This is a genomic window from Erythrobacter sp. SG61-1L (assembly GCF_001305965.1).
Classification (GTDB): domain Bacteria; phylum Pseudomonadota; class Alphaproteobacteria; order Sphingomonadales; family Sphingomonadaceae; genus Andeanibacterium.
On record NZ_JXQC01000003.1, the window covers coordinates 1,355,730 to 1,413,400 of the forward strand.

The 57,671-nt window shown below is 63.0% G+C and carries 49 protein-coding genes and 1 tRNA gene (1 of these 50 only partly in view); 27 read left to right on the forward strand and 23 right to left on the reverse strand.

The features are described 5' to 3' along the window. Positions 1–434, reverse strand: partial view of a YdbH domain-containing protein gene (locus SZ64_RS06895; protein ID WP_054530140.1) — the start only. It extends 2,788 nt beyond the left edge of the window; the window shows 434 of its 3,222 coding nt (coding positions 1–434); the start codon lies at positions 432–434; its stop codon lies beyond the left edge, outside the window. Between the two features lie 80 nt (positions 435–514). Here SZ64_RS06895 and radC point away from each other — a divergent pair, with 80 nt between their 5' ends. Further along, entirely contained in the window at positions 515–1,207 is a 693-nt protein-coding gene (gene radC, locus SZ64_RS06900; protein WP_241772998.1) for a DNA repair protein RadC, read from the forward strand. A gap of 16 nt (positions 1,208–1,223) precedes the next feature. Here radC and SZ64_RS06905 read toward each other — a convergent pair whose 3' ends face one another. Then, positions 1,224–4,019 carry a DUF3857 domain-containing protein gene (locus SZ64_RS06905; RefSeq protein ID WP_054530142.1) on the reverse strand — a complete coding sequence of 932 codons (2,796 nt, stop codon included), beginning with the start codon at positions 4,017–4,019 and terminating at the stop codon, positions 1,224–1,226. Between the two features lie 181 nt (positions 4,020–4,200). Here SZ64_RS06905 and purB point away from each other — a divergent pair, with 181 nt between their 5' ends. The 3 genes from purB to pyrF all read left to right on the forward strand — a co-directional run bounded on the left by purB (position 4,201) and on the right by pyrF (position 6,611). Beyond that, a complete protein-coding gene (purB, locus tag SZ64_RS06910; RefSeq protein ID WP_054530143.1) occupies positions 4,201–5,511 on the forward strand; it encodes an adenylosuccinate lyase in 1,311 nt (436 codons plus the stop codon). Between the two features lie 90 nt (positions 5,512–5,601). Then, a complete protein-coding gene (locus tag SZ64_RS06915; RefSeq protein WP_054530144.1) occupies positions 5,602–5,919 on the forward strand; it encodes a lipopolysaccharide assembly protein LapA domain-containing protein in 318 nt (105 codons plus the stop codon). A 17-nt stretch (positions 5,920–5,936) separates the two neighbouring features. Then, entirely contained in the window at positions 5,937–6,611 is a 675-nt protein-coding gene (gene pyrF / locus SZ64_RS06920) for an orotidine-5'-phosphate decarboxylase (RefSeq protein WP_054530145.1), read from the forward strand. 505 nt (positions 6,612–7,116) lie between these two features. Here pyrF and SZ64_RS06925 read toward each other — a convergent pair. Beyond that, on the reverse strand, positions 7,117–7,536 hold the full coding sequence (locus tag SZ64_RS06925) for a DUF4019 domain-containing protein (protein WP_082384465.1): 420 nt from the start codon (positions 7,534–7,536) through the stop codon (positions 7,117–7,119). Between the two features lie 57 nt (positions 7,537–7,593). Here SZ64_RS06925 and SZ64_RS06930 point away from each other — a divergent pair, with 57 nt between their 5' ends. Next, entirely contained in the window at positions 7,594–8,235 is a 642-nt protein-coding gene (locus SZ64_RS06930) for a phosphoribosylanthranilate isomerase (RefSeq protein WP_054530147.1), read from the forward strand. Positions 8,236–8,320: 85 nt separating this feature from the next. On the opposite strand, the gene SZ64_RS06935 is transcribed toward SZ64_RS06930, so the two are convergent. Together SZ64_RS06935 and SZ64_RS06940 are read right to left on the reverse strand one after the other, a co-directional pair. Continuing rightward, entirely contained in the window at positions 8,321–8,776 is a 456-nt protein-coding gene (locus SZ64_RS06935) for a hypothetical protein (protein WP_054530148.1), read from the reverse strand. Between the two features lie 263 nt (positions 8,777–9,039). Continuing rightward, positions 9,040–9,531: a hypothetical protein gene (locus SZ64_RS06940; protein ID WP_054530149.1), complete on the reverse strand. Its 492-nt coding sequence runs from the start codon at positions 9,529–9,531 to the stop codon at positions 9,040–9,042. A 247-nt stretch (positions 9,532–9,778) separates the two neighbouring features. Between SZ64_RS06940 and trpB the strand changes: the two genes are divergently transcribed. Genes trpB through SZ64_RS06960 form a run of 4 tightly spaced genes read left to right on the forward strand, consistent with a single transcriptional unit; the run spans position 9,779 to position 13,971 of the window. Next, entirely contained in the window at positions 9,779–10,993 is a 1,215-nt protein-coding gene (gene trpB / locus SZ64_RS06945) for a tryptophan synthase subunit beta (RefSeq protein WP_054530150.1), read from the forward strand. Next, entirely contained in the window at positions 10,990–11,781 is a 792-nt protein-coding gene (trpA, locus tag SZ64_RS06950) for a tryptophan synthase subunit alpha (RefSeq protein ID WP_054530151.1), read from the forward strand. Before trpB ends, trpA begins: the two co-directional genes overlap by 4 nt. Then, a complete protein-coding gene (accD, locus tag SZ64_RS06955) occupies positions 11,778–12,626 on the forward strand; it encodes an acetyl-CoA carboxylase, carboxyltransferase subunit beta (protein WP_054530152.1) in 849 nt (282 codons plus the stop codon). The genes trpA and accD overlap by 4 nt, the downstream gene beginning before the upstream one ends. Before the next feature lie 22 nt (positions 12,627–12,648). Continuing rightward, positions 12,649–13,971 (forward strand): folylpolyglutamate synthase/dihydrofolate synthase family protein, encoded by a 1,323-nt coding sequence (locus SZ64_RS06960; RefSeq protein WP_054530153.1) that lies wholly within the window; start codon positions 12,649–12,651, stop codon positions 13,969–13,971. Positions 13,972–14,213: 242 nt separating this feature from the next. Here the strand turns inward: SZ64_RS06960 and SZ64_RS06965 are convergent, their stop codons facing one another. Further along, positions 14,214–15,557 (reverse strand): MFS transporter, encoded by a 1,344-nt coding sequence (locus SZ64_RS06965; RefSeq protein WP_054530154.1) that lies wholly within the window; start codon positions 15,555–15,557, stop codon positions 14,214–14,216. Positions 15,558–15,830: 273 nt separating this feature from the next. Here SZ64_RS06965 and SZ64_RS18545 point away from each other — a divergent pair, with 273 nt between their 5' ends. The 3 genes from SZ64_RS18545 (at position 15,831) to rsmD (ending at position 17,840) form a co-directional block, all read left to right on the forward strand. Next, a complete protein-coding gene (locus SZ64_RS18545) occupies positions 15,831–16,094 on the forward strand; it encodes a hypothetical protein (protein ID WP_156313560.1) in 264 nt (87 codons plus the stop codon). A gap of 328 nt (positions 16,095–16,422) precedes the next feature. Beyond that, complete coding sequence (locus SZ64_RS06970; RefSeq protein ID WP_082384466.1) at positions 16,423–17,295, forward strand: pseudouridine synthase; 873 nt, start codon at positions 16,423–16,425, stop codon at positions 17,293–17,295. Then, positions 17,292–17,840: a 16S rRNA (guanine(966)-N(2))-methyltransferase RsmD gene (gene rsmD, locus SZ64_RS06975; protein WP_193391514.1), complete on the forward strand. Its 549-nt coding sequence runs from the start codon at positions 17,292–17,294 to the stop codon at positions 17,838–17,840. Before SZ64_RS06970 ends, rsmD begins: the two co-directional genes overlap by 4 nt. A gap of 9 nt (positions 17,841–17,849) precedes the next feature. On the opposite strand, the gene SZ64_RS06980 is transcribed toward rsmD, so the two are convergent. Then, positions 17,850–19,142 (reverse strand): MFS transporter, encoded by a 1,293-nt coding sequence (locus SZ64_RS06980; RefSeq protein ID WP_054530157.1) that lies wholly within the window; start codon positions 19,140–19,142, stop codon positions 17,850–17,852. A gap of 98 nt (positions 19,143–19,240) precedes the next feature. On the opposite strand from SZ64_RS06980, the gene SZ64_RS06985 reads away from it, so the two are divergent. Further along, positions 19,241–21,547, forward strand: a complete 2,307-nt coding sequence (locus SZ64_RS06985; RefSeq protein ID WP_054530158.1) for a UvrD-helicase domain-containing protein — start codon at positions 19,241–19,243, stop codon at positions 21,545–21,547. 1 nt (position 21,548) lies between these two features. Here the strand turns inward: SZ64_RS06985 and SZ64_RS06990 are convergent, their stop codons facing one another. The 3 genes from SZ64_RS06990 to SZ64_RS07000 all read right to left on the reverse strand — a co-directional run bounded on the left by SZ64_RS06990 (position 21,549) and on the right by SZ64_RS07000 (position 24,808). Further along, the gene (locus tag SZ64_RS06990; protein ID WP_054530159.1) at positions 21,549–22,253 is read right to left on the reverse strand and encodes a transferrin-binding protein-like solute binding protein; all 705 of its coding nucleotides are present in this window, start codon (positions 22,251–22,253) and stop codon (positions 21,549–21,551) included. Between the two features lie 440 nt (positions 22,254–22,693). Continuing rightward, positions 22,694–24,082, reverse strand: coding sequence for a DEAD/DEAH box helicase (locus tag SZ64_RS06995; RefSeq protein ID WP_054532134.1), 1,389 nt, complete (start codon positions 24,080–24,082; stop codon positions 22,694–22,696). Between the two features lie 144 nt (positions 24,083–24,226). Next, the gene (locus tag SZ64_RS07000; protein ID WP_054530160.1) at positions 24,227–24,808 is read right to left on the reverse strand and encodes a hypothetical protein; all 582 of its coding nucleotides are present in this window, start codon (positions 24,806–24,808) and stop codon (positions 24,227–24,229) included. 143 nt (positions 24,809–24,951) lie between these two features. On the opposite strand from SZ64_RS07000, the gene SZ64_RS07005 reads away from it, so the two are divergent. Beyond that, positions 24,952–26,406, forward strand: a complete 1,455-nt coding sequence (locus SZ64_RS07005) for an FAD-binding oxidoreductase (RefSeq protein WP_054530161.1) — start codon at positions 24,952–24,954, stop codon at positions 26,404–26,406. A 66-nt stretch (positions 26,407–26,472) separates the two neighbouring features. Further along, on the forward strand, positions 26,473–27,252 hold the full coding sequence (locus SZ64_RS07010) for a SapC family protein (RefSeq protein ID WP_054530162.1): 780 nt from the start codon (positions 26,473–26,475) through the stop codon (positions 27,250–27,252). A gap of 236 nt (positions 27,253–27,488) precedes the next feature. Here the strand turns inward: SZ64_RS07010 and SZ64_RS07015 are convergent, their stop codons facing one another. Continuing rightward, complete coding sequence (locus SZ64_RS07015; protein ID WP_054532135.1) at positions 27,489–28,436, reverse strand: N-formylglutamate amidohydrolase; 948 nt, start codon at positions 28,434–28,436, stop codon at positions 27,489–27,491. Positions 28,437–28,576: 140 nt separating this feature from the next. On the opposite strand from SZ64_RS07015, the gene SZ64_RS07020 reads away from it, so the two are divergent. The 3 genes from SZ64_RS07020 (at position 28,577) to SZ64_RS07030 (ending at position 30,470) form a co-directional block, all read left to right on the forward strand. Next, positions 28,577–28,951, forward strand: a complete 375-nt coding sequence (locus tag SZ64_RS07020; protein ID WP_054530163.1) for a response regulator — start codon at positions 28,577–28,579, stop codon at positions 28,949–28,951. A 103-nt stretch (positions 28,952–29,054) separates the two neighbouring features. Then, positions 29,055–29,129: transfer RNA gene (locus SZ64_RS07025), tRNA-Val, on the forward strand. Between the two features lie 117 nt (positions 29,130–29,246). After that, positions 29,247–30,470 carry an NADP-dependent isocitrate dehydrogenase gene (locus SZ64_RS07030; RefSeq protein WP_054530164.1) on the forward strand — a complete coding sequence of 408 codons (1,224 nt, stop codon included), beginning with the start codon at positions 29,247–29,249 and terminating at the stop codon, positions 30,468–30,470. Between the two features lie 324 nt (positions 30,471–30,794). Here SZ64_RS07030 and ybaL read toward each other — a convergent pair whose 3' ends face one another. Then, positions 30,795–32,420 (reverse strand): YbaL family putative K(+) efflux transporter, encoded by a 1,626-nt coding sequence (gene ybaL, locus SZ64_RS07035; RefSeq protein WP_054530165.1) that lies wholly within the window; start codon positions 32,418–32,420, stop codon positions 30,795–30,797. A 183-nt stretch (positions 32,421–32,603) separates the two neighbouring features. Between ybaL and SZ64_RS07040 the strand changes: the two genes are divergently transcribed. Further along, positions 32,604–34,370 carry a cation:proton antiporter gene (locus tag SZ64_RS07040; RefSeq protein WP_054530166.1) on the forward strand — a complete coding sequence of 589 codons (1,767 nt, stop codon included), beginning with the start codon at positions 32,604–32,606 and terminating at the stop codon, positions 34,368–34,370. A 9-nt stretch (positions 34,371–34,379) separates the two neighbouring features. On the opposite strand, the gene SZ64_RS07045 is transcribed toward SZ64_RS07040, so the two are convergent. The 9 genes from SZ64_RS07045 to smpB all read right to left on the reverse strand — a co-directional run bounded on the left by SZ64_RS07045 (position 34,380) and on the right by smpB (position 46,838). Next, positions 34,380–34,808, reverse strand: a complete 429-nt coding sequence (locus SZ64_RS07045; RefSeq protein WP_156313561.1) for a hypothetical protein — start codon at positions 34,806–34,808, stop codon at positions 34,380–34,382. A gap of 20 nt (positions 34,809–34,828) precedes the next feature. Further along, positions 34,829–37,495: an alanine--tRNA ligase gene (gene alaS, locus SZ64_RS07050; RefSeq protein ID WP_054530168.1), complete on the reverse strand. Its 2,667-nt coding sequence runs from the start codon at positions 37,493–37,495 to the stop codon at positions 34,829–34,831. A gap of 100 nt (positions 37,496–37,595) precedes the next feature. Then, the gene (locus SZ64_RS07055; protein WP_054530169.1) at positions 37,596–38,420 is read right to left on the reverse strand and encodes a methyltransferase domain-containing protein; all 825 of its coding nucleotides are present in this window, start codon (positions 38,418–38,420) and stop codon (positions 37,596–37,598) included. A gap of 170 nt (positions 38,421–38,590) precedes the next feature. Beyond that, entirely contained in the window at positions 38,591–39,652 is a 1,062-nt protein-coding gene (gene recA, locus SZ64_RS07060; RefSeq protein ID WP_054530170.1) for a recombinase RecA, read from the reverse strand. 134 nt (positions 39,653–39,786) lie between these two features. Then, on the reverse strand, positions 39,787–41,415 hold the full coding sequence (locus SZ64_RS07065) for a hypothetical protein (protein WP_054530171.1): 1,629 nt from the start codon (positions 41,413–41,415) through the stop codon (positions 39,787–39,789). Between the two features lie 8 nt (positions 41,416–41,423). Further along, on the reverse strand, positions 41,424–42,959 hold the full coding sequence (locus SZ64_RS07070; RefSeq protein ID WP_054530172.1) for a DUF4139 domain-containing protein: 1,536 nt from the start codon (positions 42,957–42,959) through the stop codon (positions 41,424–41,426). 148 nt (positions 42,960–43,107) lie between these two features. Continuing rightward, a complete protein-coding gene (locus SZ64_RS07075) occupies positions 43,108–45,549 on the reverse strand; it encodes a response regulator (protein ID WP_082384467.1) in 2,442 nt (813 codons plus the stop codon). Then, entirely contained in the window at positions 45,546–46,136 is a 591-nt protein-coding gene (locus SZ64_RS07080) for a DUF2062 domain-containing protein (RefSeq protein WP_054532137.1), read from the reverse strand. Before SZ64_RS07080 ends, SZ64_RS07075 begins: the two co-directional genes overlap by 4 nt. 219 nt (positions 46,137–46,355) lie before the next feature. Beyond that, positions 46,356–46,838: an SsrA-binding protein SmpB gene (smpB, locus tag SZ64_RS07085; protein ID WP_054530173.1), complete on the reverse strand. Its 483-nt coding sequence runs from the start codon at positions 46,836–46,838 to the stop codon at positions 46,356–46,358. Positions 46,839–46,998: 160 nt separating this feature from the next. On the opposite strand from smpB, the gene SZ64_RS07090 reads away from it, so the two are divergent. Then, complete coding sequence (locus SZ64_RS07090) at positions 46,999–48,927, forward strand: S9 family peptidase (RefSeq protein ID WP_241772999.1); 1,929 nt, start codon at positions 46,999–47,001, stop codon at positions 48,925–48,927. 17 nt (positions 48,928–48,944) lie between these two features. Then, entirely contained in the window at positions 48,945–50,096 is a 1,152-nt protein-coding gene (locus tag SZ64_RS07095) for an acyl-CoA dehydrogenase family protein (protein WP_054530174.1), read from the forward strand. Between the two features lie 14 nt (positions 50,097–50,110). Here the strand turns inward: SZ64_RS07095 and SZ64_RS07100 are convergent, their stop codons facing one another. Then, positions 50,111–52,213, reverse strand: a complete 2,103-nt coding sequence (locus tag SZ64_RS07100) for an EAL domain-containing protein (RefSeq protein ID WP_054530175.1) — start codon at positions 52,211–52,213, stop codon at positions 50,111–50,113. Positions 52,214–52,337: 124 nt separating this feature from the next. Further along, positions 52,338–53,222: a 4-hydroxy-tetrahydrodipicolinate synthase gene (gene dapA, locus SZ64_RS07105; RefSeq protein ID WP_054530176.1), complete on the reverse strand. Its 885-nt coding sequence runs from the start codon at positions 53,220–53,222 to the stop codon at positions 52,338–52,340. Positions 53,223–53,324: 102 nt separating this feature from the next. On the opposite strand from dapA, the gene SZ64_RS07110 reads away from it, so the two are divergent. From SZ64_RS07110 to SZ64_RS07135, 6 genes are all read left to right on the forward strand, one after another. Beyond that, positions 53,325–55,295 (forward strand): lytic transglycosylase domain-containing protein, encoded by a 1,971-nt coding sequence (locus tag SZ64_RS07110; RefSeq protein ID WP_054530177.1) that lies wholly within the window; start codon positions 53,325–53,327, stop codon positions 55,293–55,295. Positions 55,296–55,590: 295 nt separating this feature from the next. After that, positions 55,591–55,968 (forward strand): hypothetical protein, encoded by a 378-nt coding sequence (locus SZ64_RS07115; RefSeq protein ID WP_156313562.1) that lies wholly within the window; start codon positions 55,591–55,593, stop codon positions 55,966–55,968. 62 nt (positions 55,969–56,030) lie between these two features. Next, positions 56,031–56,525 (forward strand): GreA/GreB family elongation factor, encoded by a 495-nt coding sequence (locus SZ64_RS07120; protein WP_054530179.1) that lies wholly within the window; start codon positions 56,031–56,033, stop codon positions 56,523–56,525. 2 nt (positions 56,526–56,527) lie between these two features. Beyond that, on the forward strand, positions 56,528–56,707 hold the full coding sequence (locus SZ64_RS07125) for a DUF4169 family protein (RefSeq protein ID WP_054530180.1): 180 nt from the start codon (positions 56,528–56,530) through the stop codon (positions 56,705–56,707). Continuing rightward, positions 56,707–56,910, forward strand: a complete 204-nt coding sequence (locus SZ64_RS07130) for a hypothetical protein (RefSeq protein ID WP_054530181.1) — start codon at positions 56,707–56,709, stop codon at positions 56,908–56,910. The genes SZ64_RS07125 and SZ64_RS07130 overlap by 1 nt, the downstream gene beginning before the upstream one ends. Before the next feature lie 158 nt (positions 56,911–57,068). After that, positions 57,069–57,608: an NADAR family protein gene (locus SZ64_RS07135; RefSeq protein ID WP_082384724.1), complete on the forward strand. Its 540-nt coding sequence runs from the start codon at positions 57,069–57,071 to the stop codon at positions 57,606–57,608. Positions 57,609–57,671 lie beyond the last annotated feature (63 nt).

Consider the following 57,671-nt stretch of genomic DNA (forward strand, 5'->3'; position numbering starts at 1 on the left):
GGCTCTTTCGATTTCTGCTCGAACAGCAGTCTATCCAGTGCACCGAAGCTCAGCTTGCTGTCGCGATAGCTTCCGAAGAGCCGCGGCCGCACCACCTTGACCTTGCCAAGATGAAGCAGCGGAAAGCGAGGCTCCAGCGTGACTTCAATCCGTTCAACCGTCAGGTCCGGCCGGGCAGGATCGCCCACCACAATATTCGTGATGACCTGCCGCTGGGGGCCGATCGATTCGATCTTGTAGGTTGCCTTGACGCCGAGCTTTTCGAGCTGGCCGGTGATGAAATCGTCCGCCAGCCGTTCCCGCGAGGTCCAGACGACAATTCCCGCCGTGGCCAGGAGCACGGCTAACAGGCCCGCCACGCGCCGCTTGGTCTTGCGACGGCGCGGAGCGGGGGCTTCTGCTTCTTCGCCCGGTTCCTCTATCTGCTCCGCCATCGTCCCCACACTTGCGCGCAAGCACGGCTAAAGGCAATGCACTGCACGCGGGATGAACGCCCGCAAGGGGGATTTGGCGCTTGGCCGGGGACAGCGACAGCAGCAGGGATTCGGCCGGGCACCGCGCCCGCCTGCGCCAGCGCCTGCTGGAAGGCGGGGACGATGCGCTGGCCGATCACGAGGTGATCGAATACCTCCTGATGACCGCCCGCCCCCGGATCGACACCAAGCCGATCGCCAAATCGCTGATCCGGCGATTCGGATCGTTGGCTGCGGTACTCAACGCCGATGCGCGCGTTCTGGCCGAGCATCCGCAAATGGGCGAAAGTTCTGCCGCCGCTATCCGGATCGTGGCCCTCGCGGCGCGGCGCCTTGCCCGCCAGCAGGTGCGCGAACAGCCCGTGCTGGGAAGCTGGCAGGCCCTGATCGACTATCTGCGGATCGACATGGCCCATCTGACGGTGGAGCGCGTGCGAGTGCTCTACCTGAACACGCAGAACATGCTGATCCTCGACGATCATGTGGGCGACGGCTCAATAGACGAGGCCGCGATCCATCCGCGTGAAGTGATCCGCCGCGCGCTGGACATCGGCGCCACAGCCCTGATCCTGGTCCACAACCATCCCTCCGGATCGCCCGAGCCGAGCCGGGCCGACATCCAGATCACCAACCGCATCGCGGAAGCCGGACGGCTATTGGGGATCGTGGTGCACGATCACGTCATCATCGGGCGCGAAGGGCATGTCTCGCTCAAGGCCAAGGGCCTGATCTGAACGGCCCGAAAGGCAGTCAGCTTACCGGCGCCTCGATACCGAACCTGGCATACATCGCCTTCAGGCCGGGATTGAGCCGCAGTGCCATGGCCACGTCCTTCACCCCGTCCTTGTCGCCGAGTTTCGAACGGACGATGCCGCGCATGTACAGCGAATTGGCAAAGCCCGGCTGTCCGCTGAGCGCGGCGTTAAGGTCGGTCAGCGCCTCTTCCATCCGGCCAAGCCGGAAATAGGCCATCGCCCGGCTATCGAGCACGGGGGGCGACCAGCCGCCGCCTTCCACTGCCTTGGTACATTGGGCCAGCATCGCATCTTCACGCACCTGCCACACGCCCATGTGCCAGCACAGATTGTTCAGGACTTCGGGATCACCCGGCCGTTCCACCAGCAACTTGTCGAGCAATTGCAGGCCCTGTTCCGCCTTACCCGACATGCCCAGCAGATTCGCCTTCACCACGATTGCGGCAAAGTGGTCTTCGAAGTCGTCCTCATAGGTATCGACGAGGTCCAGCGCTTCGCCGACATCGCCGATTTCAGCCATGGCCTGCGCTTCGGCCAGCGCGTTTTCGGGCGTCGGGTCGATTTCGAATGCCTTGCGGACAGCTTCGAGCGATTCGTCCAGCCGGCCCAGCCTGGCGAGCAGATTGGCCCGGCTGAACCACGCAGCCGAAGTCGGCTCCAGCGCGATGGCCTGATCGATGTCCGCAAGCGCCCCGTCCCAGTCGAGAATGCCGCTGCGGAACAAGGCCCGGTCGAAATAGGGCCGCGCCGAATCGGGATCCTTGGCGATCAGCGCCGCATAGGCATCTTCAATCGGTGCCAGCTTCGCACGGTCCTTGTCGGACAATTCCCACTGACGCTTCGCCGTTTCAGGCGCGCGCAGGCTCAGCTTGCCGGCGGCAAAGCGCGCGGCCTTGGCCTTTTCGGCGGTCACGTCGGCAGGCGCCACTTCCATCAGCCTGGAGACGACTTCCTCGTCCACCGAGAGCGTACCCTTGTTCAGCAGAGCCTCGCGCTTGATGCGCGTTCCGGCGATTTCCATGTCCACGACTTCGCGGCCGCGCACTTCGTAGCCCTCGCCCCCTTCGGGCAGAATCAGCTTCAGCCTGGTACGGAAGCCATAGGGTCCGGCCATCTGCACGGGAATATCGCGCCACGCCTTGCGCGCCCGGTCCGGCGCAAAGGCAAAATCGCTGGAAGGCATGGCGGGCAGATATTCGCGCGCGATCCCACGTTCGAATGTCCACATCGGCGCAGTGATGCCGGATGCGGTAATCACCGCATGGGCATTGTCCTCGTCATAGGTCACCGAATAGTCCAGCAGGCTGCCTTCGGCGACCAGCTTGTCCATCAGGTTGTCCACGAAGGCGCTCTGATAGGTCGCGTCCGGCTGCGCGACCAGCGAACGGATCATCGCGCCCAGCCCTCCGGTCAGTTCGATCCGCGCGGAATAGAGCGACGGAAGATCCACCCCGGCGGATTGATCCAGCGTGAGGTCCAGCGTCCGGTCAGGCGTGGTCAGGGGCCGCTGCACCATCGCCACCAGGTCGGAACCCTTGGGGTCGATCGGCAGGGCATAGCGGAAGGGGGGAACCTCCCCGATATTGGAAAGCCTCGTTCCCGAAGCAGTGCCGTCCAGCCAGTAATCCTCACCCTCAATCGTGGCGCGCACGATCATGTGATCGAAGTCGGCAGGCATGGGCAGCAGATCGGGCGCCGCATCGCCCGACGTGCTGTGGACCACCACCACCTCGGCCGAAATGCCCATCCGGCGCAACATCGCCAGCAACAGCAAAGACTTGGCCTTGCAGTCGCCATAACGCAGTTGCCACGTCTCTTCCGGCTTCTGCGGCAGGTAATTCCCGCCATCGAGGCCATTGGCGAGATAGCTCACATCATCCTGCACGATGCGCAACGCGGCTGCAGCGCGTTCCAGTGGATCACGCGTCTTCTTCATGATCGCGTCGGTCTTCGCCGCGATCTCGCCCTTGGGGTCAATCGAACCTTCAGTGGTAAAATGCGGGGCCAGTGTTTTCGAAACGTCCTGCCAACCGGAAAAGCTGCCTATCTGCAGCAAGGGCGGGCGGCGGAAGCGCAGGGGCGCATCGGCCGGCACTTCGTCCATTTCCGCCAGCGGCAGTTCGATGTCGAGCACCTTGTAGCCTCCGGCTTCCACCGGCTCCACATCCTGCACCCCCGGGCCAGCACGCCATTGCACAGCCTCATCCTGTGGCCAGGACACCCGCACCCGGCTGTGCCCCACCTGAAGAGGCGCCACCGGCAGGCTGTCGATTGACTGGACCTTGTTGCCCAGCGCCTGATCGGCCTGCACCGTGGTGTAGGCCACGCGCAGCACATCGCCCACGCGCAGGCCCGGCACGGCCAGAGTGGCCGTGAGCACCCCGTTGATCGAGCGCTGTTCCAGTTGAGCCTCGCGCCGCAATACGGTGAAGCGCGCGCCCTGTGCCAGCACGTCCACCACTTCGCCGCCGCGCACTATCTCTACGCGGTTGACGATGAGATCGCCCTTGTCGGGAATCCACGATGCCGAAAGCGTACCCGCGCTGGCGAGCGAATCGGGGCTGTCGATGCGGAAGGCGAAATCGCGGTAGTCCCACACTTTCGCACCATCGAGCCGCTTCTGTACGTCAGCCAGCAGGATCGCGGGGCCGCCGGCCATGTCTGCATCGGTCAGCGCAATCGGTTCGACCCAGGCGGGCGCGGCCTGATAAAGCGGGTCTTCCCCTGCCAGCACGGGGGCTGCGCTGCACAACAGAACCGTAATCAGGCCGAACCGGCTCGCGCGTGACATATATTCTCCCCGTTTCGCCCCGCAGGGCGTTCCTGCACGATTCTGGCAGAGCACCAGCCGCTCCGCAATCGCAAGCTGGTGCGGATCGGTGCTGAGCGCGCAACGGCCCAGACTTGCCAAATCGGGGCACTGCGCCTAGCCGCCCGGGCAAGAGTTTCACAGTCAAAGCCCGGAGTTGTCCATGGTCCCCCGTTACGCCCGCCCCGCAATGGTCGCGATCTGGGAGCCGGAAGCGAAGTTCCGCATCTGGTTCGAAATCGAAGCCCATGCGACCGAGAAGCTGGGCGAACTGGGCGTCGTGCCCGCCAGCGCCGCCAAGGCACTGTGGGATTGGTGGGCCACCAACCCGGCCATCGACGTTGCCGCCATCGACGCGATCGAGGCCGTCACCAAGCATGACGTGATCGCTTTCCTCACCTGGGTGGCGGAACAGGTGGGCGACGAAGCCCGCTTCATGCACCAGGGCATGACCAGCTCCGACGTGCTGGACACCACCCTTGCCTTGCAGCTTGCCCGCGCTTCCGACCTGCTGCTGGCCGATCTCGACGAATTGCTGGCCGCGCTCAAGCGCCGCGCTGAAGAACACAAGTATACGCCCACCATCGGCCGCAGCCACGGCATCCATGCCGAGCCGACCACCTTCGGCCTCAAGCTGGCGCAGGCCTATGCCGAGTTCGACCGCTGCCGCGCCCGCCTCGTGGCCGCGCGTGAGGAAATCGCCACCTGCGCCATTTCCGGTGCGGTCGGCACTTTCGCCAATATCGATCCGTCGGTGGAAGAACATGTCGCCGCCAAGCTGGGCCTCAAGCCGGAAACGATCTCCACTCAGGTGATCCCGCGCGACCGGCATGCGATGTTCTTCTCGGTGCTGGCCGTGATCGCCAGCTCGATCGAGCGCCTTGCCGTGGAAATCCGCCACCTGCAGCGCACCGAAGTGCTGGAGGCGGAAGAATATTTCTCGCCCGGCCAGAAGGGTTCCAGCGCGATGCCGCACAAGCGCAATCCGGTGCTCACCGAAAACCTTACCGGGCAGGCGCGCATGATCCGTTCCTATGCCATGCCGGCGCTGGAAAACGTTGCCCTGTGGCACGAGCGGGACATCTCCCACTCTTCTGTCGAACGTTACATCGGCCCGGACGCAACCATCGCGCTCGATTTCTCGCTCGCCCGCCTCACCGGCGTGGTCGACAAGCTGCTGATCTACCCCGAGCGGATGCAGAAGAATCTCGACCGGATGGGCGGCCTCGTCCACTCGCAGCGTGTGCTGCTGGCTCTGACGCAGGCCGGGATCAGCCGCGAGGATGCCTATGCCCTCGTCCAGCGCAATGCGATGAAGGTGTGGGAATCGGACGGCGCGCTGTCGCTGCTGGAACTGCTCAAGGCCGATCCGCAGGTCGCCGCCGCGTTGACGCCCGCGCAGCTCGAAGAGAAATTCGACCTCGGCTATCACTTCGCGCAGGTGGACAAGCTGTTCGAACGCGTCTTCGGCTGAGGTTGCGGCTTTCCTTCGCAGGCGATCCCGCCTAGCCTCCGCCCCGAACAAAGGGTCAGGCCAAGAGCCAAGGAATAGGAGACCGCGGACATGAACATCATCCGCACGATCATCTGGGTCGTGGTAGCGATCATCCTGCTGGTCTTCACCGTAAACAACTGGAAGGTTGTGGAAGTGAAGATCTGGGAAGACATCCTGATCGAAACGAAGCTGCCGGTTCTGGTGATCATTTCCTTCCTGGTGGGGTTCCTGCCGCTGTGGCTGCTGCATCGCGGCACACGCTGGCAGTTGCGCCGCCGGATCACTTCGCTGGAAACCGCCGTGCGCAACGCGGTGACGGCAAACACTTCCAAGGGCGACGATCCCGCCGATCCCGCCCCCGAAAATACCGGCTTCAAGCCGGAGTGAACTGACGAGAGGCCCCTTTGAGCAATCCAGTCTATCTTGCACTCGACCTGCCACAACTCGATGCCGCGAAGGCGCTGGCCGAGCGGGTGAAATCCCATATTGGCGGGCTGAAGCTGGGGCTGGAATTCTTCTGTGCGCATGGCCATCACGGCGTGCACGAACTGGCTCATGTCGGCCTGCCGATCTTCCTCGATCTCAAGCTGCATGACATCCCGAACACTGTGGCGGGCGCGATGCAGGCCATTCACGTGCTGGAACCGGCCATCGTCACCATCCATGCCAGCGGCGGACGCGCGATGATGGAAGATGCCAAGGCCGCGGCGGGCGAGAACACGAAAGTCGTGGCCGTCACCATGCTCACCAGCCTCGACGAGAACGACCTGATGCGCACCGGCGTATCCGGCACCCCGCACGATCAGGTGATGCGCCTGGCAGAACTGGCGGAAAAGGCCGGGCTGGACGGGATTGTCTGCTCCGGCCAGGAAGTCGGCTCGGTCCATAAACAGTGGAAAAACGGCTTCTTCGTAGTCCCCGGCCTGCGCCTGCCCGATGGCCACAAGGGCGACCAGAAGCGCATCGTCACCCCGCGCGAGGCGCGCGACGACGGCGCCAGCGTGCTGGTGGTCGGCCGGCCGATCAGCCGCGCGGAAGATCCGGTGGAAGCCGCGCGGGCGATTGAAGCGACGCTTTAAGGACCCTGACGCAGCCTGCCTTACCAGAAACCCAAACGCACTTTTTCTACGATGCGCCAATCCGAGCCGCTGCGCCTGAAAGCATAGGCCCCGATTACACCCCTTGGGGAACTATAGGAGACGAAGGCGAAAGTGTCGGCGTAGACCGGCGCGTTCACCCTTGTCGAGCAACTGGCGAGTGAACCCGAACCGAAAAGCCGGGGCTCCGGATATGGCGTTTCTTGCCATGGCTGGGCCCGGCTTGCCGCTGCCTCCCGCGCTTCGGGATTTTCGAACGACCCCGGATTCAACATGGCAGGCGGCCCGCTTTCGTCCGTCACAAAGATTTTTGTCTGGCCGACGAGGAGGCAATTACCGAACGGCGCGACTTCCGAGACGACGCGATCAACGAGTGTGTCACCGGTCCGTGGACTGCAACCTGAAACTAATATTCCAAAGGCGATCAGGAGCGACCGTCTCACAGGTTTAAGGCTCGCAAATCGCATGGCCCCAAATCCGCGCACCCTCAATTATAGATCAGCGCATCGGAATTGATGTTGTAGCCCAGCAGCTTCAGCCCCTCGCCCTCCTTCACGAAGGTGAAGGTCTCGATCCCATCGCCTTTCTCAAAGCTGGTCTTGGTATTGATCACCACGGTGGAGACGCCGTTATTCGTATTGGCCTGCCACCCGGATTGCTCGCTCGATTTCACCGCGCCCAGCTTGGTGCGAATGGCCACCAGCAGTCGCTCGAAGTCCTTTTCGGTTGTGACCTTGCGGAACTCTCGCGAGGTGGTGCGCCAGATCGCCGGATAATCCTGCTTGTCGTACTGGGAGTGGAAGCTCTCAACTTCCTGCCCGGCAAGCTCCATATTTTCCTTCACGCCGCATGCCGCGGCCAGCAGAGCCAGCGATAAGGCAAACGCCAGGCGCAATCTTGCAGCCATTCTTTCTTCCCCCCACCTGTGCAATAGGCACAGCGAGAGTTCCAAAACGGGCCGATAATGACAAGAGTTTCAATCAAGATATGTGGAATCACTACGCCGCAGACGCTGGAGGCGACCATCGCCGCGCGTGCGGACTATGTAGGGTTCAATTTCTATCCACCCTCACCGCGGTTCCTGCCGCTGGCAGATGCGGCAAAGCTGGGCGCGCTGGCCGGTAGCAGCATCTCCAAGGTCGGCCTGTTCGTGGATGCGGACGACCATACGATTGCCGAGGCGGCGGCGGCCGGGAAGATAGACATTCTCCAGCTTCACGGCGCCGAAACGCCAGAACGCGTGGCGGAAGTGAAGACCCGTTTTGGCCTGCCCGTGTGGAAGGTTCTTCCCGTGGCGGCCGGACGGGATGTCGGCATGGCCACCGCCTATCGCGACGTGGCGGACTTCATTCTGTTCGATGCCAAGACGCCCAAGGGCGCCCTGCCGGGCGGCATGGGGCTGGCCTTCGACTGGTCGTTGCTCGCGCTCTATCGTGGGCCGACGCCGTGGGGGCTGGCGGGCGGTCTTAACCCGCTCAATGTCGGTGAAGCGATCTGCACCACCCATGCGCCGCTGGTCGACACGTCCTCCGGTGTGGAAAGCGCACCGGGAGTGAAGGACGCAGAGAAAATCGCGGCTTTCTGCAAGGCCGCGCGGGCGGCCTGAGGGGAACGGAAAACTCCCTCGCGCAAATGAAAAGGGCGGCCCGTTACCGGACCGCCCTTCCCTATTTAGAACCGGTTGACCCGGATCAGAACTTCACGCCAACGCCGACGCCGACCGTGTCGGTGTCAGTGAAATCGCTGAAGTTGTGACGGTAGTAGACCTTGCCGTAGAGGCTCTTGCCGAACATCTGTTCAACGCCCGCGCCAAGGTGCGGGGTGTCTTCGCCGTCAGTGATGGTGTAGCCGCCATCGACGTAGAGCTTGGTGGCTTCCGAAGCCTTCACGCCCAGACGGCCGGTGAAGCCCACGCCGATGTCGGCGCCGCCTGCCAGAGCCTTGTCGGCGGACACTTCGACACCCGCGAAGGCGGTGCTGCCGAGGTCGAAATCGTAGCCCGCGGCAATGCCGGCGGTCGCTTCTTCATCGCCGCCGCCCCAGATCACGCCACCGCGCGCTTCGACGCGTGCTTCGTTGGCGAAAGCAGGCGAAGCCACAGCAGCAGAGGCTGCAACGGCAGCCAGGGTGAGAACAACACGACGCATAGGTAATCTCCTTCAATTCAGCCCCTCGCAAGGGACGAGCCGGTAGCTAGGAACCGCATCCTGTCGCCCAAATGAACTTGGCGTTCAGATATTCCATCGTGTCAGAATCATGTTGCACTTACGCAACATATTCATTCATCCGCGCGTAATGTTATGAGGTTCTGGCCGGCAGCCGCGTCCGCGCGCGCCTCCCTCGCGCGCATGAAAAAAGGGGCGGCCTTTTCAGGCCACCCCTTCTTGAAAGCTTCGAAATCCCGATGGGATCAGAAGTTCATGCCGACGCCGAACAGCGCGGTTTCGTAGGTGCCGCCATTGCTTTCAGCCATGATGTGGCGGAATTCGCCCTTGGCGTAGAAGTTGCCGGTGATGCCCTGCTGCAGGCCCAGGCCGACGTTCCATGCGCCGGTGCAAGCGTCGCACGGTTCGCTGTTCCAGCCGCCGGTGACGTAGAACTTGCCGGTTTCGTTGGTCTTGAGGCCAAGGCGGCCCGAAACGCCGAAGGAAACCTTGGTGCCGTCGGTCAGGATCTTGTCGGCCGAAACTTCAGCGCCGGCGAAAGCGAGATCGCCCAGGGCGAGGTCATAGCCAGCGGCAACGCCGAGCGTCGCATCGTCAAAGCCCTGGCCCCAGAAGTAACCGGCGCGGCCTTCCACGCGGATTTCATTCGCATTGGCAGCTTCGTCCTGAGCGAAAGCGGGAGTTGCCAGAACGGCCGACGCCAGACCGAAAGCGGCGGCAAACGCAAACTTGTTCATTTTATTCTCCTTGCATCCCCCCGGCCGCTCTTGTGGCGGTACTTTCCCGAGGAGGGGGCGCCCCCATAGTCGGCGCGGCAGGCAGAGCAATATGACGAATGTCAGTCTGTGCAGTTTGGCTAAACTGGTGAAACAATATTGCAACACCGCTGTTGCAAGCGGACACTTGCCTGAAAGTGCAGCCCCCGCTTGGATGCGCCAAAACTCTGGACTTGCGCATACCTCTCTGCCAATCGGCGCGGCGGATATGACAGACCTAGCCAACTCATTCCGCACCCAGCCTGACGAGCGCGGGCACTTCGGCCAGTTCGGCGGCCGCTATGTCGCCGAAACGCTGATGCCGCTCATCCTCGATCTGGAGAAGGAATATCGCGCAGCCAAGGCGGACCCCGCCTTCAAGGCCGAGTTCGACAACCTGATGGCCCATTATGTGGGCCGCCCCAGCCCGCTCTATTTCGCAGAGCGGCTGACGGAGCACTTCGGCGGCGCACAGATCTGGTTCAAGCGCGAGGAACTGAATCACACCGGCGCGCACAAGATCAACAATTGCATCGGCCAGATCCTGCTGGCCATCCGCATGGGCAAAACGCGGATCATCGCGGAAACCGGCGCGGGCCAGCACGGCGTGGCCACGGCCACCGTCTGCGCGCGCTTCGGCCTACCCTGCGTGATCTACATGGGCTCCACCGACGTGGCCCGCCAGCAGCCCAACGTGTTCCGCATGAAGCTGCTGGGCGCCGAAGTTGTCCCGGTGGAATCGGGCGCCAAGACGCTGAAGGATGCGATGAACGAGGCACTGCGCGACTGGGTCGCCAATGTGCATGACACATTCTACATCATCGGCACTGCCGCCGGCCCGCACCCCTATCCGGAACTGGTCCGCGATTTCCAGAGCGTGATCGGCAAGGAAGCCCGCGCCCAGATGCTGGAACGCACGGGCCGCTTGCCCGACCTGCTGCTGGCAGCCGTGGGCGGCGGATCGAATGCGATCGGCCTGTTCCACCCCTTCCTCGACGATCCCGACGTGGCAATGATGGGCGTCGAAGCGGGCGGCCACGGCGTGGATACGGACAAGCACGCCGCCAGCCTGACGGGCGGCGCACCTGGCATCCTTCACGGCAACAAGACCTATCTGCTGCAGGACGAGGACGGCCAGATCATCGAGGCGCACTCGATCAGCGCCGGGCTGGATTATCCGGGCATCGGGCCGGAACATAGCTGGCTGCACGACATCGGGCGGGTGAAGTATCTCCCGATCAACGATGACGAAGCGCTGGAGGCGTTCCAGCTTTGCTGCAAGCTGGAAGGTATCATTCCCGCGCTGGAAAGCTCCCACGCGCTGGCGGCCCTGCCCAAGGTGGCGAAGGAATATGGCAAGGACCAGATCATTCTGGTCAATGTCTCCGGCCGGGGCGACAAGGACATCTATACCGTGGCCGATGCGCTGGGGGCCAAGATATGAGCCGCTTTGCAACCGCATTCGGAAAGGGCCACCCCGCCCTCGTCTGCTTCATCACTGCCGGTGACGGCGATACCGCCGCCAATCTCGATGCGCTGGTCGCAGGTGGCGCCGATGTGATCGAACTGGGCATGCCCTTCACCGATCCCATGGCCGATGGCCCGGCGATTCAGGCTGCGAACCTGCGTTCGCTGGCCAAGGGCACGACCACGGCGGATGTTCTCGCCCTCGCTGCGGGCTTCCGTGCGCGTCATCCCGAAGTGCCGCTGGTCCTGATGGGCTATGCCAATCCGATGATCCATCGCGGTGCGGACTGGTTTGCGGCCGAGGCCGCCAAGGCCGGCGTGGACGGCGTGATCTGCGTCGACATTCCACCCGAGGAAGATGCAGAGCTTGGCCCGCAATTGCGCGGTGCAGGCCTCAACATGATCCGCCTTGCCACTCCCACTACCGATGCAGCGCGCCTTCCCGCCGTGCTCGAAGGGTCGGGCGGGTTCCTCTATTACGTCTCTGTCGCCGGGATCACCGGCAAGCAGCAGGCGGCGCTCGATTCCATCGAACAGGCCGTATCCCGCCTCAAGGCGGCGACTGACCTGCCCGTGGCGGTCGGCTTCGGCGTGCGCACGCCCGAACAGGCCGAGGCGATTGCCCGCGTGGCCGATGGCGTCGTGGTCGGCTCTGCCTTCATCGATATCGTCGCGGCTCATGGCGAAGAAGCCGCCGCGCCGCTCAAGGAACTGACCGCCGCGCTTGCCAAGGCGGTCCATAATGCACGAGAAACAGTCGCATGAGCTGGCTTTCCCGCGTCCGCAACGCCCTGCCCTTCGGCAACAAGCGCGAATCTCCCGACAATCTGTGGGTGAAATGCCCCGGCTGCGGGGAAATGCTGTTCACGCAGGAATATGAGGCGAACCTCAGCGTCTGCCCGCGCTGTGGCCACCATGGCCGCATCGGCGCCGATGCCCGCCTGGCGCAGATTCTGGACGAAGGCTTCAAGCTGCTGCCCGCGCCCAAGGTGAAGGAAGACCCGCTGAAGTTCCGGGATTCCAAGCGTTATACCGATCGCCTCAAGGCGGCCCGCGCCAACTCGCCCCATGCCGATGCCTTCACTGCCGCTTCCGGGCGGATCGAAGGGCGCAAGGCCGTGGTGGGCGTGCAGGATTTCGGCTTCATGGGCGGTTCCATGGGCATGGCCGTGGGCGCAGCCTTCTGTGCCGGTGCCGAGAAGGCCCTGGCCGAGAAATGCGCCTATGTCGTGGTTACCGCTGCTGGCGGCGCCCGCATGCAGGAAGGCATTCTCAGCCTTATGCAGATGCCCAAGGCGACTGTGATGACCCGCCGCCTGAAGGAAGCGGGCCTGCCCTATATCGTGGTGCTGGCCGATCCGACCACGGGCGGCGTCACTGCCAGCTACGCCATGCTGGGCGACATCCATATTGCCGAACCAGGCGCGCTGATCGCCTTTGCGGGCCAGCGCGTGATTCAGGAAACGATCCGCGAAAAGCTGCCCGAAGGGTTCCAGCGCGCGGAATATCTGCACGAACACGGCATGGTGGACATGGTGGTGGAGCGCAAGGATCTGCGCGCCACGCTGGCCACTCTGCTCGATTACCTGACCCCGGCCAAGGCCGCCTGAGCCACTTCGCAGGACATAGCAGATGCGCGATTTCGCTACCTCGGAAGATCCTGAGGTCCAGCGGGAGCTTGACCGGCTCGCCGCCCTTACCCTGCCTCAGGGCCGCTTCGGCCTTGAGACGATCCGCGAAATCCTGAAGCGCATCGGCGATCCGCAGAAGCACCTGCCGCCCACGTTCCATGTCGCGGGCACCAACGGCAAGGGTTCGACCTGCACCTATCTGCGCTACATGCTGGAAGCACAGGGGCTGACGGTCCACACCGCCACCAAGCCGCATCTGGTGCGCTATAACGAACGCATCCGGCTGGCCGGCAAGCTGATCGAGGACAAGCTGCTCGCCTCGCTGCTCAAGGAAGTGCTGGACGCCAGCGAAGACCTTGGGCCGAGCTTCTTCGAAGTGACCACCGCCGCCACTTTCCTCGCCTTCGCGCGCATCCCGGCGGATGTCTGCGTGATCGAGGTGGGCCTTGGCGGGCGGTTTGACGCCACCAATGTGCTGGAAAATCCGGTCGCCTGCGGCATCGCCTCGCTGGGGATCGACCATGAAGCGTTCCTGCTGCGTGAAGACCCTGTGGCGCCCGCCCATCCGCTGGCCCGCATCGCCTTTGAAAAGGCCCATATCGCCCGCGCTGGCGCGCCGCTCGTCACCATGTCCTATCCGCCCGAGGCGACCGCGCAGGTCATCCGCCTTGCCAAGGAAGCGCGCACCAGCGTGGCCATGCGCGGCCAGGAATGGACCGTGCATGTGGACGACAAGCTGCATTACCGCGACGCCGCCGGCGATCTGGAACTGCCGCTGCCCACGCTTTACGGCAAGCATCAGGGTGAAAACGCGGCGCTGGCCGTGGCCATGCTGCGCCACCAGAGCACAGTCGCGGTAACGCCCGAGGCCATGGCACAAGGCATCGTCAATGCCCGTTGGCCCGCGCGCCTTCAGGCACTGAAGGAGGGACCGATCACCGCGCTGGTTCCCGGTGCGGAATTCATCCTCGATGGCGGGCACAACCCGGATGCGGCACAGGCGATTTCGCGCGCGCTGGCCGGGCGCAGCGGCCTCGCCCTCGTCATGGGCATGATGGCCAACCGGCCCATCGGCGAGTTTCTGGAGCCCATCGCCCCGATGATCGCCCAGATCCGCACCGTGCCGATCACCGGCCACGATTGCCACAGCCCGGAAGACATCGCCGCCGCCGCAAAGGCCCTCGGCATTACCGATGCTGCCCCCGCGCAGACTGTGCAGGAAGCCTTGGCCAGCTTCACCCCCGGTGCGCACACCGTGCTGATCGCCGGTTCGCTCTATCTGGCAGGCGTTGTGCTGGAAGCGAATGAGGAAGTGCCGGACTGAGGTTTGGCGCTCGCCGCGCGAGCGATTTCAGCGAGGCCGTTCTTTTCGCGCAGAGACGCAGAGAGCGCAGTGGACTCGCGCACACTTCCATTGTCGTCATTCCCGCGCAGGCGGGAACCCAGCAGCTGCGGTCGAACTGGATTCCCGCCTGCGCGGGAATGACGAGGGGGTGGACATGACCCACCCGCTTCGCGTTCTCTGCGGTCTTTGCGCGAACCCTTCTCTCTTTCCTGCGCCTCAGCTCAATCGAAAGCCTTCTCCACCGGCTCTTCCTCGCCTGCGCTGCCCATGGAGGCATCTACCAGCCCGGTGCGGCTCATCCACCAGAACAGGACGATACCCGGCACTGCCGCCACGGTAGTGACGAGGTAGAAGTTCACGTAGCCGAAGTTCTCGATCATCGCGCCGGCAGTGGTGCCGGTCAGGAACCGGCCCACAATGCTCGCACTCGCGCTGATCAGCGCGTATTGAGCCGCCGTGAAGCGAAGGTCACACAAGGCTGAGAAATAGGCGACCACCACCACGCCGCCATAGCCGCTGGCGATGTTCTCGAACCCGATGGCCCCGGCCATGCCGATGTTGGAATGGCCCGCAGCCGCCAGTGCGGCAAAGCTGAGATTGGAAACGGCCATCAGCACCAGCGCCACCAGAACCGAGCGCTTGAGGCCCATCTTTGCATAGGCCACGCCGCCGATGAACACGCCGATCAGATAGGCCCAGAAGCCCACGCCCACATCGTACAGCGCGATTTCGTCATTGCTGAATGCCAGATCGTCGAACAGCAGGCGGAAGGTCAGGTTCGCCAGTGTGTCGCCGATCTTGTGGACCAGGATGAACAGCAGCACCAGCAGGGCGCCCTTGCGCTGGAAGAATTCAGCGAATGGCCCCGCAATGGAATGCCACACCTCTGCCACGCCGCGCCGTTCGATAGTCACCTTGCGACGCTCCGGCTCGCCAAGGATGATCGCTGTCAGGACTGCCGGAAGCACCAGTGCCGCACAGGCAATATAGGCGGCGGACCAGCCCATGCGCGCCGCCACCACCAGCGCCAGTGCGCCAGCCCCTGCCGAGCCGATGCGCCAGCCATACTGGCTCATGCCCGATCCGGTGCCGAGCTGATAGGGCTTCAACGTCTCGATCCGGTAGGCGTCGATCACGATGTCGAAGGTCGCGCCCGCAATGCCTACCAGCACTGCACTGGTGGCCATCCACACGATATCCGCCTTGGGATCGGCCAATGCGAGGTTCACAACCGCTGCCGCCACGAAGGCGCCACACACGATCATCCACGATACGCGCTGCCCCAGTCGCCCGAGAATGGGCAACCGCACCCCGTCGGGAATCCAGGCCCAGAACACCTTGAGATTGTAGACCAGAAAGGCCAGCGTGAAGGCTGTGACGGTCGACTTCTCAATCCCGTCCTGCGCCAGCCGCGTGGTCAGCGTCGCAGCGATCATGGCATAGGGAAAGCCCGAGGAAATGCCGAGGAAGAAGGCGGCGAGCGATTCCTTTTCCAGATAGGGCTTGATCGAGCCCCACAGGCTGCGCCGTTCCGTTGCTGCAGCGTGTTCCATCGCGTCGGCCATGCCGCCTCCCTTGCGTTGCGGCCGCCAAACTAGCGTTGCCTATCGGGAAAGAAAGAGCGGCTTCCACAGTCTCGCAAGGCTGCCCTGTGCAGAGCGCGCCGAAAAGGGGCGGCGATGCGACCGCCACCTGCGCAAACGCACCGCCATGCAAGTGCGTCAATCGTTAACGCCCTCTCAAACTTTGTAACCATGCGTTAAGAAGTTCGGCGCATCCATGGACTCCTAAGGCATTGGTAAATTGTCATATTTTAGCAATTTCTGATGAATTGCCGAATGCCGATCCCCTGGGAGGGGATGTTCCGGAAAGGCATCCGGAAAAAAGGGGGCAAACTGGTGATAGGGGCATATTTATGCCGCACGTTCGGCCATCGGGTTAACCGGCGCCGCGTGTGGAACGACGGTATAGACTTCAGAACTTCATGCCATCGCTGTGGCACCGAACTGATCCGCGATCTGGATCAATGGCGGGAATACGATCCTGCCCGGCACGACAATCCGGGCCGCCTCCCCCATCCGCGCGCCCGCGATCCGGGCTGAGGCTGCGCAAAGCATTTTCCTACTGCGTCCGAATATGCGAATGCGCGAAGACAATGTTCGCGATATCCGGCCTCGTCCCCTTCACCGGCTGCGCCTTTCTGTGCGGCGGGAATGAACGCACCTTCCCGCGGGGCGGGGACGGACAGGTAAAAGGTCACACCCGGCGCCGAGAATTGTCGCCCAATGCATTGTTATTTTGTGATTATTCCGAAATATCTGCGAAGTTTCGCAGGCTGTTTCGTGTAACTTTCGGGCAGCATCCTTCTTTGCCCCGGAAAAGGGAGGCATTGCTTTGACGGCCCCGCGCTCTGGCCCTAAGGGCCGCTCCATGCCTCAAGACAGGAACGCGGCGCCGCGCAGGCGACCCGCCCCCAAATCCGCAGCCGCCAAATCTGCACCCGGCAAGCCCGGCCCCGCAAAAGCCACGGCCAAGACCGCAGACGCAGCACCGCGCGAAGGCGATCGCATTGCAAAGCTGCTTGCCCGCGCAGGCGTGGCCAGCCGCCGCGAGATCGAACGGATGATCGCGGATGGCCGCATCGCGCTGGACGGCAAGGTGCTGGAAACGCCCGCCACTATCCTCACCAGCCTGAAGGGCGTGACGGTGGACGGCGACCCTGTAGCCGCGCCTGAAGCGCCGCGCCTGTTCCTGTTCCACAAGCCGCAGGGCCTGCTGACGGCGGAGCGTGACCCCAAGGGCCGCCCGACCATCTACAATGCCCTGCGCAATGCCCTGCCCCCCGGCACGCCCCGGCTGATGCCCATCGGCAGGCTGGATCTCAACACCGAAGGGCTGCTGCTGCTGACCAATGACGGCGAGTTGAAGCGCGCGATGGAACTGCCTTCCAGCGGCATCCCGCGCACCTATCGCGCCCGCACTTTCGGCGACATTTCGCAGGCCCAGCTTGAAACGCTGATCGAAGGCGTGACGATCGAAGGCGTTCATTACGGGCGGATCGACGCCAATCTGGAACGGCGCACCGGCCGCAACCAGTGGATCGAACTGACCCTGACCGAAGGCAAGAACCGCGAAGTGCGCCGGGTGCTCGAACATCTCGGCCTGCAGGTCAGCCGCCTGATGCGCATCTCCTATGGTCCCTTTGCCTTGGGCGATCTGCCCCGCGGGCAGGCCAGCGAAGTGCGCCAGAAGGATGTCGAACAGTTCCGCCGCCACATCGCCACGCGCGGGGGATGGAAGTGAGGATCATCGCCGGGGAATGGCGCGGGCGCCCCTTGCGCGCGCCCAGGGGCGAGATCACCCGCCCCACGGCCGACCGCACGCGGGAAACGCTGTTTTCCATGCTCGCCAGCCGGCTGGGCAGCTTTGAAGGGCTGACCGTGGCCGATCTGTTCGCCGGTTCCGGCGCATTGGGGCTGGAAGCCCTGTCGCGCGGGGCGGAAAAGGCAATCTTCGTGGAGCAGGACCCGGCTGCGATCCGGGCCTTGCGCGAGAATATCGCGGGCCTGCGCGCCCAGCCGCAATGCGATGTGCGAGCCATGTCCGTGCTTTCGCTGGGCGTGGCGAAGCAACCGGTGGATCTGCTGCTGCTCGATCCGCCTTACGATACAGGGGCCGGCGCCGTGGCGCTGGACAAGCTGCGCCGCCTCGGCTGGATCGCGCCCGGCGCATGGATCAGCGTGGAAACCTCACGCCGCGAAGTGCTGGACCTCAAGGGCTTCGAACTCGACGCTACCCGCGATTGCGGCAAGGCGCGGCTGCACCTGCTGCGCCTGACGGAAGGCTGAGCAGGGCCTTTATTCGGCGATCACTGCCGCCACACGCTCCTTGCTCTTGCGGCCGAAGGCCACGCCCAGCAGGGTGATGAGGCCAGCCACTGCAAGGAATGCCCCCCCCCGCGCCGTGCCATCGGCCCCGCCGCTTCCGGCCAGCCATTGCGCGGCAACCGGAGTGACGGCCCCGCCGATGATCCCGCCGCCGTTAAAGGCGATGGACACCCCGGTATAGCGTACATTCACGGGGAACAGCGTCGGCAGCCAGGCACCCAGCGGGCCATAGGCAAAACCCATCACCAGCAGCGCGAAGGAGAGGAGCATGAAGACCTCGCCCAGCCTGCCCCATGCGATCAGCGGGCCGAACATGACCCCCAGCATGATCGTGCCGATGGCACCCGCCACCAGCACATTGCGCGGGCTGGCCTGATCGGACCAGATGGCGGAAAGCACGATACCCACTGCCAGGAAGGTGTTGGCGGCCAATTGGATGGACAGCATCGTCTCCCGATCCACCCCGCGCACTGTGGTCATATGGCCCAGCGCAAAGGCGGTTGAGAGGTAGAAGATCGCGAAGCATGCCACCACGCCCGCACAGCCCGCGATCAGCGCGGGCCAGTGATGCACCACCACCGCACCCAGGGGCATCTTGTGCGGCGGTGACTTCTCCAGCGCTTCCTTGAAGGCAGGCGTCTCGCCGATGCGCAGGCGCACCCACAGGCCCAGCAGCACCAGGATCGCGCTCAGCAGGAAGGGAATGCGCCAACCCCATGCGGTGAAGTCCGCTTCAGGCAGGGCCATGCCCAGCAGCAGGAACAGGCCATTGGCGGCCAGGAAGCCCACCGGTGCGCCAAGCTGCGGCGCGGAACCGAAGCGCGCTTCCCACCCCTTGGGCGCATTTTCCACCGCCAGCAGGGCCGCCCCGCCCCATTCGCCGCCAAGGCCGAAACCCTGACCGAAACGGAGGACGCAGAGCAGCGCCGGGGCCACCCAGCCGACCATCTGGTAAGTCGGCAGGAACGCGATCAGCAGAGTGGAAACGCCCATCAGCAACAGCGAGACGACCAGCGTGCTCTTGCGGCCCATCCTGTCGCCGAAATGGCCGAACACAATTGCGCCCACCGGACGGGCGAAGAAGGCCAGGCCAAAGCTCATCAGGCTGAGCAGCAATTGCGCGCTGGCGCTTTCGGCCGGGAAGAACAGCGGCCCGAACACCAGTGCCGCCGCCGTGGCATAGACGTAGAAATCGTAGAATTCGACTGCCGTGCCGACCATCGCCGCGGTGAGGACGCGCGAGTTTTCTTTGATATGACCCATGCATTGCCTGCTGCTTTGCACCACGCGCAAGGTCAAGCACGACTTGTGGACAAGCGCTTGCGCACCCCGCCCATGTTCCCTAACTGTTCGCAAACACCATGAATAATGACGCTTCCCTCTCTCCGCCGCCGTCGGGCGCCGACTTGCCACCCTATGCGCAAGGGCTGAACCAGCCCCAGCAGGAGGCGGTGCTGACTACCGAAGGCCCGGTGCTGATGCTGGCAGGTGCCGGCACCGGCAAGACGGCAGCGCTGACCGCCCGGCTGGCCCATCTGGTCGCCACTAGGCGCGCCTGGCCGAGCGAGATCCTGTGCGTCACCTTCACCAACCGCGCCGCGCGCGAAATGCGCCACCGCGTGGGGCAGCTGATCGGCGATGCGGTGGAGGGGATGCCATGGCTGGGCACCTTCCATTCGATCTGCGCCAAGATGCTGCGCCGCCATGCCGAACTGGCCGGGCTGCAATCGAATTACACGATCATCGACACGGACGATCAACTGCGGCTGCTCAAGCAGTTGATCGTGGAACAGAACCTCGATGAGAAACGCTGGCCAGCCCGCCAGCTTGCCGGGTTGATCGACCGCTGGAAGAACCGCGGCCTCAACCCGGAAGACCTCGATGCGGGGGAGAATGAAAGCTATGCTAACGGCAAGGGCCAGCAATTCTACCGCCTCTATCAGGACCGGCTGAAGGCACTGAATGCCTGCGATTTCGGCGATCTGATGCTCCACATGCTGAACATCTTCCGCAAGCACCGCGAGGTGCTGGAGCAATATCAGCAGCGCTTCAAATATATCATGGTGGACGAATATCAGGACACCAACGCCGTGCAGTATTTCTGGCTGCGCCTGCTCGCTCAGGCCCGGAAAAACATCTGCGTGGTGGGTGATGACGATCAGTCCATCTACTCATGGCGCGGCGCAGAAGTTGCCAATATCCTTCGGTTTGAAAAGGATTTTCCGGGCGCAAAAGTGATCCGGCTGGAACAGAATTACCGCTCCACGCCTGACATTCTGGGCGCCGCCTCCGGCCTGATCGCCGCCAATAGCGAGCGGCTGGGCAAGACTTTGTGGACCGAGCGCAACGGCGGGGACCGGGTGCGCGTGATCGGCGTGTGGGACGCGCCGGAAGAAGCGCGCCGGGTGGGCGAGGAGATCGAACGGCTGGAACGCGAAGGCGCCCCGCTGGATCAGATCGCCATCCTCGTGCGTGCGCAGTACCAGACGCGCGAATTTGAAGACCGCTTCATACAAATCGGCCTTAACTACAAGATTATCGGTGGTTTTCGTTTCTACGAACGCGCCGAAATTCGCGACGCGCTTGCCTATCTGCGGGTGATCGCCCAACCGCAGGACGATCTGGCGTTCGAGCGGATCTACAACCAGCCCAAGCGCGGCCTTGGCGCCAAGGCGCTGGAGGCGATGCACCGCCATGCCCGCGCGAGTGGCCTGCCCCTTGCCGCCGCCGCGCTCCAGCTTGCCGGGACGGACGAATTGCCCAAGCGCGCGGCGGGCACAATCGCCAGCCTGATGGCCAGCTTCATCCGCTGGCGCGAACTGGCAGAACAGACCAGCCCGGCAGAACTGCTGCGCACCGTGCTGGAAGAAACCGGCTATAATGCCATGCTTCAGGCGGAACGCAGCGCCGAGGCCTCCGGCCGGCTCGAGAACCTCTCCGAACTCGCTCGCGCGATGGAAGATTACGAGACTCTGGGGGACTTCCTAGAACATGTCAGTCTGGTGATGGACAATGACGCCAGCGACGATGGCGAAAAGGTCACCATCATGACCATGCATGCCGCCAAAGGGCTGGAATTCGACAATGTCTTCCTGCCCGGCTGGGAAGAAGGCGTATTCCCCTCTCAGCGGGCGCTGGATGAAGGCGGGCTTGCCAGTCTGGAGGAAGAGCGGCGGCTGGCCTATGTTGCCATCACCCGTGCGCGCAAGCGCTGCACGATCCTCCATGCGGCCAACCGGCGTATCTATGGCCAGTGGACCAGTTCGATCCCCAGCCGTTTCATCGAGGAATTGCCCGATACCCATATCGAGCAGGAAACGACGCTGTCGGGCGGCGCCTCGCTCTGGCGCGCGAACTGGTCCGAACGGGAAGATCCCTTCGCCCATGTCGCCCGCGACCGCCCTGCCCGCTCGCAAAATCGCGGCCCCGGCTGGCAACGTGCGATTTCGACCGGATATGATTCCACGCCCAAACGCCTTGCCGAACCGGGCCGCAGCGCCGCCAGCTATGCCGCCAAGCCACGAGGCGACATCGCCATCGGCGCGCGCGTGTTTCACGAGAAGTTCGGCTATGGCGAAGTGATCGGCCAGGAAGGCAACAAGCTGGAGATTGAATTCGAAACCACCGGCCGCAAGCGGGTGATCGACAGCTTCGTCACTCTCGCCTGACTCAATCTTCCTTGCCGACCACTACGCCGGAATACCAGGTGAACATCGGTGCCACGGATGCCCCGGAATATGGATCGGGGTTAATTTCACTGATGAAAAACGAATAACCGAACTCGTTTGCCGCAGGCCCGAAGAAGGCACCTTCGAAATTGCCCGTTGCGAAGTTCCGGCGGCTGCTCGAGACGAAGGAACCGCCGAATTCGGCAGCGTTGATCGTGCCTTCCCCCGTGAAGGTCGCGCCTCGGCCGGGCAGGCTGAGCAAGGTCGCCACCGTTCCGGCCGCAAAATCCGCGCTGAGAGTTGCTTCGCCCGTCATCCCGAAAGTGCGTGCCTTCACATAACCAAACTCGTAAATATCGCCCAACACGGCGCCCGTGTAAGTTGATGTCCCGATCTTGGGAACGTCCGCCTCGGGAGTAACAAGGCCAAACACCGCATAGGTGATCCTCGTGCGATCCAGCGCGAGGTCCGTGTGGCTCCACCTTGCATAGCTCGTATAGCTCAGCTCAACCGGCGCCTCTCCATTCGGAGCGGGGAAGATTGCGTTGCCATAGAGGCGCAGGCTGTCCAGCGTGCTCGTGCCGGAAACCTGGAAGCGATGTTCGTAACCGGGATAGTCGATATTGTCGCCAGCCGCGAAGGTCGCGCTGCTGGATGCATCCTGCACGGTATAGGTTTTCAGGACCGGGTCATACCGGACCGACATTTTTTCAGGCAATCCATATGCCCCGGAATCGGAGAACGAGGGATTGCTCACACTACCGATGCCCGTGCTGATAACGCCGCTATAGCCGATCAGGGACGTGAAGCCCGGGAACTCAGCCGCCTGCGAAAGCAGGGAAGTCGGGACAGGCGCCGGCGTAGGCGGCGGATTTGTGGGAGAGGGAGTCGGCGTTGATGGAGGAGTTGATGGAGGAGCGGGTGTCGGAGTTGATGGAGGAGCCGGTGTCGGCGTCGAATTGACCCCGCTACCGCCACAACCGGTCAATACGAGTGCGACGGACAATACCCAGCCGCCCGCAAGTAAATGTCCAACCGAGCGCTGCATCATGCCCCCAAAGCGATTCCCCAATCTGGCCGGATTAGACCGCCAAAGAGGGCATGCCGCTTAGGGATAGTGCGTAGGCACCTGAATTATTGTAGAAATCAGATTGCCGATACGTTCAGGAAGCCCGGGATCGGGCCGTTCCAGCCGCCATCGTCAGGCAGTTTGTCCTCGAACTTCGGGCGACGATCTTCGCCGCGGCGTTCGGGCTTCTGCTTCCGGCTATCCGAACGCTCGCCACGCTCTGCCCTGGGCTGACGTTCCTCGCGCGCGGGCTTGCGGGGTTCGCGCTCCTCGCGTTCGCGACCTTCACGCTCGCGGCTCTGCCGCTTCGGCTTTTCCGAGCGCGCGGGACGATCTTCTGCCTCCTCACCACCTTCGATAGTGAAGACAGGGATTTCCATCCCGGTCAGCTTTTCGACATTGGCGATCGCCTCCGCATCTTCGTCGCTGACGAAGGTGAAGGCGCGGCCCTTGGCCCCCGCGCGGCCGGTGCGGCCGATGCGGTGGACGTAATCGTCAGGATGCCAGGGCGTGTCGAAATTGAACACATGGCTCACGCCCTTCACGTCCAGCCCGCGGGCCGCGACGTCGGAAGCGCACAGGATGTTGATGTGCCCATCCTTGAACAGCTGCAGTTCGGCCAAACGCTGCGGCTGGTCCATGTCGCCATGGATTTCGCCCACGGCAAAGCCATGGCGCTTCAGGCTCTTGGCCAGTTCGCGCACCGTGGTCTTGCGGTTGGCGAAGATGATTGCGGTGCGCACATCGTCGGTCCGCAGCAGATGGCGCAGCGCCTCGCGCTTCTTGCGCGTGCTGACGAACACCTTGTGCTGGGCGATGTTGGTGTTGGTGGATGCCGGGCGGGCAACCTCGATATATTTCGGGTTGCTCAGGAACTTGTCCGCCAGCTTCTTGATCGGCGGCGGCATGGTGGCCGAAAACAGCAGTGTCTGCCGGTTGGGCGGCAGCTTGGAGCAGATCGTCTCGATATCCGGGATGAAGCCCATGTCGAGCATGCGATCCGCCTCGTCGATCACCAGCAGATCACAGCCGGTGAGCAGGATCTTGCCGCGTTCGAACAGGTCCATCAGGCGGCCCGGCGTAGCGATCAGCACGTCCACGCCTTCGTTCAGCGCCTTCACCTGATCGCCCATCTGCACGCCGCCGATCAGCAGAGCCATCTTGAGATCGTGGTTCTTGCCGTATTTCTCGAAATTCTCGGCCACCTGGGCAGCCAGTTCGCGCGTCGGCTCCAGGATCAGGCTGCGCGGCATCAGCGCGCGGCGGCGGCCGTGAGCGAGAATGTCGATCATCGGCAGCACGAAGCTGGCGGTCTTGCCGGTGCCAGTTTGCGCGATCGCGATCAGATCCTTCATCATCTGGATCTGCGGGATCGCCTGGGCCTGGATCGGCGTGGGCGCGTCATAGCCGGCGGATTCAACCGCTTGCAGCAATTCGTCAGACAGGCCGAGATCGGCGAATTTCATAGAATAGACAGTGTCCGGATTCGGCACGGGCTGCGAAATGCGCCCGGCGCTGGCGAAAGCAGCGCGCCCCAAGGCACACGGCAAACGCCGCGCCCTATGACGATACGGCAGGAAAAGTCAAGGAATTGGCGCCCCGGTCATCCGTCATTCACGAACTGCCACCAGCTGGCGGAACTGCTTGAGCGCGCATTTGCTGCCGGCGCGGGAATGAATCTTGTCACGCTTCACGCACAACATCCCGTCGCTGGTGCGCTGGACATAAAAGCCGGAATAGAAATCGCGTGCGCTGCAGGCCTTTTCCAGCGCGACGCTGATTACCTTGCGATCGCGCATGAACAGCAGCAGCCGGTCATCCGCCGTTGTCGCTACACCGGCAATCCCCTGCGCGGAGACACAGTCGCCGAACTTGCGTTCTTCCACATGGCTGGACTTCTTGCCCTGCGGCAACTGGGCCAGCAGATCGCTCTGATTGGCGATGGCGCGGGGGGAGATGCGGATCGTCACGCTCTGTTCGATGCGGACCTGCGCATTGTCCTGCGGGCCAAGGCTGTCATCCAGCGAGAGCGCCGGGGCGATGGCTGCGGCAGAGGATGCCAGCGGGCCGGCCACTTCGCCATCCTGCGCGGTAAGGCGCAGTTCCGGGCCGCCATGATCGGCGGGCGCATCGGCAAGCCCGGTGCCAAGCAGCAGGGCCAGCGGCGCAAAAAGGGCAGCGAAGCTGTTCATCAGAATTCGAACCTGGCGAGCGCCACATGCGCCCCGTCCCGCTTCTCTCCATAAGGCCGCCGCTTGAACATCGGCTTAACTCTTCGTTCGCAAGTTGCAAGCAGGCTGGCGGCGCGGCGGCCATCTGTGCCATAGGCGCCGCCATGAGCGAGACCTTCCTGACCGAAGCCGAGGCACTGCTCGGCCCGCGCGGCCTCACCCGCGATCCCGATCTGATGGAACCCTGGCTGACCGACTGGCGCGGCCGCTTCACTGGCGCCGCACTGGCCATGGCCTCCCCGGCCTCGACCGAAGACGTCTCCGCACTGGTCAAGCTGTGCGCCGCCCATTCCATCGTCATCGTGCCGCAGGGCGGGAACAGCGGCATGTGCGGCGGGGCGACCCCGGACAAGAGCGGCAAGGCCATCATCCTCTCCCTGCGGCGGATGCACGCGATCCGCTCCATCGACGAGGCATCGCGGCAGGCCGTGTGCGAGGCAGGCGTGATCCTGCAGACCTTCCACGAGGCGGTGGAGGCAAAGGGCCTGCGCTTCCCCCTGACACTGGGCGGCAAGGGATCGGCCACGATCGGCGGCCTGATTTCGACCAATGCCGGCGGCACGCAGGTGCTGCGCCACGGGTCCATGCGCGCGCAGGTGCTGGGGCTGGAAGCGGTGCTGGCCGACGGCAGCGTGTTCAGCGCCCTCACCCCGCTGAAGAAGGACAATCGCGGCTTCGACCTGAAGCAATTGCTGATCGGTTCGGAAGGCACGCTGGGGATCGTCACGGCCGCCACGCTGAAGCTGTCGCCCGGCCTTGCCGACCGGCTGGTGCTGTGGGCGGGCGTCACTTCGCTTACGGCGGCGCGGACTCTGCTGCTCCATTGCGAGGATGTCGCGGGCGATGCGCTGGAAGGCTTCGAAGTTATCGCCCAGTCCACCCTGAACGATGTGATCGACCATCTGCCCGGCTCGCGCCCTCCGCTGCAGGGCCAGCATGCCTGGCATGCCCTGATCGAGATCGTGGCCGAACGCGGCAACAGGCCCGATCTGCAGCAGCTGGCAGAAGACATGCTTGCTTCCGCCTTCGAGAAGGGCCTGCTGGAAGACGCGGTGATTTCCGCCAACGAAGCGCAGGCCGAAGCCTTCTGGCTGCTGCGCGATTCGATTGCCCCGGCAGAACGGGCGAAAGGCCCCGCCGTGCAGCACGACATCTCCGTGGCCGTGGAGAAGATGCCCGAATTCGTCGACACCGCCGTGCCCCTGCTCGAAGCGGCTTGGCCGGGCACGGAAGCGATCGCCTTCGGCCATCTGGGCGACGGCAATGTCCACTTCCACGTCATTGCCCCCAAGGGCGTCGATCCGCTGGCCTGGCAGGAAGGCGACGGGAAGAAGATCAGCGCGCAGGTCTATGGCCTTGTCACGGAATGGGACGGCTCGATCAGTGCCGAACACGGCATCGGACAGCTCAAGCGCGACGAACTGGGGCGGCTGGGAGACCCGGTTTCGCTGGCCATGATGCGCGCCGTGAAAGACGCGCTGGACCCTGCCGGCCTGCTCAATCCGGGTAAACTCGTGCCGCTTGCGCCGCCCCTTGCACCGCTGGGCGACAGGCCCTAAAGCCCCCGCTCGAACACCGCGGAAAATGCCGCTTTTTTGCAATTTTTTGACGTCGGAGAGATGCCAATGGCCACCGCGCCGAGCCCGAACCTGCCTCTGTTTTACCAGGATCTGATGCCGCTCAACCGGCGCGACCACGAAAAGTGGCGTTCGCGCCGCACGGATACCGCCGACTGGCTGATCGGCCAGCATGCGGTGCCGCTGACGGTGGACGAATTCGGCCCGGCCCAGCGCCATTTCCCGATCATCTTCTCGGCCGGCAACCGCCCGGTTCCGCTGGCGCTGTTCGGCCTTAACGAAGGCGTGAACGTCTATGTCGACGACAAGGGCGCGATCAGCAACGAGATCTACATTCCGGCCTATATCCGCCGCTATCCCTTCCTGCTCGCCAAGCTTGACCCGAACAGCGAGACGATGTCGCTCTGCTTCGACCCGTCGAGCAAGCTGCTGGGCGATTTCGAAGAAGGCGATACGCTGTTCGAAGGCGAGGAACCGGCCGATTTCACCAAGGGCGTGATGCAGTTCTGCGAACGCTTCGAGGAAGCCGGCTTCCGCACGCAGTCCTTCGTGGACGAACTGATCAAGCACGATCTGCTGATGGACGGCGAAGTCGCCATCACGCAGGACGGCCTCGACCAGCCCTACGTCTATCGCGGTTTCAAGATGATCAATCAGGAAAAGCTGCGTGACCTGCGCGGCGACATCCTGCGCACCTGGAACCAGAACGGCATGCTGGCGCTGATCTTCGCGCATATCCTGTCGCTGGATCTGCTGCGCGTGATCTTCGCCCGCCAGACCGCTCAGGGCAAAGGCCCCGGCGCAGGTGCACCGCAGGCCGTAAACTAAGTAGCTTCACGAAATTCCAGAAGAGAGGCGCCGGCGGGCTTGCAATTGGTCCGCAGGCGCCTATCTTTGGAATGTCCGGTTGCAGCTTCCCTCATGGCTCGACTGGATAAGTACGCGAGAGCGTACTTCCTCCCTGTACCTTGGCCACCTCGTGCACCTTGCACGAGGTGGTTTTTTATTGCCTGCCGCCGGAAGGCCCAGCCCTTGGGACGGGCCTATTCCCCCTTGGGAAGGGCCTATTCCGCAGCCTGAGCCAATTGCGCGCCCCGCCCCAATGCTGCCGTTTCGGCGGCCAGACGGCGCACCAGAGCCACCAGCGAAGTGACCATCGCCGCCATCGCTTCCACCGGCTCGGCCAGCCGCCGGTCCAGATAGGTGGAACGGCACACTTCCACCTGCACGGCGTGAATGCCCCTGCCCGGCGCGGCATGGCGGTCCAGCACATAGCCGCCCGCATAGGGCCGGTTGTGAGTCGCGATCCGGCGCTGCCGGTTCAACTCGTCAAAGGCGGCGGCGCACAGGGCGCCGTCACAGGTCGCGCCGAAACGGTCCCCCAGCACGATTTCCGGAGCAGGCTCCCCCGGCCCGCGCGGGCCGAGCGGCGGCATGGAATGCATATCCACCAGCAGGGCCGCGCCCCAGCGCGTGCGCAGGGCGGAAAGGCTGCCCGATATGGCTTCGTGATAGGGGCGGTGAACCCCTTCCAGCCGGGCTTCCAGCTCGGCCTCATCGAGGCGCGAGCGCCATAGCTCGCCCATCCCCGCCAGCCGCCGGGGCACCAGCCCCAGCCCGCTGCGCGCGCGGCGACTGACCCGTTCCCCCTGCCTGCCGGGCGGCGTGCCCAGCCGCAGCATGTCCCAATCCATCTCGTCCGGCGCGCGATTGAGGTCGATCATCGCACGCGGCGCATGGGCGATCAGCAGCGCGGCACCGGTTTCACGCGCCACTGCCGATGCCAGCAGATCGACATAGCGGTCTTCCAGCCGCAGCGACGCCTCGCCCGGATTGCGCAGCTGGCCGATCAGCGCGGGCGGATAGAGCCGCCCCGCATGGGGCACGGCCAGCAGCACGGGAATCGGTGAAGGTTCGTGGCTGGTCAGGGTGAAAGCCGGTTGGCCGGCGCAGCCGGGGATCGCCCCGCCCCTGAAGCCGCCCGATTCGCGCGTGATAGGATTGTCGCCCACGATCCCCACTTGCTGGCCCGGATCGCTAACCAAGTCAAAGGCGGCTGTCTCAAATGTGGCCAGCCGGGATTCCGCGAGAGATTATTAACGGCAAATGGGCTAAGGAGTTTCAACACCGGAAATCATAAGAAGGTACGGGTATGCGGCAAATCCTGCTGGCCGAAGACGAAGAGGCCATGCGCACCTATCTGGCGCGCGCACTGGAAAATGCAGGATACAAGGTTTCGGCGGTCGATCGCGGCACTGCCGCCATTCCCCTGCTCGAAACCGGCGAATACGATCTTTTGCTGTCGGACATCGTGATGCCGGAAATGGACGGGATCGAACTGGCCCAGCGCTGCGGCGAGATCAGCCCGCAGACCAAGGTGATGTTCATCACCGGATTCGCCGCCGTCACGCTGAAGGCCAATCGCGAAAGTCCGCGCGCCAACGTGCTTTCCAAGCCGTTCCACCTGCGCGACCTCGTGCTCGAGATCGAGCGCGTTTTCGAGGATCAGGCATCGGTAATGCTGTAAAAAACGAATAAAGCTGAAAAGCTTGTCCGCTACCCACTTGCAACCGGATCAAGGCGCCGCTAAACGGCCCGCCTGCCGGATGCTCCGGCGGACCGAATGGTGCGGGCGTATAGCTCAGTGGTAGAGCACTATGTTGACATCGTAGGGGTCGCAAGTTCAATCCTTGCTACGCCCACCATTCTGAAAAAGCGTCGCGAAAGCGGCGCTTTTTTCGTTTATAGGCCCAGTTCCTTGCGCCACGGCCGTGGCCTGCTAAGAGGCCCCTCATCCCATTTCTCTAGGCACAGGGGCCACTATGGCGAAGATCAAGGTCGCGAATCCCGTCGTCGAAATCGATGGCGACGAAATGACGCGGATCATCTGGCAATGGATCCGCGAAAGGCTGATCCAGCCCTATCTCGATATCGACCTGATCTATTACGATCTGTCGGTGCAGAAGCGTGACGAGACGGACGATCAGATCACCGTCGATGCCGCCAATGCCATCAAGGAACACGGCGTTGGCGTGAAATGCGCCACCATCACCCCCGATGAAGGCCGCGTTACGGAATTCGGCCTCAAGCAGATGTGGAAGAGCCCCAACGGCACCATCCGCAACATCCTGGGCGGCACGATCTTCCGCGAACCGATCGTTATTTCCAACGTCCCCCGCCTGATCCCGGGCTGGACCGATCCCATCGTGGTCGGCCGCCATGCCTTCGGCGACCAGTATCGCGCGACGGACTTCCTCGTTCCCGGCAAGGGCAAGCTGCGCCTGGTGTTCGAAGGTGAAGACGGCACGGTGATCGACCGCGAAGTGTTCAACTTCCCGTCCTCCGGCGTCGCCATGTCGATGTACAATCTCGACGATTCGATCCGCGATTTCGCCCGCGCCAGCATGAACTACGCGCTGAACCGCGGCTGGCCGCTCTACCTTTCCACCAAGAACACGATCATCAAGGCCTATGACGGCCGCTTCAAGGATCTGTTCCAGGAAGTGTATGAGAGCGAAGGCTTCAAGGCCAAGTTCGAAGACGCCAAGATCTGGTACGAACACCGCCTGATCGACGACATGGTCGCATCCGCGCTGAAGTGGAACGGCAAGTTCGTCTGGGCCTGCAAGAACTATGACGGCGACGTGCAGTCGGATCAGGTGGCGCAGGGCTTCGGCTCGCTCGGCCTGATGACCTCCGTGCTGATGACCCCCGACGGCAAGACCGTGGAAGCGGAAGCCGCCCACGGCACCGTCACCCGTCACTATCGCCAGCACGAACAGGGCAAGGCGACCAGCACCAACCCGATCGCCAGCATCTTCGCCTGGACGCGCGGCCTGATCTATCGCGGCCGTTTCGACAACACGCCCGACGTGGTGCGCTTCGCCGAAACGCTGGAAAAGGTCTGCATCGAAACCGTGGAAAGCGGCAAGATGACCAAGGATCTGGCCCTGCTGATCGGCCCGGACCAGCCGTGGATGACCACCGAGCAGTTCTTCGAAGCCATCGTGCAGAACCTCGAAACCGAAATGGCCAACTGGGCCTGATCGGACCTTTCCGGATCGGAAAAGAAAGAAGGCCGGGCCTGCATCATCGCAGGCCCGGCCTTTCCTTTTGCAATAAGCCGATGCGCCATGCCATCGCCTTGGCCCGGCAATCGTCAATCGCCACGCTCTCGCCGCACTGTATGCGCTTCCTCAAAAGATGCGTGAGGAAATCCCCATTTTGCGGCCGATAATAATCGAATTTAAGCTTTAAATATCAAATATTTATCATGCATTTTACAGCCTTTCTCCCAACTCGGAAGCACGGATTGCGGCCCCTCGGGAACACCCCGATTACGTGTAACATGTGTAACACCCCGGCGGCGGTCAGGCCGGCCGCAATGCCTGCTCGATCATCCTGCGCGCGATCTCCCGCTCACCCATGATCGTCAGATCCGCCCCGCAAGCGGCAAGGTGGCGTTCTTCCTCATCGCTATGGGCACGGGCAACGATCCGCAGCGCAGGGTTGATCGCCCGCGCCTGCTCCACGATCTGCCCGGCCTCGAAGCTCTGGGGAATCGCAACGAACAGCAACCGCGCCTCGCCCAGGTTTGCCCGTTCAAGCACCGCCGGCCCAGCGGCGTTCCCGCCGATCACGGTCACACTCTCCCCCGAGGCGGGCAGCCCGGCGAAATCGTCTTCCGCCTCGATCACGGTCATCCGCTCCCCTGCCTCGATCAGCTTCTCGCCGATCAGCGAACCGACCCGGCCATAGCCGATCAAAACAACATGCCCCTTGGCCACGGAAACCGCCGCCTGCGCTTCGGCCAGCGCCGTAGGTTCCGCCTTGCTCTCCCTGCGGGAAATCAGGCTGAACAGCAGCGGATTGATCAGGATCGAGAAGATCGCACCTGCCAGAATCAGATCGCGCGCCGCACCGGGGATCAATTCCAGCGAAGTGCCCAGCGTAGCCAGGATGAAGGAAAACTCGCCGATCTGCGCCAGGCTGGCCGCGATGGTCAGCGCGGTGCGATGCGGACGGCGGAAGGCACGCACGATCAGATAGGCGGCAATCGACTTGCCCAGCACAATAATCGCTACCGTGGCGATCAGCGCGAGCGGCCGTTCCACCACCACATGCGGGTTGAACAGCATGCCCACCGAAACGAAGAACAGCACCGCGAAGGCATCGCGCAGCGGCAGCGTCTCTTCCGCCGCCCGCTGGCTGAGCTGCGATTCGGACAGGATCATGCCCGCGAAGAACGCACCGAGCGCAAAGGAAACGCCGAACAGCGCCGCGGCGCCGAAGGCCACGCCGAGCGCGATGGCCAGCACAGCCAGCCGGAACAATTCGCGCGATCCGCTATGCGCCACTTCGTGCAGCAACCAGGGGATCGCGCGGCGGCCCACGATCAGCATGAAGGCAATGAAGGCGCCCACTTTCACCATCGTCAGGCCCAGCGCATTGCTGATACCCGCAATCGAACCGTCGCCAGCAGCCACTGCTGGCAGCAGCACCAACGCGAATACCATCACCAGATCTTCCACGATCAGCCAGCCGACCGCGATCTTGCCGCGCTCCGTCTCCAGCAGCCGGCGTTCCTGTAGGGCGCGCAGCAGCACCACCGTGCTGGCTACAGAGAGGGCCAGGCCGAAGACGATGCCGCCCGCCACGCCCCAACCGAGGAGCAATGCAAGCCCCGTGCCCAGCAGCATTGCCACCCCGATCTGCGCTACAGCACCCGGAATGGCCACCTTGCGCACCGCCATCAGCTCTTTCAGCGAAAAATGCAGCCCCACGCCGAACATCAGCAGGATCACGCCCAGTTCCGCCAGCTGATCGGCAAGATGCTGGTCGGCCACATAGCCGGGCGTGAACGGCCCGATCACCACCCCAGCCATCAGATAGCCGATCAGCGGCGGTAATTTCACCCTATGCGCCAGCGCCCCCAGCACGAATGCGAGAACAATCCCGCCAACAAGCGTGGCAATAAGCGGCGTGGCATGAGGCATGCGGCGTCAGGTTCCTTCTTTTCGCGATACCGAAAGTTAGAACAGAAAAAGCGCCGGCTGCGAAGGGCGCCGCCACAGATTTTTCCGCAATGCACCCGAACCGCGCCGATTCATTCGGACATGGAGGGTTTTGGCGCCGATCCGTGGGTGACAATCCCTTCGCGCCTGCAATAAGCTTTCATTATGGCACATGGCGATTTCACCTCCACCTTCCTGTCCGATGCGCTGGTGATCCTCGGCGCGGCGGGACTGGTGATCCCGATCTTCGCCCGCTTCCGTATCACGCCGGTCATCGGCTTCATCCTGGTCGGCGTGTTGGTCGGCCCCTATGGGTTGGGCAAGCTCGTCTACAGCTATGACTGGCTTGGCTACGTCACCATAACCGATCCCGAAGGGCTGGACCCCTTTGCCGAATTCGGCATCATCCTGCTGCTGTTCACTATCGGACTGGAACTGAGCTTCAACCGGCTGTGGGAGATGCGAAAGCTCGTCTTCGGGCTGGGCGCGCTCGAACTGACGGTTATTGCCTGCCTGCTCACGGCCTTCCTCGCCATGCTCGGCCAGTACTGGACCGGCGCGCTAGGGCTTGGCCTTGCCCTCGCCCTATCCTCCACCGCGCTGGTGCTGCAGATTTCCGGCACGCAATCACCCGTTGGGCGCGCGGCGCTGGCCATGCTGCTGTTCGAGGATATTGCGATCGTCCCGATCATCTTCCTGCTCGGCGCGCTCGCGCCCTATGCCGCGAGCGACGGGGCAGAAGGACTGGTTACCACACTGTGGCAGGGTGCGCTGGTGGTCGGAGCGTTATTGCTCCTCGGACGTCTAGCGCTGCCCCCGCTATTCGCACAGGCCGCCCGCACTAAAAGCCCGGAACTGTTCCTTGCCGCCAGCCTGCTGGTGGTGATCGGCGCCAGCCTCGCCACAGCCGCGACAGGCCTCTCCCCGATCGTCGGTGCGCTGATTGCCGGGCTGCTGATTGCGGAGACCGAATATCACTCCGAAGTCGAACAGATCACCGAACCATTCAAGGGCCTCGCCCTTGGTGTGTTCCTGATCACCGTCGGCATGGGGATCGATCTCACCACCATCTGGGCCAATCTCGGCCCGATCGCGCTGGCCGTCGTGGGTGTGCTGACCCTGAAGGCCATCGTCACCGGCGTGCTGCTGCGGCTGATGGGCGCGCGGCCAGGCACGGCGACCGAGACCGGCATACTCATGGCCAGTCCTTCGGAAACCACCCTGATCGTGCTCGCCGCCGCCACCCAGGCCCTGCTGATCCAGCCCGGCACGGCGCAGTTCTGGCAGATCGTGACGGCCATCGGCCTCACCGTCACCCCGCTGCTGGCGCGACTGGGCCGAATGATCGGGCGACGCGTCGATCCCACTCCCGCTTTGGAAGATGTCTCTTCCCGGCCGGGCGAGCCGCATGTGATCGTGGTCGGTTTCGGCCGCGTCGGGCGTCTGGTTGCCGATATGCTTACGCGCCACGGCAAGCCCTATATCGGGGTGGACGGTGACACTGATCTTGTCGAACGGGCGCGGCGTGACGGCTATGCCGTGACTTTCGGCGATGCAGCCCGCATCAAGGTGCTGGAACGGTTGGGCGTTGCGACCGCGCCCGCAGTAGTCCTCACCATGGACGAGCCGGTGTTGGCCCAGCGCCTGGTGCGCAAATTGCGTCAGGCCTATCCGAACCTGCTGATTATCTCCCGCGCGCGCGACATCGAACATGCCGCCCTGCTCTATCGCAGCGGCGCCACTCATGCCGTGCCCGAAACGCTGGAAAGCTCGCTCCAGCTATCGGAGGCCGTGCTGGTCGATCTGGGCGTCGCCATGGGCCCGGTGATCGCCTCCATCCATGAAAAGCGCGACGAATATCGAGAAAAGATTCAGACCGACGGTGCGCTGGACCATAAGCCGAAACTCAGGACCAGTACGTCCGAGAGCTGAGCTAGCCAGTCAGTTGGAGGCACTTTCTTCGCTGCGGGCTACTGCCAGGCCGAATGGTTGCCTGATCGGGCGAATTACACCAAGTTCTGCGGAGTAGTCGCCTTCGACGAGAGCCGCGCGAAACTTCCTGCCCCTCGGCGTCAGACGAAAATGTTGGCCGACTTCGGTGATGCCGCCGGCGGAATCGGTATATTCAACAGAACCTTCGAAGACGAAGCTGTCCCCGTCGCGCTGCAACTCAGCAACGATAGTTTCGTTGCACCAGCCTTCGCACAGCACATATTCGACAAAGTGGCGACCGGATTCCTCGTAAAATCGCAATTCAAGCCCGCCGAGATCACCGGTTTCCCGCGACATGCGGACATTGCCAAAAATGCCTGACGGCCAAGGAGAAACCCCGGCCGAAAGCGGCACAGCGATAAGGGCGAGCGTAGCCACAGGCCACGCTGCCCTCAGTCTCATGCCGCGACAGATTCCAGGGCAGCCTTCACCGCCGCAATCGCGTCCGCCGCCTTGGCGCCATCGGGCCCGCCGCCCTGCGCCATATCGGCGCGGCCGCCGCCGCCCTTGCCACCCAGCGCTTCCACGCCTGCACGCACCAGCGTTACGGCATCGAACTTGCCGGTGAGATCGTCAGTCACCGCAGCGGCAATCGCAGCCCGGCCTTCATTGACGGCAACGATGGCCGCGATGCCAGAACCCATGCGCTTCTTCGCTTCGTCGAGAAGCCCGCGCAATTCCTTGGCGTCCAGCCCTTCGATGACCTGACCGGAGAATTTCACTCCGCCCACTTCCTCGTCCGCTGCAGCAGGCGCGGCCCCGCCGCCACCGCCCAACGCGAGGGCACGCTTGGCTTCCGCCAGTTCCTTCTCGAGGCGCTTGCGCTCGTCCACCAATGCGGCAACGCGGGCTTCTACCTCTTCAGGCGAGGTCTTGAGCGTGCCCGCCACAGTCTTCAGTGTTTCCTCGCGGCCAACCAGCCACTGGCGCGCAGCCTCGCCGGTCAGTGCCTCGATACGGCGCACACCGGAAGATACGGCGCTTTCCGAAACGATGCGGAACACGCCAATATCGCCTGTGGCGCGCACATGGGTGCCGCCGCACAGTTCGACGGAATAATTGCGGCCCGTATCGGCAGCTGTATGCCCCATCGAAAGGACGCGCACCTCGTCGCCATATTTCTCGCCGAACAGCGCCATGGCGCCTGCCGCGATGGCATCGTCCGGCGTCATCAGACGCGTGGTAACGGGATCGTTGTGGCGGATCTCGGCATTCACTTCGGCTTCGATCAGCGCGATTTCCTCGGTACTGAGCGCCTTGGTATGCGAGAAGTCGAAACGCAGACGATCAGCCGCGACCATCGAACCCTTCTGGGTGACATGGTCGCCCAGATGGTTGCGCAGCGCCGCGTGCAGCAGGTGCGTGGCCGAGTGGTTCGAGCGGATGGCATCGCGGCGAGCAACGTCCACGTCGAGGCGGACCGTATCGCCCACTTTCACCGTGCCGCTTTCCACCTTGCCGCGCATGGCATGCAGGCGACCGAGCGGCTTGGAAGTGTCCGCGATGGTGATCGCAAGGCCGCCCGGGCCGGAGATCGTGCCTGCATCGCCGACCTGACCACCGCTTTCGCCATAGAAGGGCGTCTGGTTGGTCAGCACGATCACATCCGTGCCAGCATCGGCGGACTGGACTTCCTTGCCATCTGCCACCAGCGCCACGACCTGGCCTTCACCGCTGGTCGAGACATAGCCGGTGAATTCGCTGGCGCCTTCACGCTCGGCAATATCGAACCACACTTCCTCGTCCGCAGCAGCGCCGGAGCCCTTCCAGGCGGCGCGCGCAGCAGCCTTCTGACGGGCCATGGCGGCATCGAAGCCGGCCTTGTCCACGCCGATGCCGCGCGAACGCAGCGCGTCTTCGGTCAGGTCATAAGGGAAGCCGAAAGTGTCATAGAGCTTGAAGGCCGTCTCGCCCGGAAGCTCCGACCCTTCGCCCAGATCACCGGTTTCTTCTTCCAGCAGGCGCAGGCCCTTGTCGAGCGTCTGGCGAAAGCGCGTTTCCTCACGCTCCAGCGTTTCCTCAATCAGGCTCTGGGCGCGGGTCAGTTCGGGATAGGCCTGGCCCATTTCCGTGACCAGCGCAGGCACCAGACGGTGCATCAGCGGTTCGGCTGCGCCCAGCAGGTGCGCATGGCGCATGGCCCGGCGCATGATGCGGCGCAGCACATAACCGCGACCTTCATTGGAAGGCAGCACGCCATCGGCGATCAGGAAGCTGGTGGAACGCAGGTGATCCGCAATCACGCGATGGCTGGCCGTGTGATCGCCTTCAGCCTTCACCTTGGTGAGTTCGACCGACTGGTTGATCAGCGCCTGGAACGTGTCCGTCTCGAACACGGAATGCACGCCCTGCATCACGGTTGAGATACGTTCCAGCCCCATGCCGGTATCGATGCTGGGGCGCGGCAGATCGCCGATGATCTGATCGGCTTCCTGCATGTGCTGCATGAAGACGAGGTTCCAGATTTCGACGAAGCGATCGCCGTCTTCCTCGGGCGATCCCGGAGGGCCGCCCCAGATTTCCGGGCCGTGATCCCAGAAGATTTCAGAACAGGGACCGCAGGGGCCGTCCGAGCCCATAGCCCAGAAATTATCCTTGGTGGCGATGCGGATGATCCGCTCGTCTGGCAGGCCGGCGATCTTCTTCCAGAGATTCCAGGCCTCGTCATCCGTGTGATAAACGGTGACCGACAGGCGATCCTTCGACAGCCCGAACTCGCCCGTGACGAGGTTCCAGGCCAGCTCGATCGCACGTTCCTTGAAGTAATCACCGAAGGAGAAGTTACCCAGCATCTCGAACAGGGTGAGGTGGCGGGCAGTATAGCCGACATTGTCGAGATCGTTGTGCTTGCCCCCGGCGCGCACGCATTTCTGCGAGCTGGCCGCACGCGGCGCAGGCGGAGTTTCGAGCCCGGTAAAGACGTTCTTGAACGGAACCATGCCCGCATTGACGAACATCAGTGTAGGGTCGTTATACGGCACAAGCGGTGCCGAAGGCATGACCTGATGCCCGTTGGCCCCGAAATAATCGAGAAATGTGCGGCGGATATCGTTCGACGAGTTCATGGCTCGCAACTAGGATGTGCGAAAGCGAAAGCCAAGCCCGAGATGCATGGCCGAATGCCGCTTTTGCGCCAAATCCGGACCGGCGCAGCCAATAGCGGCTTTATTTGCGCTTCGCTGTGACGATCCAGGCTCCGGCGGCAAAGGCGATGATACCATCTATTTCTCGCGAGGCGACGAAGCTGCGCAGCTTCTGGCGGAACGCTGATTGTACTTCTTCGGTCATAGCGGCCATTGCGGTGGCGACAGGGCCGATGGTGGAGAAATAGGCAACCGCGTCGCTGACAGGATCTTCCCCCATTCCCACGACCATGGCGAAATCGAAGGGATCGAGATGGACATCCTCCCAGCCCGACGAGGCAAGGATGCGTTTCACCCGATCGGGATCGGCAAAGGCCATCGGCCCGGGTGCTTCGGGATCGGGCGGAATAGGAGGCGGTGGAAGCAGGCTGCCGACCGCCGTGAAAATCTCGTTCACTGCCGGCGAGCGGAAGCAGGAGAACAGCAGGCCGGCGCCGGGCGCGGCAATGGAGGCCATATGGGCAAAGGCAGCGACCGGATCGGCAAAGAACATTACGCCATGGCGCGAAATCAGCAGATCGGGCCGGAAATCACCCAACGGCACCCAGCGCGAAGCATCGCCAAGTGCAAATGCCGCATTGGACAGGTTGCGCCCGCGATCGCGCGCGACTTCAATAAGCTGGGGCGAAATATCGACGCCCATGACATCGACAGTGGGCCGTCCACGGGCAATGGCGAGCGACAATTCCCCCGCTCCGCAACCGACATCCAACACACTGGCGAAAGTGAAATCGCGCGTTGAACGCAGCAGCCTTTCGGTCAGCCCGCCCCAGCTACGGTCGGTCCGGCGCCATTCGGCGGCCCAGCTACTGCCGGCCTGCCCTTCCCAATCCATCACCCTCGACATGCTGTCCGCACCTTCCGTTGCCCCAACGAATTCGCGTTGAGTATTTCAGGCTAAACCCTCTGTGCGCTTGCGCCAAGCGGCGACACGAAAAAGCCGGCTCGAGCCCCGTCAGGGAAACTCGCGCCGGCTTCGTTCTCGCAAACGCCACAGTACGCGGCGCTTCTTGAGGATCAGTCTTCGGAGTCCGCGTCCGGCCCCGTCATCATCTCCTCGGCAACCTCGTCGGTCCGGCCGCGAATGGCGGCTTCCAACCGGTCGCAAATCTCGGGATTTTCCTTCAGATAGGTCTTGGCGTTTTCGCGGCCCTGACCGATCCGGATGCTGTCATAGCTGAACCACGAACCGGACTTCTCGACGAGGCCAACCTTCACACCGAGATCGAGAATCTCACCAATCTTGGAAATGCCTTCGCCATACATGATGTCGAATTCCACCTGCTTGAACGGCGGGGCGACCTTGTTCTTCACTACCTTTACGCGTGTGGCGTTGCCGACAATTTCCTCGCGATCCTTGATTGCACCGGTGCGGCGAATGTCGAGACGGACCGAAGCGTAGAACTTGAGCGCATTACCGCCGGTCGTGGTTTCCGGATTGCCGTACATCACGCCGATCTTCATGCGCAGCTGGTTGATGAAGATCACCATGCAGCGCGAGCGGCTGATCGAGCCGGTAAGCTTGCGCAGGGATTGCGACATGAGGCGGGCCTGCAGGCCGACATGGCTGTCGCCCATCTCACCCTCGATTTCGGCCCGGGGAACCAGCGCCGCAACCGAATCGACCACCAGCACGTCGATCGCATTGGAGCGCACCAGCGTGTCGGTGATTTCCAGCGCCTGCTCGCCCGTGTCGGGCTGCGAGACGATCAGTTCATCGATGTTGACGCCCAGTTTCTTGGCATAGACCGGATCGAGCGCATGTTCGGCATCGATGAAGGCCGCAGTGCCGCCGGATTTCTGCGCTTCGGCAATAACGTGAAGCGCCAGCGTGGTCTTGCCCGAGCTTTCCGGGCCATAGACTTCGATCACGCGGCCGCGCGGCAGGCCGCCGACGCCAAGAGCGATATCGAGACCGAGCGAACCGGTGGAAATGGCTTCCACCTGCATCGCTTCCTTCGAGCCCAGCTTCATTGCCGAACCCTTGCCGAAAGCACGGTCGATCTGTGCGAGAGCGGCGTCCAGCGCCTTCTGACGGTCCATAGTATCCTTATCCACGAGCTTCAGTTGCGTCGCCATCGAGGGCCTCCGTCAGTGCCTAGAGCCAAGACCGGAAAGGTCAACCGACGGAAGGTGTATCGCATTTGTTCTCATGGAACAAGAGTGGAACGAATTTTTTTCGTCACTCCGAAAACCGGCGGTTTTCTGCCAGTTCAGTCATCCTCATCTTCAGCGGAACGCACTTCCCAGTCAATGTTGACGGATGCACCAGCGGGAATCGTCCGCTCGATCACCCACTGGCCGTCCTTCACGGACATGCCCTTCACCTTCTTGCGCACGCCCCAGTCTGCCGGGCGGCCGAGTTCAACGCGCGCCTTGATCGGATGACGATTGGCGTTGGTGAGGGTGGCGCGGGTGGGAAGCCAGGGATTGCCCTCATCGCCAGGCTCGGCCTCGGTCTGCCGGACACAGAGGGCGAAGGCGTTAGGGCTTTCGCCCAGCGCAATCTCTACGTCCTGCCCTTCCGCATAGTCTCGCAGGGTCTCCTCCCCAACCAACAAATCTCCGGCCGAGGACGGCTCAAACAAGGTAACTCCGCCCATCGGCAAGGCTACGCCCAGTCCGTGCTTCTTGTCGTTCTTCGTCTTGAGCACGCGGCGCAGGGCCTGCGGATCGCTGGAATTATTCCACGGTGAGCAAGAGGCACGATATTCCAATTCGCCCTGCACTGCGTCCTTGTCGAGGAATGCGACCTGCTTCATCGACTTCGAAGCGACCGTTACCCGTTCGGGCACGCGATAGAGCTTGAGATCGCCAAGAGCCTCTTCGGTGGCGACCATGGCGACCGGAGACGCCATCGACTGCGCTACCCGGAATGATCCTGTCACCACGATTTCAGCATCTGCTTCCATCATCATTGGTGCAGGAGGCGGCGGCGGTGGCGGATATGGATAGTTCTCCGGCGAACCTTCCGCCGTGCTGCCAAGCGGATAGCAGGTCAAAAACAGGCCCCTGCCCCGCGGCGGATCGGAGAGGCCCTGAAAATCGCTTTCCACGTTGAGCTTGCCCGCCACTACCAGCAGCGTGGCATCTTCGAAGCTCTGACCATTGTCGTTCACCAACGTGAGCCAGGACCGCAGGCGCAGCTTCTCCTTGCCCACGGGCGCCTTGTCCTCGAACGTGCCGACATAATGGGCCTGCCAGTCGAAGCCCCAGGCAATGTAGGTGAGCTGGACCTGATAAGTGCCGCCACTCGCATCGCGTGTGTCGATACTGAACACCGGTTGGGCCGAAAGGCCATCGGGCACGCTGTCGAAGGTCAGCTTTTCGGGCATTCCGGCGCAACGCACCGCTTCGTAGCCCTGCGCGGTTTGGAGGACGAGGCCGCCATCGGCCCGAGTGCGCACCACGGCGCTCTCCGCCGACTGAGCCCCGGTTGCCGGATTGGTGCGCGTAATCGTGACCCGGTTGCCCAAAGTCCCGTCCACCAGAGCGGCGGGGGAAAGCAGGTCCGCATTGCGGTTTTTCTCGATCGTTCCGCCCGGCAGGCCGGTGACGATGGCGCTGACCGCGACCATGCCTTCGGCCACGCCCTCGAAGCGGATGGTCGATTCGCCCGGAGGGAGCGTGACGGTGCGTGTCTCGTTGATCATTGCAAAGCCTCGCGGCCAATTGCGATTGATCTGGTCATCCGGCCCGCGATCGGGGTCGCGATAGAGCGTGACAGACACTGCGCTGGGAGCCGAAGCCATCACAGCTTCGCGCGCAGCTGCCGGAGCGGCCCAGGCCATTGAGAGCAAGGCCGCGGCCAGCGTCAGGGTGGGAAAGGCGGCGCGCGCCATGCCGGGCCTCAGTAACGCGTTTCGTAAGTGACCCGGACGACCCGTTCGCCATTGGCAGGAACAGGCACAGTCCATTTGCGGCGGTCGGCGTTGAGCTGTTCGCCCGGCACATCCTCGCTCACGATGCGGAAGTCACGGCCCCACCAGCCATAGTCGAGCCCGTTCTGATAGAGATCGACATTCACCGGCTGCGATTTCGCATTGGTGAGAGTGTAGCGCATGGTGGTGCGGTAATAGGTCACGGGGCGTTCGGCCTCGCCCTGCACCACGCTGCCATCTTCCTTGATCACCCGCCAGCGCGCGGATTTTTCCCATTCCGCGCCGGTAATCTTCTCGCGCTTTTCGACTTCGGACTTCACGAAGATGTCGAAGGCATCGCCGGTCTTCAAGGTCAACTCGCTGCCCATCGGCGTGTGACCGATCTGGTTCTCACCGATGAATTGCGGCGTGCCCTTGCTGTCGCGCTGATAGAAGCGGACTATGCCTGCCGGCAGCGCATCGCCCAGCCCGCCCTGCTTCGAGGAGGAAAAGGCAATCTGGCTCGACACATTGCGCGGATCGCTGTCGCTCTGCAGCCAGCCCACTTCGAAACCATAGACCTTGCGCGCGGGCACGGCTTGCACATCAAGGAAGCTGACCTGCTTGGTCTGATTATTGGCAATCGTGGTGCGCCCGTCGATCGGGTAGATGTAATAATCGCCCAATTGCTCGCGGTCAGCCGTCTCGGTGCCCGGAACGAAGGAGCCTCGTGGCGGTGAAACCGGGCGCACCGAGTTGTAGCGCGGGTTGTATCCGCTGCTGACGGAAGTGGGGCTGCCTGCCACCAGTAAGGTCTTGGCATTGTCGAAAGTGGTGCCGGTGCTGTTGGTCAGCGTCACCCAGCCCTGCACGTCCACTGTGCCCTTGCCCTCGTCATAGAGAGCCACATAGTCGGACGACCAGCCGAGGCCGGGCGTAAGATAGCGGATCGAAGCCGGGCGATTGCCGGCGCGGCTGCTGTCGACAGTAACGGACAGAGTCGGGCGAGCGCGCAGGTTCGGCGGCACGCCGTCGAAGATCACGCGCACCGGCAGGTCATCGTCGCGCAGCACCTCGATCCGGTCACCGATGCGGATCACCACGCCTCCTGCGGTGGAAAGGACCGTCGCCCGCTCGCGCGTTTCCTGTCCGGTGGCCGGATTGGTGCGCAGCAGAGTGACGGTCTGGCCGATGGCCTTTTCCATCAGCTTGGTGGGGGTGAGCAGGTCGAAATCGAAATTCTGTTCGACGATGCCGGTATCCGCTGCCGAAAAGCTGAGCGTTTCGGGCCGGATCATGGCCGACACATCCGGAAACTCGATCCGGCTGCGGCCATTGGCGATGGGGAGCTGGCGCACATCCTGCACCAGCGCCTGGCCGTTATTATAAATGGTGACGGAGACATCGCCCTGGGCGCTTGCCCCCTGGGCGGCGGCCGTCTGGGCCGTGGCTGGCTGTTGCACAACGATAAGCGCGCCCGAAAGCGCAGTGGCAGTGGCGGCAATACGGGCGAAGTTGCGGATCATGATCTGACCTACTCCCAAAGATACGGGTCCATACCCTTGACGGAGAGGTTTGCGCCGCGCCTGTTACCCTTCGATGAACGGAGGCATAGGGGCGGCGACTTGCGTCACAGCCGGTAACAATACCCCTGCCGGTAACGAAGCAGGCCTTTTACCCGCGCGGGGCGCTCAGCACCTCGGCCACCTTGTTGGCGATCTGCTGCACCGAAAAAGGCTTGGGAATGAAGTGCATATCTTCCAGGTCGATTTCGTTGCGGAGCTGTTCCTCCGCATAGCCGGACATGAACAGCACCGGCAGTTGCGGGGCGATCCGACGCAATTCGCGGGCCATTGCCGGGCCATCCATGGTCGGCATGACCACGTCACTCACCACAAGGTCGAACTCGCCCCCGCCACGCACCTTTTCCAGGCCTTCCTCGCCATCGCTGGCCGTGGTAACGATGTAGCCCTGCCGGGTCAGCGCCCGTTCGGCCACGGCGCGTACCATATCCTCGTCTTCCACCAGCAAGATGCGTCCGCCACCGGACCAGCTGGAGGAAACTTCCTTCTCCGCTTTCACCGCGACAGGCTCGTCCGAATGATAGACCGGCAGATAGATCGTGAAACGCGCGCCACGGATAGAGCCATTTTCTGCCGCGACATTGTCCGCGAAGATGAACCCACCCGACTGCTTGACGATGCCATAGACGGTGGAAAGGCCAAGGCCGGTGCCCTTGCCCATTTCCTTGGTAGTGAAGAACGGATCGAAGATCTTAGCGAGATGCTCGGACGGAATACCGCCCCCGGTATCTTCCACGATCAGCACCGTATAATCGCCCACCGGGAGAATCTCGCTGCTCATGCGGCGGATATCTGATGAAGCGATACGGCGCGTGGCCATGGTCAGGCGGCCGGTTCCATCGCCGCGTGAGTGGATCGCATCGCGCGCATTGACGGCCAGATTGACGATCACCTGTTCCAACTGCTGCGGATCGGCGCGGACAGGGCCGAGGTTGCGATCGTGATGGACGCGAAATTCGATCTTTTCCCCCATCAGGCGCTTCAGCAACTGGCTGACTTCGGCCACCACATCGGGCACTTGCAGCACTTGCGGGCGCAAGGTCTGCTGGCGCGAAAAGGCGAGCAACTGCCGCGTCAGGCTGGCTGCACGGTTCGAATTCGCCTTGATCTGCTGGATGTCGTCATAATCGCTGTCGCCCGGCGTGTGGCGCAACAGCATGAGATCGCAATAGCCGATGATGGCCGTCAGCACATTGTTGAAATCATGCGCCACGCCGCCGGCGAGCTGGCCCACAGCCTGCATCTTGGTAGCCTGCGCGATCTGGCGCTTCAGGCGCGTTTCCTCAGTCGTATCGGCAAGGCTGAGCAGCACGGCCGGCTCCCCCAGTCCGCGCACGCCAGCGATGCCGAGCGAGACCGGATCGTCCGGATTGTGCTTCAGGCGCACTGCCATGTCCGTGCTGGACGCCGAACCCTGGCCGAAGCGGCGCACAGCATCCACCAGCGCGGCCTTGTCTTCCTTCACCACCAGATCGGAAGGATAGGGCACCAGATCGCGCCCATCTATACCCGCCGCACGCATGAAGGCGGGATTGGCGAACAGGAAATGGCCATCGCGATCGGTCATGGCGAGGCCGAGCGGCAATTGTTCGAGCAGCGCCTGCAATTGCGGCGTGCCGGTCTGAGCTTCCGAGCCCCAGGCACTGCCTATGCCCACCCCGGCCTCCAGCAGCAACATCAGCGATGGCGCCTTGTCGGCCGACGCCTCGCTCGCGCCCGGATCGACCAGCGGCACATGCACAAGCGTTTGCGGCGTGCCCTTGCGCCCCTCACGGGAGAAATAGATCCGGTCGCGCTCGTCGCTACGCAGCAGGGCGGCGAAATCCTGCCCGACCAGTGTGGCAGCAGGATCGCCTGCAGCGCGCACTGCAAAGCCTTCGCTTACCGTTCGGACAATGCCGTCATGGCCGACAAGAGCCGCCTCGATCCCCGCCTGCGACAGCACGCGGCCGAACGGCCCGGCAATGCGCCCGCCGATTTCCGCCAGTGGATCGCTGCGCTGCAGCGGCTCGAACCGCCAGACAAGGTAATCGTCCCCCCGCCCTGCGCGGGCAGCACTGACCTTCCAGCCTTTGCCCTCGATCTCCAGCGAGTCGAGCGCGGCAGCACCGTCGCGCCAGGCACCACGGGCAGTGCGCGTCAGCATCTCCACCGCACTATCGGCAAAGGGCATGGCAGGCGGTGCATTATCCGTGCCGAAATTGGCCACGAATTCGGAATTGGCGCAGGTAAGGCGGCTTGCCCGGTCGGTAATGGCAACGGCCACGCCGGCTTGTTCGATTGCCGTCACCGTGACGGACCAGTCTGGCAGTGTGCCGCTTGCCGCGACCGGCGCGGTGCGCGTGCGCGTCAAAAACCAGGCCAGTGTGCCCAGCACTGCCAGTGCGCCGACATAGGCGATCATGACCGATGCTTCGCCGGTGACGATCCAGATCAGGATGGCGCTGATAACCAGCGCCGCCGCTACCAGCGCGGCTCCGTTCCCTGCTGTGCCGCCCAGCCGCCGCTGCGCAATATCGGCGGCGCGGCTCATTCTGCCGGGCTGAAATCGCCGGAAGCGCTGCTGCCGGTGCCATTGGCGAGCCGGTGGCGCCGCCTGCGGGCAACCATGTTGCGCCAGATAAAGGAGGTCATGAGATAGCCGATCGCAGCCGCAACCACCGAGATGACGAGCAGCCCGATCAGCAGGGCCGGGGCCGCGTCGGACAGCAGCCACCTGCTCCAGTCGCCGACGGACGCGCCATGTTCGTAAAGGCTCATGAAGGTCGCAAGGTCGGCGTGGAAGCCGAGGCCAGAGCCGATATAGAGCGATCCGGCCAGAATGAATGGCGTCGTCGCCGGGTTGGACAGGAAGGTCATCCCCGCAGCGAGCGGGATATTGCCACGGAACGGCACGCACATCAGCGCCGCACCGACGATCTGTACGCCCGGAATAAGCGCGAAGATGCCTACCAGCAGGCCGATGGCCACGCCGCGCGGCACCGACCGGCGGGTTAGCCGAAACAGCTCGGTCCGCCGCGCGAGCGGACGGATCAGCCTGATTTCCTCAAGCTGTTCCCGGCTGGGAATCTGCCGCTTGATCCAGTCGGCCAGCGCAGTCTTTGATCGGGTGGCGTTCATCTGGCCTTGCATATCGGTATCGCCGCCCTGTGCGGCAAGGACTATCCTATACCGGAATTGGGCAAAACGACGGGTGAACGCCTTTCGCGCGCAAGTCCCGGCAGGGCAAGTCCCAAACAGCGGAAAATCGCTGTCCGCGCGCCAGATGAAATCAGCAATGCGACAAGTGTTGCCCCGCTGCCGCAATTCGCGGGCCAAAGCGGCCTTTTCGGACCCCGTTCAGCCCTTGTCCCGCATCAGCCTGGCCTTGTCGCGCTTCCAGTCGCGTTCCTTGATGCTGGCGCGCTTGTCGTGAGTCTGCTTGCCCTTGGCCAGCGCCAGTTCAACCTTCGCCCGCCCGCGCGAATTGAAGTAAACCATCAGCGGCACTAGCGTCATGCCCTTGCGCTCAACCGCACCCAGCAGCTTTTCAATCTCACGGGCATGCAGCAGCAGCTTGCGCGGGCGTTTGGGTTCGTGATTGAAGCGATTGCCGTGGCTGAATTCGGGGATGTTGGCATTGACGAGGAATGCCTGGCCATCGCGGATTTCGGCATAGCTTTCGGCAATGGAGCCTTCGCCACCACGCAGGCTCTTCACCTCGGTTCCGGTCAGCGCGATCCCGGCCTCATACGTATCCTCGATATGATAATCGAATCGCGCGCGACGGTTCTCCGCGACGATCTTCTTCTTGTCGAACGTAGTTGGTTTGGGCCGTGCCATGATGAGGCGCCATGTAGGGGCAGCGGGGCAAAAGGAAAAGGTGAGACTTTTTCCGTGGACGTCCTTACTTGCCCTGCCGCCCGATCCACTCCATCGTCGGGCCAGAAAAGGGGGCGCATCAATGGGTTGGCACAAAAACATCAAACGCTTGCGGCTTGCCGTGAGCGGAGCAGTCGCAGCTTGCCTGCTGGTGGCGCAGCCTGCGCTGACGCAGGATATTCCCCCGATCGAAGCCTATGGCGAGCTGCCTTCAGTGGAAACCGCAGCAATTTCCGCAAGCGGGGAACGCATCGCAATCGTCACCACCTATGGTCATGAGCGACTTCTGCTGATCGTCGATTCCTCGATGAACCTGCTGCGCCAGGTCAGAGTGCAGGACGCCAAGCTGCGCGATCTCGAATGGGTCGGCGACGAAGCGGTTCTGGTCGTCACCAGCGAAACGGAAGACCTACCCATCGGGTACACGACCGATTCCTATGAAGCCTTCAGTGCCATCACCGTGCCGGTGGACAGCAAGAAGGAAATTCAGGTGGTCTTTGCCGGAAACAGGGGTGTCGTCACCTCGATTTTCGGGAATTACGGCGTCCGCAAGGTGGACGGGCAGTGGCGCGGCTATTTCGGCGGGATCCAGCTTGCGCGTTCGCTCGATCTCGGATTCGTGCTTTCGGGCACGGATATCTCGCTGATGGAAGTCGATCTGCTCAAGAACTCCGCCCGCAAGGCGGCCAGCCCTCCATCGACCGACGTGTCGCGCGAATGGCTGGTCGATGCCGGCGGCAAGGTGGCGGCACGCTTCGACCTGCAGAGCGACACCGGGCGGTGGCAATTGTTCGGCAGTGGCGGAAAAGCGCTGGCCAGCGGTCTTCAGCCAGAAGGTTACGCTGGCCTGATCGGCCTCAGCTTTGACGGCAAGGGCGTGATCTACAGCGTCAGGAAAGATGGCCAGACAGTCTGGTACGAACGAAAGCTGGACGGCAGCGGTGAGCCCAAGGAAGTGTTCGAGGATGTCGGGGTCAGGATGACCTATTTCGACCGGCATAGCCCGCGTATCCTCGGCATTTTGCCGCGCGGCTCCGGCCAGAAGCCCGAATTCTTCGACCCCGTCTGGAACGAGCGCGCCCAGAAAGTCGCCCGTGCCTTTTCCAAATTCGATTTCTCGATCGAAGGCTGGAATGACACCTTCACTCAGGTGCTGGTGCGCACCAGCGGCACTGGAGACAGCGGCACCTGGTATCTGGTGGACATCGATCAACTCCGCGCCGAAGCCATCGGCCGTGAACGCCCCGCTATCGGGTCAGACCAGGTCGGCCCCGTATCGGTCTTCGCTTACAAGGCTCAGGACGGGCTGGAGATGGACGGCATCCTGACGGTCCCACCGGGACGTGAGGCGAAATCATTGCCGGTGGTAGTCTTCCCTCACGGCGGGCCCGCAGGCTTCGACCGCGCTGAATTCGACTGGTGGGCGCAGGCCTTCGCATCACGCGGCTATGCTGTGTTCCAGCCCAACTTCCGAGGATCGACCCATAGGGAGGCCGCCTTCCGCAATGCCGGTTATGGCGAATGGGGCCGCAAGATGCAGACCGACCTTTCGGACGGGCTGGCCTCATTGGCCAACGCAGGCATCGTCGATCCTAAGCGCGCCTGCATCATGGGGGCCAGCTATGGCGGCTACGCCGCGCTGGCTGGCGTTACGGTGCAGAACGGGCTTTATCGTTGCGCCGTATCGGTGGCCGGCGTTTCCGACCCCAGGCAGATGTACAACACCGAAGTGCGCGAGAGCGGAAACAGCAATGTCCTGCGCGAAGCGCTGAAGATGGAACTGGGTAGCAAATCCGATCTCGATCAGGTCTCTCCCCGCCGCCTTGCGGGCAAGGCCGATGCGCCGATCCTGCTGATCCATGGCCGTGACGACACAGTGGTCGCCTTCGAACAGAGCACGAAAATGGCCGACGCCCTGAAAGACGCTGGCAAGCCGTACAAGTTCGTCCAACTGGCGGGGGAGGATCACTGGCTGTCCCGTTCGGAAACCCGCAAGCAGATGCTGGCGGAAGCCCTGGCATTCGTGCAGGAACACAACCCGGCGAATTGACCGGGAGAGGAAAGGCAATGGAAGCCGCCGATATTCTCGCAAATGTGCGGGAACTGACGCCCGCCATCATGGAGCGATCGGGCGAGATCGAGCAATTGCGCCGCTTGCCCGGCGACCTGGTGGCGCAGTTGAGGCAGGCTGGCGTGTTCCGCATGGCCCGTTCCCGCGCCAAGGGCGGCCCGCAGATGAGCCTGCCGCAACAGCTGCGCGTGATCGAGGAACTGGCCTATGCCGATTCATCGGTCGGCTGGTGCGTGAAGATCGGGGCGGATAGCGGGTTGATCGCCGAATATCTCCCGCCCGATATTTCCGCCGAATTACTGCCCTCCCCGGATTCAATCACCGCAGGCCAGTTCACGGCCGGGCGCGGCAGACTGGACCGGGTGGACGGCGGCTATCTGCTGACCGGACGATTCCCTTTCGGCAGCATTTCCGGCCATGCCGACGTGATCATGAGCGGAGCCATCGTTCATGTGGATGGCGCGCCCGCCATCGGGCCAAACGGAATGCCCGAGACCCGGCTCGCCTTCGCGCCTGCCGGTGAATATGTGCTGGAAGATACCTGGCACACGCATGGCCTGCGCGGCACGGGCAGCAACCATTATCGGGCAGAAGGCATCTTCATTCCCGAAGGCCAGGCCATGCTGATCGACGATGCGCTGTTCGCCGGGCGCGAGACGCTCTATTCCTCCGGCTTCAACTGGGTGACGACCATGGCAGCCGTGCCGCTGGGCGTCATGCGCCGGGCGATGGATGAAACGAAGGCACTGATAGGCCAGCGAATGGGTGGCGTTCCGCCTCGACCGATGGCGGAACTGACCCATGTGCGCGAAGCCATCGCACAGGCCGAGATGGCGCGCGCTTCCGCCGAAGCCTTCCTCTATTCCGCCGCCGACGCTTTCTGGTCAGAGCTGGAGCGCGGCGCCCCTTCAGTCGAGACAAAGGGGCGGCTGGCGCTATCCAACGTCAATGCCTGCCGCACAAGTGCGGATGTCACGCGGATGCTGTTCGACCTGATCGGCGCGAATGTAATCTTCGAAGGTTCGGTGATCGAACGGTTGACCCGCGATGCGCTGACCCTGCGCCAGCACATGATCGTCTCACCTGCCCATCTGGAGCATTACGGGGCGATGATACTGGGCAAGCCTCACCCCTCACCGCTCTACTGAGCTTGGACCGGTGCTCAGGCCACCTGGGCCTGATCGGCTCCGTTGGGCAGTTCGACGCCCGGCTTGGCTTTGCCGAAGAGATAGCCCTGCCCTTGCCCGCAGCCTTCTTCGCGCAGGCAGGCCAGCACGTCCTCGCGCTCCACGCCTTCGGCCGTCACAGTCAGGCCCAGCGAGCGGCCAAGGCTGATGATGGCCCGCACCACGGCGCGCGATTCCGGCTCTTTCGCCAGTTGCAGCACGAAGCTCTTGTCGATCTTGATCTTGGTGAAAGGGTAATGGAGCAGATAGCTGAGCGAGCTGTAGCCCGTACCGAAATCGTCCATCGAAATGCCGATACCCATCTCGCGAATGCGCTTGATGAGCGTGGAGGTCTGCTCGCCCTGTTCGATCAGCACGGCCTCGGTGATTTCCAGTTCCAGCCGCGAAGGTTCGAGGCCTGACCAGGCGAGCGCTTGTAGTACGGAATTGAGCAGATGACCGTTGCGGAACTGCAGCGGCGAGACATTCACTGCCAGCTTGTGGTGCGAAGGCCATTTGGCCGCTTCGACGCACGCGGTGCGCAGCACCTGCTGGCCGACAATGTCGATCAGGCCCATTTCCTCGGCCAGCGGGATGAAGATTTCCGGCGAGACGGAACCGCGCTCGGCATGGTTCCAGCGCAACAGCGCCTCATAGCCGTCGACCTCTTCGGTATCGAGGTCGATCAGCGGCTGGTAATAGACTTCCAACTCGCCCTTCAGCACCGCGTCGCGGAAATCGTTTTCCAGCCGGGTGCGTTCCTGCGCGGCAATATCCATTGCCGGTTCGAACTGGCGCACCGTGCCGCGCGCACCGGATTTGGCCGCATAAAGCGCCAGATCGGCATAACGCTGCAAAGTCTCGGCATCGCAACTATCACGCGGGGCGCAGGCAAGACCGATGGTCGCGCCAATGCGCAGCACATTCTCGCCGATGAAGAAGGCCTTGGAAATCTCCGCAATGATCGTGCGGCAGGTTTCCATCACCACTTCTTCAGACAGACCGGGGAACAGGATCGCGAATTCATCGCCGCCCAGCCGGCAAAGAAGCGCCCCTTCGGGCACAAGGCCCGACATGCGCCGCGCCGCTTCTGCCAGCAGAGCATCGCCCGGCTGGTGGCCATAGGTATCGTTGACATCCTTGAAATGGTCGAGATCGACCATCGCCAGGGTGAACCAGTTTTCTTCCGTCGCGGTTGCGAGATGGGAATTCAGATATTCGCGGCACTGCACGCGATTGGCCAGCCCGGTAAGCTCATCATGCCGGGCCATATAGGCCATGCGCGCCTCCGCCCGGCGGCGCTCCGTAACGTCGAAGACCGACAGGATCGTCGCTGCGCCGTCCCCCAGCATGGTCTGGCGCGTGAACAGCACGGATTCCAGCCGCGATCCGTCTGCCGCATATTGCTGCCAGAAGCGGTCCTTTTCCGAATGTTCGGCCACCAGCATCTCGCGCGCGGCGGCCCATTCATCCGCCGCAAACAGGCGTTCAGCCGGAAGCCCGGCAAATGCCTTGCGGTCATAGCCGAAATGGCAGGCCGCCGCGTCATTGGCGCGCAGGATCGTCTCGGTCCGCGGATCATAGACCAGCAGCGGTACGGGATTATCCTCGAACAGCAGGCGGAAACCCTGTTCGCGCCGCTTCATGTCGGTCACATCCACACGCAGGCCGATCGTGCCGCCGTCGGCGGTGCGGCGTTCCTCGATCAGGATCGTCTGTCCGCTGGAAAGGCACTGTTCATGGCGAGTGCCTGCACCGGGATTCTCGATCAGGTCGAGACGGTCGGCAATCCACTCTTCTTCGCGGCCCAAAGCCTCGGGATAGTCGCCGCGCTGCACGCCGATCCGCAAGGTGTCTGCAAGCCGCGCGCCTTCCTTCAGAAGGTCAGCCGATTTCGCGTAGATCTTGGCGTATTCCTGATTCCACAGGATGTAGCGGCCATCCGCATCGAGGAACACGATCCCCTCAGGCAGGACGTCAATCGCTTCCCGCAGGCGCTTTTCGGCAAGAGCAGCAGCTTCCTTGGCCGCCCGCAAAGCCTCGCGTTCGTCCACAAGGCCCGAAGCCCCAGCCGAAAACCCATCCTTTACGCCGTGCATTGTCCGCCTCTTCGCAACCCGTGCGCTTTGGCGGGATTGTTACCCGTTTAACGGTTAATAATTTGTGCAACGCACAAGAAGCGAAGCGGGCTTTTTCAGCAGGATAAGGGACAATCCTGAGGGATCAGACCAGTCCGGCATGCTCCAGCGCCGCGTCCACCGCCTTGCGTGCTTCCGCACTGCATGGAACGATCGGCAGACGCACACTGTCATTCAGGAAATCGTGAACCCGGCTGAGCGCATACTTGGCCGGCGACGGCGACGCATCGGAGAACATGGCGTAATGCAGCGGATAGAGCTTGTCGTTCAGCTCGCGCGCCTTCTGCAGGTCATTCGCGGCAATCGCAGCCTGAAAGTCGGCGCACAGGCGCGGTGCGACATTGGCGGTCACCGAAATGCAGCCCACCCCGCCTGCCGCACTGTGCGACAGCCACAGCTCGTCATCGCCGCAAAGCTGGACGAAACCGTTGCCCTTGATGCCCATGCGGTGATCGGTCACGCGCGAAAGGTCGCCGCTGGCATCCTTGATGCCCACCATCCGCTCGGGATAGCGGTTCACCAGTTCGCACACGGTTTCCGGCTTGAGGTCGGTCACGGTGCGGCCCGGCACGTTATAGAGGATGATTGGCAGATCGCTGTTTTCAGCAAGGTAGCTGTAATGCGCGATCAGGCCCGCCTGGCTCGGCCGGTTATAGTAAGGCGCAACGCACAGGCCCGCCTTTGCGCCGCACTTCTTGGAAAAATTCATGTGCAGCAGCGCGTTCTTGGTGTCGTTGCTGCCGCAGCCGGCAATCACGGGAACGCGGCCGGCGGCCTGTTCCACGCAGACTTCAATCACGCGGTGATGCTCTGCGTTGGATAGAGTGGAGGCTTCGCCCGTCGTCCCGCAAGGAACAAGGCCGGAAGAACCGTTCTCGATCTGCCAGTCGACGAGGCGACGGAAACCCTCTTCATCGAACGACCCGTCGCGGAATGGGGTCACCAGGGCCGGGATGGAACCGGAAAACATCGACTTCGCCTCTCGTCTTGCCCAATTTTCTTAATCGGGTACCGTCTGGCGACCATGCCAGGGGATTCACGTTCAGCGCCTGATAAGGAGGCAATGCCCACGATGTCCAGCATGCTTCGCATGTCCTCCATCGCACTGCTCGCAAGTTCTTTCCTCAGCGCGTCTGCGCCTGTGGCCGCGGAAGACGCTGCCGACTGGGATCGCGCCCGCGCCCAGCTTGTCGCCACGCAGCCCGGCCCGATGGCCCAGGCGATTGACCGTTGGCAGCAGCTGACTGCCAGTTCGCGCTTCACATTCGATGATTATGCCGGCTTCATCCTCACCAATCCGGGCTTCCCGGATGAAGGCAAGCTGCGCTCCTATGCGGAAGCCAAACTGGCCACCGATCCGGTCGACCAGTCCCGCCTGATCGCCTTTTTCGACCGCTATCCACCCCAGACCAATCCGGCGCGTGCGCAATATGCTCTGGCGCTTAATGCTGCCGGGCGGGGCGAAGCGGCGGAGGCGGCGCGCGCGGCATGGCGCGGCGGTTCGATGAGCCAGCTTGCCGAAACGACTCTCGCCGCGATCTATGGCGCGCGATTCACCGCGCAGGATCAGGACGCGCGCATGGATGCGCTGTTGTGGGCGCGGGACACCGATGCCGCCGCGCGGCAACTGGGCCGCACCTCCCCCTCCCGGCAGGCGGTTTTCCGCGCCCGGCTCACCGCCGCACAAGGCATCGATCCGAGTGCGTTCGACCTGCCCGGCGGGCGGATCGAGGCGCTGAAAGACCCTGGCTATGTGTTCAATGTGGTGCGCCAGCTGCGCAAGGGCGGACGCACGCCCGATGCAGTGAACCTGCTTGCCACGCGGCCAATGCTCGCCACGCTCCCGCTGGACCGGGATGCTTGGGTGGAAGAGCTGTTGACGACGGCAAAGGCCGGCGGTGCCCGCGCTGCCCAACGCATCGCTGCCTCCATCGATGACGGTTTTGCGCCTGGCGAGGATATCTCCGACCTCTCCTATGGCCTGCGTGACGATTACACCTCGCTGATGTGGCTTGGCGGAACAAAGGCGCTGTGGGAGCTGAACGAGCCTGCCAGCGCCGCCCCGCTGTTCTACCGCTATGGCGCGGCTGCCCGCACGCCCTACACCCGCTCGAAAGGGTTCTACTGGGCCGGACTATCCGCCACTCGTGCGGGCGATACAGCATCCGCAAAGCGCTATTTCGAACAGGCCGCGATCTATCCCGACAGGTTCTATGGCATGCTGGCGCGTGAAAGGCTGGGCCTGCCCATGCCTGACCTTACTCAGGGTCCGCTGCTGAATGCCGACCCGTCAAAACGCGCCGAGTTCCTTTCCCGGCCACTGACCCGTGCCGTGCGCGAAGTGGCGCGCGATGCGCCATGGTCGGTCGGCATCCGCTTCTACCGCGCGATTGCCGGGCAGGCGGAAAGCCGGGAAGATCTGCTACTGGTGGCAGAACTTGCACGCGACATCGGCCGGCGCGATCTGGCAGTGATCCTTGGGGACGAGGCAGCCGCACGCGGCAACTCCGATTTCACGGCCCTCGCCTTCCCCACAGTTCCCACGCCCGCGGCAACCGACTGGACGATGATCCACGCGATCAGCCGGCAGGAAAGCCAGTTCGCCCAGAACGCGGTCAGCCATGCCGGTGCACGTGGGCTGATGCAGCTCATGCCGGGCACCGCGCGCGAACAGGCGGGCAAGCTGGGGATCGAATATCTCTCCGCCTCGCTGGTCGATAATCCTGAATATAATCTCCGCCTTGGCGAAGGATATATCCGCCGCATGCTGGATTATTACGGCGGCAGCTATCCCTTGGCGGTTGCGGCCTATAATGCCGGTCCGGGCAATGTGAACAAATGGCTCAAGGCCAATGGCGATCCGCGCACCGGTTCCATCAGCTGGATCGACTGGATCGAGAAAATCCCGATCTACGAGACCAAGAACTATGTCCAGCGCGTGCTGGAAAACGCAGTGGTCTACGAAGCGATGAATCCCGGCAAGGCCAGCCTTGGCCGCCCGCGCGGGATCAGCCAGTTTCTGGGCAAATCGACTCCGGGCTGAACGCGGCGGGAAGCACAGCCCGTCTCTCAGCTTTTGCGACGAACCGTTTGATTTCCGGGCAAACGGAGCTGTTAGCGCGGCAGGTTACAGAGACATCGCCGGGGCAATCGCATATTATTTGATCGTGACCGGGGTGCTTTAACCAGTTCCATCAGGCCACGATAAACCAGCCCCTGCGAGGGTCTGACAAGCGGCACGAAAGCCGCAAAATGCACGATTTTTCGGAAGAGGTAAGCACCGCTGCCCGCGGGGCAGCGCGGCTGCGCGTGATCGGCTTAGCCAGAAGGAGGCTGCGATGAGCAGAATGAAAATCGCGGGATTGTCACTCGGGTTGGCAGCCACGCTCGCCTTATCGGCGCAACCGGCCATGGCTGCGCCGCAAACGAGGTCGGCCGCATCCCTTCCCAGCCGGCCCTATGTCTCCACTCAGAGCTTTGGTTCCGTGGGGCGTCAGCCTGCCGTGATCGGCGGCAATCAAGGCCGCCAGGGATCAGGCCTGTTCGGCGGCGGGATGGGCAACGGTTTTGGTGGCGGCGGCTTTTTCCCCCTTCCACTTCCCCAACGGCTTATCGACCGGCTGGAGAACTTCTTCCTGCGCGCCGGGATCGACAATCCCGGCCTGTGTCGGGTGTTCGATTTCAGCTTCTGCGACGATAATGACAGCCCCGGCTGATCGACGCTGATCTGCAGGGCCGGGCTTGGATGGAAGGTGTGACCTGGGCTAAGGCCCGGCCAATGGACCCGCGCACCAATCCAATCACTCCGTCCGGCCTTGCAGCACTCAAGGCGCGTTACGACCACCTGCTGGGCACCGAACGGCCCGCCATCGTGGAGATCGTGAGCTGGGCCGCCGGCAATGGCGACCGCAGTGAAAATGGCGATTACCTTTATGGCCGCAAGCGGATGCGCGAGATCGACCGCGAACTGGCTTTCCTCGCTCGGCGGATGAAATCCTCGCGGGTGATCGAACCTTCCGAACAATCGGATAAAAGCCGCGCCTGGTTCGGCGCGACCGTCACCATTGCCGATGAGGATGACGAGGAACGTACGTTGACGTTGGTCGGCGATGACGAGCAAGACCCCTCCGCCGGAAAGATCGGGTGGAGCGCCCCCATCGCCCGCGCCCTGCGCGGCGCTTCCGTGGGCGATTTGCGCCGCGTGCGCCTGCCGGGCGGGGAAAAGGAATGGGAAGTGGTGGAGATTTCCTATCCCGAAGAAAGGGCGGCCTGACCATGGCCGAGATCGTCAATCTGCGCATGGCCCGCAAGGCCAAGGCGCGCACGGGGAAGGCCGATCAGGCCGCAGCCAATCGCGCGAAATTCGGCCAGACCAAGGCGGAGAAATCCATTCAGCGCGATGAAGCGGAACGAGCCGGGCGAGCGCTGGACGGCGCAAAGCTGGAGCGCGACTGATGCGTACCACTTATGAAGAGGCGACCGTTCGCCTCTATCACCTGAGCGACGCCATGGAAGGCGGCGCGGCGGAAACCCTGTTCTACGGCCCGCTGGCAGAAGCCATGCGCATCGCCGCCGCTCAACCCGAAGAAGTGCAGGAGGGCCTGTTCATCGCCACGGATAACGATGTGGTGGCTTGGCTGGACCTGATCGAGGGATAGGGCATCCGCTGAAGTCACTTGCGGCTGCAAGGTCATATTCTGACACCGGCTTGTCGGGCACGGCTACGCCTAGCTAAAGCCTGCCAGTCGTAAATACAGCAACATTGCGGGCTTTCTCACAGCGTGGCATGCCGCTTCACCGTGAGGATGAATACGCAATGCAGGCAATTAAGTTTGACAAGCCAGCTGTGGGATATGCCGCGCTGCCCGATCCGGCCAACTTTGAAACCTTTGTACCGTTCTTGAACGGTGTGTTCAGCCAATGGCATTTTACGCCTTTCAACCTTCATGATCAGTCCTTCGTTACTGCTGAGCAATGGATGATGTTCGCGAAAGCAAATCTGTTTGGCGATCTGGAGATTGCTCAACAAATTCTGGCGAGCCCCGATCCGAGCACGCAAAAACGATTGGGTCAGATGGTTTCAGGCTTCCAGCACGAGAAGTGGAACGAGTGGAAGATCGATATCGTCTATCGTGGGAACATAGCGAAGTTTGGCCAGAATGCAGGAGCACTCAGGCAACTTCGAAATACCGGTAAGGCGATGTTGGTTGAGGCAAACCCACGGGATTGGATCTGGGGTGTTGGCCGCGAGGTCAATGATCCGCTTGGGCACTCTCCCGACCGATGGCGAGGCCAAAACCTCTTGGGGCTGATCCTGACCAAGGTACGGGATGATCTTTTCGCAGCGCCTGCTTAGGATGTACGCCAACCACTCTAGAGCTTAGGATGGATGCTGAAACGAGTTCAGCATGACGGGTTG

Bases quoted from the DNA above. Each gene is read 5' to 3' on its own strand.
- SZ64_RS06905 (WP_054530142.1), bottom strand. From the start codon at position 4,019: ATGTCACGCGCGAGCCGGTTCGGCCTGATTACGGTTCTGTTGTGCAGC.
- purB (WP_054530143.1), top strand. From the start codon at position 4,201: ATGGTCCCCCGTTACGCCCGCCCCGCAATGGTCGCGATCTGGGAGCCG.
- SZ64_RS06915 (WP_054530144.1), top strand. From the start codon at position 5,602: ATGAACATCATCCGCACGATCATCTGGGTCGTGGTAGCGATCATCCTG.
- SZ64_RS06925 (WP_082384465.1), bottom strand. From the start codon at position 7,536: ATGGCTGCAAGATTGCGCCTGGCGTTTGCCTTATCGCTGGCTCTGCTG.
- SZ64_RS06930 (WP_054530147.1), top strand. From the start codon at position 7,594: ATGACAAGAGTTTCAATCAAGATATGTGGAATCACTACGCCGCAGACG.
- SZ64_RS06935 (WP_054530148.1), bottom strand. From the start codon at position 8,776: ATGCGTCGTGTTGTTCTCACCCTGGCTGCCGTTGCAGCCTCTGCTGCT.
- SZ64_RS06940 (WP_054530149.1), bottom strand. From the start codon at position 9,531: ATGAACAAGTTTGCGTTTGCCGCCGCTTTCGGTCTGGCGTCGGCCGTT.
- trpB (WP_054530150.1), top strand. From the start codon at position 9,779: ATGACAGACCTAGCCAACTCATTCCGCACCCAGCCTGACGAGCGCGGG.
- trpA (WP_054530151.1), top strand. From the start codon at position 10,990: ATGAGCCGCTTTGCAACCGCATTCGGAAAGGGCCACCCCGCCCTCGTC.
- accD (WP_054530152.1), top strand. From the start codon at position 11,778: ATGAGCTGGCTTTCCCGCGTCCGCAACGCCCTGCCCTTCGGCAACAAG.
- SZ64_RS06960 (WP_054530153.1), top strand. From the start codon at position 12,649: ATGCGCGATTTCGCTACCTCGGAAGATCCTGAGGTCCAGCGGGAGCTT.
- SZ64_RS06965 (WP_054530154.1), bottom strand. From the start codon at position 15,557: ATGGCCGACGCGATGGAACACGCTGCAGCAACGGAACGGCGCAGCCTG.
- SZ64_RS18545 (WP_156313560.1), top strand. From the start codon at position 15,831: ATGCCGATCCCCTGGGAGGGGATGTTCCGGAAAGGCATCCGGAAAAAA.
- SZ64_RS06970 (WP_082384466.1), top strand. From the start codon at position 16,423: ATGCCTCAAGACAGGAACGCGGCGCCGCGCAGGCGACCCGCCCCCAAA.
- SZ64_RS06980 (WP_054530157.1), bottom strand. From the start codon at position 19,142: ATGGGTCATATCAAAGAAAACTCGCGCGTCCTCACCGCGGCGATGGTC.
- SZ64_RS06985 (WP_054530158.1), top strand. From the start codon at position 19,241: ATGAATAATGACGCTTCCCTCTCTCCGCCGCCGTCGGGCGCCGACTTG.
- SZ64_RS06990 (WP_054530159.1), bottom strand. From the start codon at position 22,253: ATGTCGGTCCGGTATGACCCGGTCCTGAAAACCTATACCGTGCAGGAT.
- SZ64_RS06995 (WP_054532134.1), bottom strand. From the start codon at position 24,082: ATGAAATTCGCCGATCTCGGCCTGTCTGACGAATTGCTGCAAGCGGTT.
- SZ64_RS07000 (WP_054530160.1), bottom strand. From the start codon at position 24,808: ATGAACAGCTTCGCTGCCCTTTTTGCGCCGCTGGCCCTGCTGCTTGGC.
- SZ64_RS07005 (WP_054530161.1), top strand. From the start codon at position 24,952: ATGAGCGAGACCTTCCTGACCGAAGCCGAGGCACTGCTCGGCCCGCGC.
- SZ64_RS07010 (WP_054530162.1), top strand. From the start codon at position 26,473: ATGGCCACCGCGCCGAGCCCGAACCTGCCTCTGTTTTACCAGGATCTG.
- SZ64_RS07020 (WP_054530163.1), top strand. From the start codon at position 28,577: ATGCGGCAAATCCTGCTGGCCGAAGACGAAGAGGCCATGCGCACCTAT.
- SZ64_RS07030 (WP_054530164.1), top strand. From the start codon at position 29,247: ATGGCGAAGATCAAGGTCGCGAATCCCGTCGTCGAAATCGATGGCGAC.
- ybaL (WP_054530165.1), bottom strand. From the start codon at position 32,420: ATGCCTCATGCCACGCCGCTTATTGCCACGCTTGTTGGCGGGATTGTT.
- SZ64_RS07040 (WP_054530166.1), top strand. From the start codon at position 32,604: ATGGCACATGGCGATTTCACCTCCACCTTCCTGTCCGATGCGCTGGTG.
- alaS (WP_054530168.1), bottom strand. From the start codon at position 37,495: ATGAACTCGTCGAACGATATCCGCCGCACATTTCTCGATTATTTCGGG.
- SZ64_RS07055 (WP_054530169.1), bottom strand. From the start codon at position 38,420: ATGTCGAGGGTGATGGATTGGGAAGGGCAGGCCGGCAGTAGCTGGGCC.
- recA (WP_054530170.1), bottom strand. From the start codon at position 39,652: ATGGCGACGCAACTGAAGCTCGTGGATAAGGATACTATGGACCGTCAG.
- SZ64_RS07065 (WP_054530171.1), bottom strand. From the start codon at position 41,415: ATGGCGCGCGCCGCCTTTCCCACCCTGACGCTGGCCGCGGCCTTGCTC.
- SZ64_RS07070 (WP_054530172.1), bottom strand. From the start codon at position 42,959: ATGATCCGCAACTTCGCCCGTATTGCCGCCACTGCCACTGCGCTTTCG.
- SZ64_RS07075 (WP_082384467.1), bottom strand. From the start codon at position 45,549: ATGAGCCGCGCCGCCGATATTGCGCAGCGGCGGCTGGGCGGCACAGCA.
- SZ64_RS07080 (WP_054532137.1), bottom strand. From the start codon at position 46,136: ATGAACGCCACCCGATCAAAGACTGCGCTGGCCGACTGGATCAAGCGG.
- smpB (WP_054530173.1), bottom strand. From the start codon at position 46,838: ATGGCACGGCCCAAACCAACTACGTTCGACAAGAAGAAGATCGTCGCG.
- SZ64_RS07095 (WP_054530174.1), top strand. From the start codon at position 48,945: ATGGAAGCCGCCGATATTCTCGCAAATGTGCGGGAACTGACGCCCGCC.
- SZ64_RS07100 (WP_054530175.1), bottom strand. From the start codon at position 52,213: ATGCACGGCGTAAAGGATGGGTTTTCGGCTGGGGCTTCGGGCCTTGTG.
- dapA (WP_054530176.1), bottom strand. From the start codon at position 53,222: ATGTTTTCCGGTTCCATCCCGGCCCTGGTGACCCCATTCCGCGACGGG.
- SZ64_RS07110 (WP_054530177.1), top strand. From the start codon at position 53,325: ATGTCCAGCATGCTTCGCATGTCCTCCATCGCACTGCTCGCAAGTTCT.
- SZ64_RS07115 (WP_156313562.1), top strand. From the start codon at position 55,591: ATGAGCAGAATGAAAATCGCGGGATTGTCACTCGGGTTGGCAGCCACG.
- SZ64_RS07120 (WP_054530179.1), top strand. From the start codon at position 56,031: ATGGACCCGCGCACCAATCCAATCACTCCGTCCGGCCTTGCAGCACTC.
- SZ64_RS07125 (WP_054530180.1), top strand. From the start codon at position 56,528: ATGGCCGAGATCGTCAATCTGCGCATGGCCCGCAAGGCCAAGGCGCGC.
- SZ64_RS07130 (WP_054530181.1), top strand. From the start codon at position 56,707: ATGCGTACCACTTATGAAGAGGCGACCGTTCGCCTCTATCACCTGAGC.
- SZ64_RS07135 (WP_082384724.1), top strand. From the start codon at position 57,069: ATGCAGGCAATTAAGTTTGACAAGCCAGCTGTGGGATATGCCGCGCTG.